The organism is Paenibacillus maysiensis, from assembly GCF_000520815.1.
Classification (GTDB): Bacteria; Bacillota; Bacilli; order Paenibacillales; family Paenibacillaceae; genus Paenibacillus; species Paenibacillus maysiensis.
In genome coordinates, this window is sequence record NZ_ASRY01000072.1 from 1 (window position 1) to 51252 (window position 51252).

Here is a 51252-nt window from a genome sequence, read left to right on the forward strand (position 1 = left end):
TCCGATAGCGCCGGGCGCTTTTTCAGTAGCAATTGTTTTTTTCATATGGGTTGAATGCTCCTTTCTGATACGGGTTCTCCATATTATAGCACGGGAAGTCCAAAGCCACTATTCCGCATTAATGGATTACAGCATAACGGGTCCCCCCAAGATACCCTGTTATGGTTGTGCTTTAATTTTACACATTTTTATAGGCACCCGTTTCTGTGCCGGGTTCATCCTCACCGGGTGTCAGCTCAGCTCCGATGACCCGAATGATATCATTCGGATAAATATGTACGCCGCTCGCATGCGCGAGAGCAATCCGTACCATAGCCCGCGCGATCATCGAAGCCGGGATGGCGCGGTAGGAAGCCAGTTTGCCCGTCATCACGCGATCCAGTGCCTTCATGACGACAGCAGCAGCGGCTTCGCCAAAACGACGTTCCGGCCTCGTGCCCAAAATCAGCGACGGACGAAACAAATGCAACGCAGGCAAGCCAATAGCGGCAAGCGCCTCCTCAGCCTCTCCCTTTGTACGGTTGTAAAACACGCGCGAATCCGGGTCCGCTCCCATCGAGGAGATAGCGAGCATCTGCACCGCACCGGCCTCTTTGCCCAACCGGGCGGTCAGAACCGGATAGTCCAGATCCACCTGACGAAACAGCTCCTTGGAGCCAGCCTTTTTCATCGTCGTTCCAAGGCAGCAAAAAACATCATTAACCCCTTCGAAGGCGGACGCCGCTTCCTGCGGCTGCTCCCAGTCGATGAGTGCCTGCTCCAGCTTGGGATGCTTGATTTCCAGCGGACGTCTGCCCACAACCATAACGCGGCTGTATTCCTTTTGCACCAGCAGCTCCCGTACAACATAACCCCCGACAAGCCCCGTTGCACCCACAACGACCGCTTTACGCTCCACGATAGACCTCCTTATGCCTGTAACCTGTAGCGCACCTGCTCTTGCACTTGTACTAGGCTAATTTAAACGGCTGTTCGCCCGCCTCCCTGCTTTTAGACGGACACATGGGCAGATACAGGGAAAAGGTACTTCCCTTGCCCTCCTCACTCTCCAAACGTATAAAACCGCCCAACAAGCGGGATAAATCACGGCTGATCGACAGTCCCAGCCCGGTTCCTCCATATTTGCGGTTAATGGAACCGTTCGCCTGCTGGAATGCCTCAAAAATAACATGCTGCTGAAGCTTGGAAATACCGATGCCCGTATCTTTTACCGCTATTACAACCCAATCCCCCTCCTGCCCCTTTCGTTCCAGATGCTGACTGCTGATTTCCAGCAATACACGTCCCTCATGAGTGAACTTAAAGGCATTAGATAACAGGTTGCGCAAAATTTGCTGTACACGTTTGGGATCGGATCGAATTTCATCCGGTATATCACCATGCTCGTTCAAGCTGAATTCAAGCTTCTTGTCCTTGGCAGTGACTTCAAAATGCATCATCATCACCTGCGCAATCTCGCGCACGCTGACCGACTCACTGACGATTTCCATCCGCCCCGCCTCGACTTTGGACAAGTCCAGAATGTCATTGATCAACTGGAGTAAATCATGCCCCGAGGCATAGATCAGCTCGCTGTACTGGTAAAGCTCGTCCTCATCCAGCTCTTTTCCCTGCTCGTTGATGATCTGCGCCAGATTAATAATGCTATTAAGTGGTGTGCGCAGCTCATGCGACATCGTTGCCATAAAATCCGATTTATATTGGGAAGCCACCATTAACTGTCTGGCCCGTTCTTCCAAAATGATTTTCGTCTTCTGTAACTCATCGCGTTGTTCCGATAATAGCTGATTCGCCTGCTTAATCTGATAATTACGCATCTGCTCCATCTGAAAATCACGTAAAATTAGTGCAAATAAAAAGCTGAGTACAATCCCAATAGGCAAAGTGAGAGGAACAACCTCCGCCACATAATAGCGCCATGGAATGACGCCTAAAAAGGCAATATTCAACGTATTTACGATATTAACCGCTAAAATAGTCACCGCTGCCTTAATAATCAGACGGCACGTAGAACGGCGCATCCAATAGTTCAATCCGGCGCACAGCACGCCTAGGATGCTCATATTCAGAAAGCCGACCCACGCCGCCATATTCACACCGAAGGTAAATCTCGTAAGCCCGATCGCTACCCCGATAATAATAAGCGTATAGGAGCGGGGATACACCAACGCCGCGATAATCAACGGAACAAAGCGCAGGTCAAAAATAACCGTCTCACTAAAGTTAAAACCAAAGCAAGAGCTAACCCATCCACCAAATACTACCAGCAGTACCGAGCTGATATATTTAAATCGCGAAGAGGTACGACTCAACCCATATTTATAAATCACGTTCGCCACATAGGCAACGGCAATCAGCATCCCCAGATTCATTAGAAACATCATTGAAAATTGCATGGACTCACACTCCCATTGCGCGAAAAATTGGATGCCAGGCCTATGCCGACCGCTTTTGCTTTTCTCGTATATCATAACATGAAGCTTCAGCTTTCGACATGTCAAAAGATGCGTACATCTCTATAAAAAAAGCGAACCGCAACGGCTCGCTCTGGTGGATATACAGTATAAGGTCAACTCATGATGCCTTTGTTCCGGCGCCATTCTTCGACAAATAATTCAGCAAAGTAAGGGTCCCACTGGGTTCCTTTTCCCTCTTCCAATATCATAACCGCTTTTTCTTTCGGCATACCCTTCCGGTATGGGCGGTCAGACGTCATCGCATCATACGCATCCGCTACCGCAATGATCCGGCCAAATAGCGGAATATCTTCCCCACGGAGCTGGTCTGGATATCCTTTGCCATCATAACGTTCATGGTGCGAACGCACGCCGGGCAAATAAGGGGCCATGGCATATGCTGGCTCCACCTGGCGGAGAATACTTTCTCCCATAACCGGGTGCATTTTAATCTGGTCAAATTCCTCATCCGTCAGCTTACCATCCTTGAACAGCACGGCATCGGCTACGCCGATTTTGCCGATATCATGCAGTAATGCCGTTTTGCGCAGCAAATCGAGGTCTGTCTCATTCAAACCGCCCCGCCGTCCAATGATCACCGAGTATTCAGCCACACGCAAAGAATGTCCTGCGGTATAAGCATCCCTCGCATCCAGTGCTGCCGCCAAGGTGGCGAAATAACTTTCCTGTAGCTGACTGTTTTTGTCTTCCCGTTCCTTCAATCCCTCGACCATGATATTAAAGCCTTCAATCAGCTTCGCAAACTCGTCAGAGTACAAATCGCTAGCCTTATCGTTCAGGCAGCCTTCCTTCACTTCGTTCATCTTTTCCAGCAAATGGTGAATCGGCTGCTCAATCTCACGGGTTAACAGCCATCCTCCCAGATAAGCAAAGGCCACACCAAATAGTAAAATCGTGCCCGCCCATACCCAATAGGAGTTGGAAAGCGTCTCATCCAGACGTTCCAGCCGAATCTGCGTAGCCAGGCAAAACAAAAATAGCGGAAAAGCACCAATCAACGTTGCACTCAGCTGAAATTTGTGCCGGAGCGATAGTAATACCCGTCCCCGAAGCGATAGGTTAATTCCATATTTCTGATAAGTTCGGTCTCTAATTTCTACCAGCAACGGACGGATCGCCCTCATTGTCAGGAAAAATTCAATCATCGCGTGCATCGAAGCAACCAGACAAGCCCCTACACAGGCAATTCCCACATAATAGAAGGGCAGGGTGAGCTGTCTGGTATGAATCATCCATATGGCCATACCAGCCGCCGGGATGGAAAAACCGAGCAAATGCGGTCCCATAATACGTAACACAGACAGATTAGGCAGACGGTGAATCCGTATATACATCGCTTCTACATCCTCGAACGTCGTCCGCTTATCCAGAAAAAAGTGACGAACTGGTCCCAGATGCATCCTAAATACCAGCGTTTCGCAAGCAATCATAATAATACTGGAAAAAGCAATGATCTTCATAAGACCTAAAAATTCATAACGGGCTACATTTAACGTGGAAAATACAAAAATCGCACCTACCAACAGAACAGCTATAAACGAACCTATAATATAGTTCAGGATAACATGCTGAATAAAACGCTTATAGATCGGCAAAATGCTACCCCTCTTTTCATCCGTACACTCACAAAACATCTTGTTTATTTCAATATCGGAGTCCGGTCGGCAAAAGTTAACCTTCTTGCTTGAGCAATTTGCATAAATCCTATAGCGAATTTTAATCAACCATATATAGATTGAGAAATTGCATCCTTGCATTTTAGAGTCGTTCTTGCTATACTATTAAAGTATGTATTAAACCCCATAGGATTCCGCGCAACAAGCTATTACTCCTAATCACCGCATGGAGCTTCTCCAAATTTTATGTATAACCCTAATGTAGAATTTTGAGCTTTTGCCGAAGATTTTCACATTCACACTGGCGCGGTCATCGGAGCCGCAAGGACGAAAGAGAGGTAGGGCTTTTGTCGTTTGGAAAATGAGCAGTGGAATCGGACTGCCCCTTATGAACATGCTGACCATATTATGAAAGGCAGCAGGGGTTGAATATATATTATGCCGTCGAACCATGAAGTTCGAGCAGGCCGTGCAGTTCACGCAAGCTGCACCCATCCTCCGGATGATCCCCGGGGGATTTTTAATATACATAGGTATCTGTTAAGCACCATCGAAAGCATCTATAAACAAAAAAAATGACCCCGCCAATACATCGGCAGGGCCTATAGCTTGATCAAAAAGGGGGTAATAGGGTCATTATAGTCCCCCTTTCTTAAAACTAAATGATATGCACCTTAAAAACTCATTAATTTTCCAGCTTGGTGTTCTATCCTAATAATTCGTCCAGTATTCCGTGCCGCCCTGCGGCGTGGTTGGCATAGTTGATCGCCCTGTTTCTGGGCGTGTGCCCCTTTCCGTCGAAGGCCGCTCCCACCCTTCCAGCAAGACCACATGCTGAGTACTGGAGTTATTTTCCCATGTAATATAACGCTCCTGTTCCATATGCCGCAAAGCGGCTGTAATCTCGCTGTCCCTTTTCCCCGTTTTGACGGTCAATTCCGTCATCGTCGGCATATGGCGATGCTGGGCAAAATAGTTATACAAAATCCGTAACAGCTTTCGTTCCAAATCAGGCAACATTGTCTTCCCCCCACTATAAAGAACATATGTTCCCATTATAACACATAAAAATGCACCCTCCTACTGGAAGCTGCATTACTAACCCTGTAAACCTCTTTTTGGAGCTCAGCTTTATTTTTTCCAAATGCTCCACAACAGGTATCTTCTTGAGGTAAATCGGTACATGCTAATCAAATATGGTTAATACCAAATAAGAGACAGACCAAGGAGGGTATCGAATATGAAATTTCTATTGATCGTCATCATCGTCGTACTGGTTGTTGTATTGTTCATGAGAAGACGCAGATAAACGAAGACATCCCGTATTGTTGAAAAAAGGATACAAAAAGGGCTTTCGGCCAAAGACCAAAAGCCCTTTTTCATCTGAGGTTAAGCCTGAATTACGCCTTGTTCTTCTTGCTATATTTAATGAATGCAATCACAATCGTCACAGCATATAGTATTCCGCTGACTACCCAGGTTGTTAAAAAAGCCATGCCCAAACCGACATTAGCCCCCATCGTCGGGTGCTGCATTGCAGTAAATACCGAGCCCTGCATCATAAATATTGTACAAAATAAAACAACAGGCGCCAGAATAATTGTGCTTGCCGTCTTACGAGTGCCTGAGACCGCAATTACGCTCAGCGCAGCAATCACCAAAATCACCCAATATATAATCGCTTCCCACATCAAAGTGCTCACCGTCCGATCTTTTTTCTATCCATTCGTAAATGTCCCTTCTATTGTAACAGACGTCACACAGTGAACCAAGCCATAATTTGAAATAAAAAGGGGTAAACCCTGCCGGACAGGATCGGCGCTGTCCTGCTGTATTCTTTTACCACCACTAACTATTGGCTGTTAGCAGCAGGTGTTTTGCCAGAACCTTTGCGCACTATAGCCTTAACCTTGTCATGGGATACCCCCAAAGATTCCAGCGTATTCCCGGATTTGAGGCACCACGCCTCAATATCTCTCGCAAAACCGAAATCGGTTGCGGTAACCTCCAGCTTTTGTCCTTCTTCCAGTGCCTTAACAGCTTCATATACCTTGAGAATAGGACCCGGACATTGCAATCCACAGGCATCCAGCAGGGTTAGCTCTGTGTCGGGGTTTACGGCTTCTTCCGCAACTCTCGAAGGAACACCAGACCCGTCTTTAGCTTCCTCCTTCAATTCGCCCCCTGTAGGCAGATCATAATCAGAATCCCGTTCAGCCATAACTGAATACGTTTTGTAGCCACCATCAACGTTTCTCACCTGATAACCGTATTGGGTCAGCATTCGGGCCGCAATATAGCCCCGCAGCCCGACCTGGCAGGATACCGCGATCTCCAGATCACGAGGGATTTCTGACATCCGTTCTCTCAGCTCTGGCAAAGGAATATGGATAGAACCCGGAATGACTCCTGCCTGCAGCTCCACCTCATCCCTGACATCAATAATGACACCACCGTTGTGGTAAAAGTCATCGACTTCATGCCATTGCATCGTTTGAACCAGCCCATCCATGATATTCGAAGCCACATAACCAGCCATATTGACAGGATCTTTGGCCGAAGAATAAGGGGGAGCATAGGCAAGTTCGATATCAGCCAGCTCACGCACCTCCAAATGCCCACGCATGGCCGTCGCAATCACATCAATCCTTTTGTCTACTCCGTCGGCTCCAACGGCCTGTGCCCCGTATATCATTCCCGTCTCCGGGTTAAAGAGCAGCTTCATGGAAATTGGCGATGCCCCGGGATAATAACCCGCATGCGAACTGGGATGAATATGAACAGCCTTATAGGGAACGCCCAGCCGTAGCAATGTTTTTTCGTTATTGCCTGTCGATGCTGCGGTCAAGGCAAAGGTCTTAATCACGGACGTGCCGAGCGCGCCATCATAAGAAATGGCCTGACCGTTCATATGATCCGCCACCAAGCGCCCCTGCCGATTGGCTCCCCAGGCCAGCGATACCATGGTCGCAAACCCATGATTGCGGTCTTTGACCTGAATGGCGTCTCCTACCGCATAAATGGCCGGATCACTGGTTTGCAGTTGGGCGTTCACCTGAATAGCCCCGCGAAAACCAAGCTCCAATCCGCTTTGCTTTGCCAGTTCATTTTCGGGAACAACACCAATCGCCATAATAACCAAATCCGTCTGAAGCACACCTCCCGAAGCTAAAAGGAGCCGTGTGCCCTGATCTGCAAAAGCCGCGACCCCTTCCCTTAAGCGCACCTCCACTCCGTTCAGCTTCATATGCTGTTCTACCAGTCTAGCCATTTCAGGATCTAGCGGATTAAGCAATTGTTCTCCCTGGTCGATAATCGTTACCGCAAGTCCACGCTCCCGCAGATTCTCAGCCATTTCCAGCCCAATAAATCCACCGCCGATTACAGTAGCATGTCGCGGGTGCTTTTCATCTACATATGCCTTAATCACGTCCGTATCAGGAATATTTCTTAGCGTAAATAGATTAGTAGCTTCGTTTAATCCGGGAATATCCGGTATCATCGGCTTGGCCCCTGGGGACAAAACCACCAAGTCGTACGGCTGCTCCCCCATTGTTCCTGTCATTACATCACGGAAGCGGATGAGCTTCTGCTCCCGGTCTATTTCTGTTACTTCGGTAAATACCCGTACATCTATATTAAAACGGTCTCGAATCCCTTGAGGTGTCTGGAGGAACAGCTTCTCCCGCGCACGGATCGTCTCGCCAATATAGTAAGGAAGTCCACAGTTTGCAAAAGAAACATGCTCTCCGCGTTCAAACATTATAATCTCGTCTTCCTCATTCCATCTACGCAATCTTGCCGCCGCAGAAGCTCCACCTGCTACCCCGCCAATAATAACTATTTTTCTGCTCATTTCTTCCTCTCCTCATATACCCTATGGGGTATAATATATACCTGTGTGGGTATATTGTCAACGCTATTTCTTCATGACATGGACGCAAAAAAGGCGGAGGTTGCCCCCCACCTGATTAACCACAGACCGTAAACCAATCTGGGTTGGAAAAACCACTTAAATCCTGCACAAATGCTCTGTCATACTCGGCTTAACAAGCCAACGCCGCTTGCTCACTTAACTACTGCTGGCTGGCCGCGATCGCCTGCTCCAAATCGTACAAAATATCGTCTATCGCTTCCGTCCCGACGGACAAACGCAGCAGCTCTGGCTTGACTCCGGCAGCAACCTGTTCCTCCGCATTCAACTGTTGATGGGTTGTGCTCGCCGGATGAATGATCAGAGATTTGGAATCGCCCACATTCGCCAAATGGGAAAATAGCTTCACATTTTCAATCAGCTTGCTTCCCGCCTGACTGCCGCCTTTAATGCCGAAGGTCAGGATCGCCCCTTGCCCTTTCGGCAAGTATTTTTGGGCTAATTCGTAGGATGGATGGCTTGGCAATCCGGTGTAGCTGACCCATTCCACATCCTTGTGGCTTTCGAGATATTGCGCTACCTTCAAAGCATTCTGGCTATGTCTTTCCAGCCGCAGATGGAGTGTCTCCAGGCCCTGAAGCAGCAGCCATGAGTTGAACGGTGAAATAGCTGCTCCCAGGTCACGCAACAGTTGTACCCGCGCCTTGATAATATACGCAATAGGCCCTACCGCCTCGGTGTACACAACCCCGTGATAGCTCGGGTCCAGCTCGGTCAGTCCAGGGAAACGGCCACTTGCTTCCCAGTCAAACTTGCCACTGTCCACGATCACCCCACCGATGGACGTACCGTGTCCGCCAATAAACTTCGTTGCAGAATGCACGACAATATCCGCTCCATATTCGATAGGACGCAATAAGTACGGGCTTGGGAACGTGTTATCCACAATCAACGGAATACCGTATTCATGCGCAATCGCTGCCACAGCTTCCACATCCAGCACATTGCCCTGCGGATTGCCAATCGTCTCGGCAAATAACGCCTTCGTTTTATCCGTAATGGCTTTACGGAAGTTCTCCGGGTCATCCGAATCCACAAAATGCACCTTAATGCCCAGCTTCGGCAGCGTCGTGGAAAACAAATTATATGTACCGCCATACAGACTGGATGCCGACACAATTTCATCCCCTGCTCCCGCAATGTTCAGGATGGAAAAGGAAATGGCTGCTGCTCCCGAAGCCGTTGCCAACGCGCCAGCCCCTCCCTCCAGAGCTGCGATCCGCTGCTCGAACACATCCGTGGTCGGATTCATCATACGCGTATAAATGTTACCGAACTCTTTTAGCGAAAACAAATCAGCCGCATGCTCGGCATCCCGAAATCCAAACGAGGTGGTTTGATATAACGGAACGGCGCGGGCAAAGGTAGTAGGATCAATTTGTTGTCCGGCATGGACAGCGAGAGTTTCGAATGACAGCTTGCGTTCTTCTGACATGGTTTTTTCCTCCCTTGTTATACGTGCTGTAATGCGCAATCATGGATGATTTTTTCAATCATTCTCGCATAAAAAGAACGATTTGGGAAGATAATTCTCATTATTCAGGTAGGAAATTATTAAAATGTTCAATTCGACCCCCAAGGAATAACTCTTAGTCCCGGCCAATTGGCCATCCATCTTTGTACCTTGTTATTGTATATCTCTTGGGTTATCTGGACTTTATTAGCCCTCACGATCAACCCAAACAGATCATTTAATCCGAAAGGGGCGTAAACTTTCCAAGCTCCGCTCTCTGTCCTTCGCACGCCTAAGGCCGTAGCAGTCGTAGGCCACGTATTGATAGCTTCCTCCAGAGAGTTATACGGTTGGATCGTATAGCCAAAATGCTGTTCATACCACAAGTGAACGCGCGCCTGATTTTTAATATCCAGACGGACAGGCATATCCATATCTCCAAACTGTTCCCTGACGTTATGGATCACCTCGCATTCTTTGTCATACGATACGTCGGCATCATAATACACAAAATCAACATCGTTAATCCCATGTTGAAGGGGCAAGCCGAGCAAATGGTTCCAGACACTTTGCGCAATACACCCAGCACCTACGTAGTAATGCTCTATTTCTAGATCAACTGCTTTCTGCAACACTGCATCCAGCATAGGGTTTGACTCTATAATCCGGGTTAGACCATCCATCTGAACAGCAAGATCCTGATTATAAACAGAGAAATTGGTTTTCAACTTGTACCCTCCATTTTCTGAAAATAAATGCCTCATCAGGGTTTACTTACATTTCATTATATCATCAGGTTTCAGACCGGAAGGTTTTGCCCAACTGCTCACCAAGGCCGAAATAATGGCGGAAGTTGTAGATGAGCGGGCTCCACTTTGCCGGATCAATGTGGTTATCACCGAGGATCATATCCTGATGAACATGCACCTGTATGGCTTGGGTTTCGACGATTGCAAAATAAGGAGAATGATCAGGAATCCGTACCTCCTTCACCTTGGCTTCGATTTGAATAGGACATTCCCTAATTCGAGCGGGCTTGACCACATTAGAGTCAATCGAAGTTAGTCCGCTAATCTCATACTTATCTTTATGGTAAGTAAACCCATTTTGTTGCTTATCCTCCGGTACGGGGTTTTTGCCCGTGTAGGGGGCCAACCGCTCCACATGCTCCCATAAGGCAGGTCCAGGAACGTTAATCACACATTCGGGATGCCGCTTCATATTTTCAAATGCTTTTCCGCCTATACCAATGCCTAATACCACACAATCCCCTAATGCCCATGAAGAGGAAATGGGACTAATATTGGTCGTTCCATCCTCATTCAGCGTGTTGAGTAATACCACAGGGGTTCCGTAATATAAAATGCTAGGGTTAATCGTTTTAACGTCTGGGCTGTGATTCATTTGATTCATTTGGTCCATTATCCCTTCTCCTTCTGTTCAGATCTCCCTCCTTATTGTAGAATATAAATATTTCAATCTTCATCGAAGTATGGAATACAAAGGGGGATAACCACACAATGAGTGCCAAATCAAATGTAGCCATGATCGCTTCTCTCGTCAGCGAGCCTTCCCGCGCAGCCATCTTAACCGCCTTATTAGACGGCAGATTTCATACGGCAAGCGAGCTGGCCCATATGGCAGGCATCAAACCGCAAACCGCCAGCTTCCATTTGGCTAAAATGACCGAGGCTCAAGTCGTTACTGTGGAGAAACAAGGGCGGCACCGTTACTACGGCATTCAAAACCCCGAAGTTGCCCGGGTGATGGAGTCATTTTTATCCATAGCCCCGCCTGTTCCAATCAAGTCATTCAAACATGCCTCCGAAGACGAAGCCATACGTCAAGCAAGAACTTGCTACGATCATCTGGCAGGTCATCTAGGCGTACAGCTAACGGCTTCTCTCATTCAAAAAGATTACATTTCGGATGAGCGGGACGGGTTCTCTGTTACCGAAAAAGGGAGGGCGTTCTTTGCAGACTTCCAGATTGACCTTGAAGCAACGAAAAAAAAGCGCCGCTCCTTCTCACATAAATGCATGGATTGGAGTGAACGACGCCACCATCTGGCCGGAGCCTTGGGGAATGCTCTTTTGGACAGATTATTCGAATTAAACTGGATTCAACGTCTGCCCAAAACCCGAGCGATCCACATTACAATAGACGGTGAAAGAGGTTTTAAAGAGGTGTTTTCGATAGAAATCATGAAGGATAACTCTGAATTGTAGTCCTTTACTGAGCGTATATCCGTTTACGTTGCTCTTCCACAAGCTGAGTCAGTTCAGGAGTAGCATATCCGGCAGGGTAGAAGGCTTTATATTTGATATGATAGGCAAGATTTCTCGTTGATCCGTCTTTCATTTCAATCTGGAGATAGTAGCTATTCCCGGCCAAACTGTTGGTCTGCTTGTACATTTGGTCAAATGGAACGTAGTTCAGTTTAGGATAGGCTTCGGCAAATGTGGCAATCGCCTGGGGTGTGAAATCTTTCAACTCGGTCCCGTCATTGCCGCTGACAAAGCGAACGACTGCTATTTTTCCCGAGATATCCAGCAAATCATTAATAGTCTTGGCCGAAGGGTTATGCGTCGCTTCATACAATATATCCCCAGCAAATAATCTGGCAGATTGGGCGTATCCTTTCACTTCATAGAGTTCTGTACCGATCTCCAGCAAAGTAGCATCCCCGTCCTTCATTACATAACCCGGGCAAGCATAATCTGCCATGCGATATAAAATTGCGCCAACTTTCTCCCCTTTGTGCAAGTTACTATTGTCGTTCTCATAGCTCGCCCTATAGGTAACGCCATTCCATTTTGCTAAAGATGCGTAATCAATAGTTACATTTGAACACTCTTTTTCGTGCTTATCCGATGGCCCCACTTGTGTGGATTCTACAGACGATTTTTCATGTTCCTCGTCCTTCGCTGGCGTGCAGCCGGATAATAGTAACACTACGGTACAAGCTACTGCTATAGTTCGTCTAAACAACGTGAAGCTGTTCATTGATCATCCCCCCTGAATACTCAGACGGGTTCACATCCCGAATAGTTACTAACCACTGGACTGAGACAGCCATTGCAGCACACGGGAAGCACAAACAAAAGGTGTTTCTCTTCCCAGTAAATTTGGACAAATGACGTCAACCGATCTCTAAGGCCCTTCTGGACAAAGCTGGGTAAATGTAAAAAAATAATCACAAGGAGACTATAACAATGCCCATTAAATATGGCGTGCTAAAAGCAATTCCTAAAAAATTCAAATTAGGAAAACATAATCAGCATCTAGAAGTGCTCATGGAAGTATCGCATAGCAAAGAAAAGTTTAGATTAGCAATTAATATCCAATCACAAGCTTGGCCGTCAGAAGTTCTTTATTTGATTGGCGAAAATTTTAACTCCTCGCAAATCACTCATCTGCAAGGTATGGAAGAAGGCGTCACTGGAATCAATAAAAACAATCGGGAAATTGCATTGGATTATGTCAGGGGCGGTCTGTTTGATCCTAAACAAATGACACCGCTCCCAAATATTAAACCTGGTCCCGACAACGATTTATACGAAAAGTTAACAGACTATGTTCAAAAAGCCATTGATGAAGAAGCCGTTATATATGCTTATGGAGAACGATTTGGCCTTTTCATTTCCTGAAAACCTATGCATTCAAAAGGCCCCGTTGCTAAATGACGACCTCTCATAACGGTTTAATTATTTATGCTACATAGCAGCAATTGCACATCAGTGCATGATTTCTTCCTTGTTCACCTTAACACCTGATAAAGATTGATCAAACATATCGAGTATAAAAAGGAAGCGCTCAGCTTCACGAAATACATGATCGGCTAATAAAGGATGGATAACGCTCTTTATTCGGCATTCGTCGATTAAATCACGCGCTGTTTTCTTAAAATCACGCAAGGACTTAACAGAGACACGGTTTTCATCCACAAATTGACTTAGGAGTGGAACGGTCTGTGACTGTGGCCGCATATGACTTAAATCAATCGCTTGAAACATCAGCGTATCGAAATCATTACTAAACTCTCTAGCTTGTTCAACCAGTTTACGTTCGGATGGATCAAGCAAATGACCTATAAATTTTGCGTGGTCGGCCATGATTTTCAAGAAAAATACATTTTCATCAATAATTGCATCGGGTAATGGTTCGAGCTTCCCTGAATTGAGTTCCTCTAAACGGTTTCTGAAATAATTCGCTTCCCGGCTCACATGATCTACCAGTAAAGGGAAATTGGTTTGTCCGGGAAGCTTGCATTGCAATATAAGGCCCAATACCATTCTCTTAAACGCCCAAATATTCGTCGCCGCATTCCGGACCTCCGCATTAAACTCTTTGATTGTGTGAGGGTCTGTATTGATATTAAAATCGTGGGATCTTCTCTCAATATCCTCAAAAATAGCGTAAAACTGATTGGCTTCTGTAATGAGTTGAGTATCTTCAGCTCTAAAACCTAACCCCAGAAAAAATGAATGCTCCTTCATGATCCTGGACCAAAATCGTATCTCATCTAATGAGCGTGCAACGAATGCATCCAATCATATCCCTCCTCTATGTGAGCAAAAAGCACTTACTTAGTCATATGGAATATGCCTTGTCATTATGTATATCGAATCCCACGTCTAATACTAATCTAATTCCGAGGTTGCCCTGTTGAGACTCGTATCCCTGTTCCCTTATGTAAGAGAAATATTCAGTAGTTCATCTAAAAGCTTTTCGCATAAAGAAAAACCCTACTGATACAAAATAACCCCATATTGGCTATAAACCGGCGGAGTTATTAGATCATCATCCTGGGTCTTCTCCTGATACAAGGTCTATTCGAAATTCAAGCTGTTCTCGCATAAAAATTTTACCCACTGTCTTAACTGATTCTGGCTTAATCTCCTCTACTACTCCTCCATAATCCTCAAATGCCACACGTAATTCCTCATCAATGGATACAACGTATACATGCGCCTGGACCAAAGCAGTTCCAAACAGCTCCCTGTCTGTCTTCAATACTTTATATGTGTGTTTCACAACGATCACCTCAAATATTCCATTCTGTGAACCATATATGGATTCCTTCTGCCATAAACAATTTCTGTGCATGTTCCCCTGTTCCTTTCGAGATTCAATTAGATCTCTCCTTGGACTACTGTGATCCAATAGAGCATCAAGTGTCGTACCCTCGACCCACAGCATACAGAAAAATACAACCTAGTTTCATCCAATCAAATGACTAATGCCTTATACTTTCGACGACTTATGTTCCCCCGAAACAAATTAAAATTCCATAATAATACTCATATTTGAATATATATCATTTAATGTTTGGACAATTATCCCAATCTAATTCTATAATTCAGTTGTCACTACATATATTAGGAGGAAGTCATGAAAAATATCATATTCAAAAAACTAGGAACTATGATGTTAGCTCTACTCATTGGGGTTTCGGTGTTTTCATTGTTCCCTGCCGTTACAAAAGCTGAGACTACAAATGTAACTTGGAAAAACGGGTCTGTAGTAACTTCTCTCGATGGGATAGGAACAAGCGACAGAGCGACAGTGGGGAAAACAAATGGGAAATGGTATTGGGAAGTAAAGGTAAGCAATATTGCTTCATTCGTAGGAATAACAGGTGAATCAGACCGACAGTATCAAGCGATTTATGGAGCGGGTGGTCAAATTTGGAATAACATCACATCACCAGTAGCGGTAGGTTACAATTCTGGTTTTGGAGTTGGTTACGTTATCGGCATTGCATTGGACTTAGATAACGATAAAATTATTTGGTACAGGAATGGGGTTTCCTCTGGAGCTAATTCCATTAAACCATCTGAACTAGAGGGATCCCAAATTTTCCCTGTAATTTTAAGTGGAACTGCTCAGAAAATAGGTTTTGAAGCTAATTTTGGAGCAAGCGATTTTAAATATCCTATTCCTGAAGGATTTTTACCTTATCAAGCTACGGGCGGATCTACAACACCTGATCCATCTACAACACCTAATCCATCTACAACACCTGATCCGTCTACAACACCTGATCCGTCTACAAAGCCTGATCCGTCTACAAAGCCTGATCCGTCTACAAAGCCTGATCCATCTACAAAGCCTGATCCGTCGGATACAGATGGCACCTCCCAACCAACTGGTGACCGTGCAATTCTGACTGTAACGATGGACAATGGATTGAATAAGGAATTTGATCTGAGTAAAAAAGAACTGAGTGCCTTCATCGCTTGGTATGATGCTAAAGATGCCGGCAGAGGAGTTTCATTCTTTGCCATTGATAAGCACAATAATAACAAAGGTCCATTTAGCAATCGCAAAGACTACGTAATATTCAACAAAATCCTTACTTTCGAAGTAAGCGAATACTCAACTAAATAAACAGCAAGAAGGACTCTATCTGGCTATATGCCTTTGGAGTCCTATTTTACATTCACTAGACTAAAGGGTAGAAGATTGTCCAAAATCACGAATAAGCGCGGCTTCCAAAAAGCTTGGAAGCCGCGCTGTGCTTGAGTTTCATAGAATGCTGGTGAAGGGAATTGAATCCCCGGCCTACGCATTACGAGTGCGTCGAAATAGAGTTTTAATAGGTTTTAAAAGGGGCCTATAGCCTGCACTATCAAGAATAAGGTTCCTACTGGTAGTGTAGATATCCGTATTTCGGTAGAAGATTTGGTAGAAGAAAAGTCGTGATAAAATGTGCGAAGTACCCTGCCGTAACGAATAGGGTACTTCGCTTTATTTAGAGTATTCACTTACTTCAAACGTGAGTATCCGATCATACAGCATGTAGTCCTTTCGGCTGCTGAATGGGCCTTTATTATTGTCATGCTTATTGATGGCATATGAAGCCGATCCAGTTCCAGCCTGTTTGCCTTCATACCAGGCAATAAAGTCATTGACTTCTCTCATACTCATGTCGAATTCTTTTTCTAAGCCGGTTGTCATTACAAAACAAAATAAAAATCACCATATCTATAACAGTAAAGCACCTTACTATGCTCTAAAATTTAAATCCACTATTAAACTTATATTTGAATATATACAAATTATTGTTTGGACCTGTATATCAAAATAATAGTATTCTATCTTATGCAAATAAATAATAAAGGAGAATATATGTGAGAATTTTCAAGAAAATATTTGTTTCCGCGTTACTGAGTCTATTGTTATTCCTAAGTGTAAACCAAAGCATTACTTTTGCTGCGTCAGTTGGTGACCCTCTTAATGAACCAGAAGCAGGGTGGACTCGTTATAATTATAATGATGCGAATATTACGTACCTCGGAGGAAAGTGGTTCAAAGGTACTAGGCCAACAACTTGGAATTCACCATATCAAGCCTCTGGAACTTCCCTCAAAGTTAATTTTACGGGAACTAAATTGAGATTCATATCTACCACATGGGAAACAGGTTCAACTAGTATTGATGTTTTTATAGACGGTGTTAAAGTTGATAATTTTTCACTGAGAGGTGAAAGTACAACAGCGACTAAAATTATGTATGAGAAATTAGGATTAGCTCAAGGAGAACACTCTGTAGAATTTGTGAACAATACAAATTATTATTTATATCTTTATTCAATTGATACGGATGGTCCGCTGAAGCCTTTCAATTTAATCAAAAGCGGATCACAACCCGGAACCGAACAACCCGGAACCGAACAACCTGGAACTCAACAACCAGCACAACCAACTGGTGACCGCGCTATTCTGACTGTAACAATGGACAATGGATTTGATAAGGAATTTGATTTGAGCAAAAAAGAACTGAGTGCCTTTATCGCTTGGTATGACGCTAAAGATGCTGGCAGAGGCGCTTCATTCTTTGCCATTGACAAGCACAATAATAACAAAGGTCCTTTCAGCAATCGTAAGGACTACGTAATCTTCAACAAAATCCTTACATTTGAAGTAAGCGAGTATTCAACTAAATAAACAATAAGAAGGACTCCATACTGGTTACATACCAGCGGAGTCCTTTTTCACATCTACTCTAAATTCAAACTGCTTACGCAAGAAATAAGATCCGTTAATCTTGATGGCTTCCGGTGTAATCTTCTCCACTTCTCCACCGTAGTCCACAATATCTATCAGCTCCTCTCCCAACGGCTGAACAATATATACTCTTACCTGGCTTAATGCAGCTGCAAACAGTTCTATATCCGATTTTAACACTTTATATGTATGGTTGATATTGATCACCTCAGTAACTCATTCGGTGTATGGTGGGAAATCCCTGCTAACGTAAAAACACCCCACTAGCTTAGCCAGTAGGGTGTCACCGATGCTTTCGGAATGCACAACGGAGCTTCCATATGTGTTGTTATTAGTATAATTGAGAATAAGAGTATTTGTAATTAAGTACAAGATCATTATTATAGCCTTTAAATTAAACTCTAATACACATTGTGCAGTCAAATAATCAAATTTCCCATGAATATTATACTCAAGGGATCCCAATATTATTATTGCAATATAAAATTCTGCAAAAGGAGAACATACAGTGGAAATTACAAATTTTATTGCATTTAGGACAGCAGGTACTATTACTGTTTTGGTTACAGCTAATTTGCCAAGATCATGTGACAGCGCAAGAATTGTTGATAAATATCCTGGAGGTAATATCCAATATTTTGTAGATCCAGGGGAAGCACAAGTATTCATTGAATACAACTCTCCTCCTGAAATGTGTCCAACTGTTGTCGTTCCGTGGATAGGCCAGGTACAAATTCATGATGATTATCATGAAGAGGTTAGACTATTCATCAACCATGTTCCAATCACTTTGGCTGAGGTAATTGATGCAACACCTCATCAACAACCATCTTTCCAGACATTTCATCCTCTTGCTACACGGTAGCCATGCTTCGCCACCCCCTTCAACTTTAAAGGGGGTGGCTTTTTACTAAATACTTATTAGCTGTTTCGGCTAATGGAAAAATTGGTAAACTAGGTCTTGTCTACTTCCACATCGTCAATTATTGCCTTAGCATCCACATAAGCCTCGGCCAGAATGTAAGCAATCACTGCACCAAACGCACCGATTACGCCAGTCACTTGAATAACCGTGTCGTTACTGGCTCCAAATGCAGTAAGCAAGCTCGTTATCAGCGCGGCCAACAACGCCCAAAACTTACGCGAAGACAATTTCCGTTTCCAGTCGTTCATTATGCAATGCCCCCCTTCTTGAATAATCCCGACCGGTCAAGTAATGTGATCAGACGATAAAAGTCGTAGCTGCCGTCATTTGCCATGTCAAGCACTCCAGCACCTTTGGCGTTAATGCAGGCTTGTTCTGCCCACGCGGGTACTTTCGACAGCTTCGTTGCAGACTCCAGCACCTTAATACGGTCAGCCTGCTTCTGTACGGTGTTTTGTAACGCCTTAAATGCTGCTTTTTCTTCTGCTGTCATTTCCTCATCCTCCATATTTAATTTGTTCAATCTGGCCAACACAGCATTAAGCTGCGTCTGAGTTGGGCGCTTGCCCGCCCGGAATTGAGCTGTCGTAATTCCGAAGACCATCTGTAGGTGGGGCATATCTTTAAAACTCCCCCAATCACCCCCCCACTCAAGCCCAAGCTTCTTAGCTTCCTCAACGACCTCACTCCAGTCGGGCAATGAATCCTTATCATCATCGCGTAACGTGTCCCAGCTCACTGTTCGGCCATCTCGGAGCAACAGCGCAAAGTCAGCGGCGAACCCAAAATTATGATTGCTATATCCGCCTTGTGCTTTCGTCACGACTTGTCCTGGCTTTGTGCGACCTTGAGCATACAAAGCATCCTGCTCCGCATACGTCCGCAAGCCTTGGGTAATTAGCACCCAGACTCCTCGCGCATAGCAACGTTCAATCAGTTTTTCTAAAACCAGCTCAAAAACTGGATGAAGCCCTATCAAGCGTTTATCAGATTTTTTCTTTAGTTGTTCCAGCGTCAGCATCCTTGCCATCTCCTTTCTCGTTTAACTGCTGTAAAAAACTTTTAAGCTTAAACGGTAACGGAATGCCCATTGTGCCCAAATTCTCTACCACAGACAACCCCTCCCGCCCCACATAAAAGTAAATGGCGGCTGTGCGGAATATCGGTGTGCCTGGCTGTATCCAATCATCGATTTGTGCGGCTAATCCCACCACAAGCAAGACCGTAATTTTGCGAATGCCGCCCCAAAACATCACGTCGCTATTGACGCTTTTCGTTTTTAAGGCTCCCAACACACCAAAAACATAATCAATCGCCATCATTATAAGCAGCACGCGAATGGACTTATCCCACCCACCCAAAAAAGTGACCACCAGTCCAACAAGCGCAGACCATCCCCCTGCCGCTGCTTCCTTTTCTGACGCACCGGCGATAGCGGTCCATACGGTGCTGCCAAACATTTTAATTTGGCTCACTACCTTTTCCCCCTTAAAAAATAAAGCCCCAGACCACTCCGAGGGCAAAAAAATAGCGCATCCGATTGGATACGCCCTTTACGCTTCTAATTCTGTTGATTGTTCTGCCGCCTGTATAGCTGCTGGAGTCACATGCGCAGGCTCAGTAATGCCCAAGTCTGCTTTAACCTGATCCTGCAATCCTACTGGTACATCCTCAATTGTACGACGGCCAGCAAGGATAAGATGTACAAGTGTCGTCGCGAAAGCTTTTTTAATCTGCTCATTCATGCTATCACCTCCCCTCATGAGCTGCGTGAGAATAAAAAATAGAACCCGCTCCCAGATTCTACGTAACATTGCTTTGTTCCATAACGATCTGGATAAGCCCGGCTATGGCTTCTTTGTTGTCCAAATCGGATTGCTGAAGCTCCGCCACCTGATCGGACAAAGGCTTCTGAGGCACAGGGACTGGATCATCGGGTTTATCTGTTGGAAAAGTAAAAAGCATACTCTGTGTGGCTGGATCTACTCGATAAGCAATGGCCAGAGCGAAGTCCTCTGTGTGTTGCCCATATTCCAACTGCAAAACGCCTACTTGCTCCCTGTCCAAGGCTTTTATTTCAGGATAAAAACCGAAATCATCATCGACCGTCGATTCAATTACATCTCCCTGCGCTTCTCCACGAATCAAGAGGACTTCCCCTGTAGTTTTCCGATAAAAAATACGTCTTCCAAATTTAGTCATCCTTTTCTCCTCCTTATTCGATTGCCCACCATAAAGATATTCCCGCTTCATATCTGCGAGGTGCTCCGCTATAGATTCCAGACTTGACAAATACAGTTACAGTGGTACCCGACAAACTGACCGTTATACTCCCGTTTGTATTGCTGATGTCTCCTTGTGCATCCGACGCTACCGTTATAAGACCTGACGGCAACGAAAACTGATTCCATCCACTGCTCATCGAAATTATAGCGTAGACGGATGCTGATACCCGAATGAACAACCTACCTATATTAAATCCTGTGGGTAGCTGGAATGTCCTTGTCATGACGGCTGGTAGAGCTGCAGTTTGTCCCCCATCAGGCTCACCGTTAATCGACAGATTTAAATTGCCGTTAGCATACTTTTTAACTGGCATATTGTTTAATGAGGCGACTATTTGATCGGCAGTCATATCAGTATTGGCGCTTCCTCCCTTGCCGTTGATCGCGCCTACAATTTTATTTTTAAGATCAACGGCTTGCGTAAAAGCCTGGTCTGCCCGACTGTAAGCTTCATTCGCTCGATCATTCGCAGCTTTTACCGCACTAGGCGTAGCTGCCTGATCTGTAGCTGTGCTGCCGGTAGAGGTATTAAGCTGCACAATCCCTCTCGTCTGTGTTGACGCTGAAGGCAAATCCGATGCAGGATGTGTATGTGCCTTGGGAGCTGCATACTGCTCCGTATACTTCTTGGCGTTGCCCTCTGCTGCATTCCATGTTGCTTGTTTGGCGGCTGTGACGTGAAGGTCAGTATCAGCAGCATGATTGTCCAGAGCTTTCTTGGATGCAATGTCATTCCCAGCCGGATCAGTTTTGATGCTTTCCAATTGGGCGGCCAACGCTTGGTCATTTTCATAAAGCGTATCAATCGGTACATTCAGAACATCTGCATGCCCTTGGTCTGTGGTAACAAAACGCCTCGGTTGCTTTATTGTCATAACCCCTCTCCCTCCCTATCAGTAAATGTCATCAATTTCAAAGATAAATTCCATATCGCTGTCCTTGATCTTATTCGTCATGGTTCGTACGGCCGTCAGCTTCCCGGCTGAATCTACCAATGCCAGCTCATTAATTGTTTTCCCGGCTAGTTCAGTTTCAGCCAGTGAGCAGACGTACCGGATAGTGGCCGGGGCAATGAATTCATAACTGGTAATATCCTTTTGCAGCAACTCCGCTTTTAAAGCCTGCTCAGTACCATCCAACGGCAGCGGCTTGCCTTCTGTGTCCACTCCACCGCTACCGAATGCCATTTTGACCACCTTCGTTAGTGCGCCACCCTCTGCCCGCGCTCGGGCCATCTGCTCCCTGGCGTATGCTGTTGTGATGGTTAAAATCTGATCTGCCATAATGCCCTCCTATATAGTAGAGATTTTTTCTGTGGAGCTGAGCAACCTGCTGCCATCTAGCGGAACACTTCCGTTCAACAGCCAATAGTTCTGCCGAACCTTTACAATGCCTTCCTGTCGGTTCTGGATCGGATGGTTCACCTTCAGCTCCAATCGGTTCCGATATCGTTGGCGTTCATCGGTCCATCCCGACAAGGATGCAGCACCGTTCAATAACTCAATACCATCCAAATACCAAGGGCGTCCCCCGAAAAAACGAACACGGAAGCGAAAATGAATATGAGAATGGATCTGGAATGCATGATGAAAGTCAATATGAATCGAGGGCAGAGCCTTGTTTATGTGAACAGGCCGAATGTACTCAAAATCCTCCATTAAGCTTTTAATATCTAAAGCCGAATCGACTGAGTAAACAAAACGAATTTGCTTGGTGAGAAAATCCTCTTGGACGTCTAACAGATTTCCGTACTTCCTGCCGATCAATCGTAGCGTGGGCAGCGTAAATGGCCGCTTGGCCCAACGTTTACGACGTATAGCTTCACGGCGCTGCTCCAGTGTCCCAATCTGCTCCTGTCGGAAGTATATCCACTCCCATATCGGTAGCGACCAAGTAGCCCGTTGTAAGATAAACTGGTTGCCTAGATCGTCAATCGACTTTTCTCGGTCATCTACGACCAGCTCCATAACGCCAAAATGCCGCTCGGCCATGTCGATTTCGTACATGTGCGGCGGCAGCATTTCGCGATATCGCAGAGGTATCATGTCAGGATCACCTCAATATTCAAAACAGATGTGGCCGGAACCTCAATGTCTTCGGTGGCTCCATTAAGCGTAAGGCTTTCGTAATCCTCCACGCCCTTAACAAGTAGGGCTGCACCGACGTAATTATAAACAAGCTTTGTACGGCCAAGGGCATACTCAGCAATTCGCTGCCTGATCGGTTCCACCAGTTCGGCAAGCGGGAGGACCGTGTTTAGCTTCGCCTCCACACGAAGCGTAAACACTGGAGCAGGATGCACTTCAAGATCGTGGCCACCAATCCGCTTGGTTTCCCACATATCTGCTTTAACCTTAGCAGCAAATTCTTCTGTTACAGGTTTACCCTGCAGGTCAGTCAAATACAAGTCTATGGACACGTCACTGCGAGCCTTCTCCACGGCCACAGCACCACCGACGCCCTCCAGTTCCTTCGCCCAGGTCTCATAATCCTTACGCCGCCCACTGCCTTCCTCCGTGAAGGCACGCTCCAGCATCCGCATACGGTACGTATCATCGTCCTCACCCACTTTACGGGGCATTCCGTCCGACCAGCCATGACCATCCAGAAACTCGCCATCTGCCCAAATGGGAAAAGCCTGAAGGAAAGCGTACGTTAACAGCTCCATTTGCTCTGAAACTTCCATAGCGATGGGATACCATAAATCATAAAAATACTCTCCCGGATCCGTCGGGGGTGGAGGTAGACCGCGTTCTTGTGCCAATGTAATCGCCCGGTTGACCCATCGGCGGTAAACTTCCTCTGGGGTTTCCTCCAAAATTGCCATCGGTGGCAGTGCCGGCAAATCCGTTAATTTAACATTCACAGTTCAATCGCCTCCTCCAGCTCCGTTTCTCCTGCAAGACCAGTTAATTTAATCCGTAAATGCATGTTCTGGCCGTCTCGCTCCATAGACAGCACCTCGGATTGAGAGATTTCAGCATGTGCAGTCAGCGCTTCCTCAATATCCCGTTTGATCTCGACATCCTCCCAGTTGGCCCACTCAGACCGTTCCACACCTATTTCCTCATCGTATACAACATACTGGAAACGCTCTGTATTGAGGATTTTGAGCGCTGTCTGCACCAAGTATTCACCATACGTAGCTGTCTTTTTGGGACGGCCATCGTCGGTGGTTGCCATCTGCCGCGTGCGATAGTCGATCACGTACGTCCATTTGGTTTCAGATGCTACGGTTTCGGTCAGCTCCACCTCGTCCAATGCGGAAAAGTCTATATCCGGAAATAACGTTTCATCGTCAGCCACCAGCGCCCACATCCTTCCCGTGGACGTAGTACCGCTGTCCGCTCAGCCTGGAGACAATCAGCCGATCACCGACCTGCAAAGGGCTGGGAATAACCAACTTGCCACGTAATGAGCTGCGTGGGGCCTGCTTGTAAGGCTCCCCTGTCTCGTATACCACCCCGTTAGCCAATACGCCTGTAACGCTGCCTTTGGCTTCATCGCCCTCCAGATATTCAGCAGCTATGAAATCGGCTTTGACTTCCCGGTCTAACAGATAGTCAGCGAAGACTAGCTTGTCCGCCGGATAAGGGGCCAGGTCACCATCCACCTCTATTGACGGGCTACCGGGCCAGCTCAGCAGTGTGGCCCTCTCTGTGTCTCGCGCATCGATGTCGTCTTTGGTCTTTTCACGCAGCTTCCTGAGTGCATCTTGAAGCATGCTATTCCCTCCTCTCCAGTTCCAACGTGACTGTGTACATTCCGTTTTTATAACTACTATCCGCCGTCACTACAATCCATTTAGAGGTATGGTCCGTCTTGGTGAGAACGAGCCAGCCAGAGCGCAAGCCAGACAGCGTATGGTCTTCATGTCGAACGGTAATCTTCTTGATCTGCTTGGCGGTAGAAAGAACTTTCAGCCGCTGTGTTGCGATGATCTCCGGCTTTTCATCCTCACCAACCTCGATGATCTCTTCCATTCGACCCATCGCCTTCACCGCACCCGCTGCCGTTTTGGTAACAGCAGAAGCGATCTTGTCGTCTTTCCATTTCTGCGCGGTCACGACTGTGTAGGTGTCTTCGATGCTGTATCCAGCAGTGCTGGAGGTCATTTGTTCAGGTACAAAAATAGGGACCTTGTTATTGGTCCCCTCTCGCATCACTTGCAGATAAAAGCTCTTTTCCGTCCGAATAACATCCACATAATATCGGTAGCCGCTACGCTCATATGCCTTTTGCAGCACATCAAGAACGATCTCTGAATGTGCCATCGTCCCATATCGTTCGTCCAAGCTGAATCCCAAAGAAGGACAGCGGAAGTCAATGCCGGTCGTCTTAATGTAACGTTGCAGCTCCGCTCCAGCTTCGCCTTTAAGATAAGGCCGCGTCCCCTTGTTCTTGCTCAAATACCAGCCAATCTCCCGCGCTTCTAAATCCCAAGCGTTTGTAAATTCATCCTGCTCATATTTGATGATCGGGCCGTGGAAAAACTGGTTCTTGTGATGAAACAGAGACTTGCCGACCTTGAACGAAAAGCACATCAGCATACCGGCTACCTTGATGGAGGTTGCATTGCGAAGCCGCACCGTGGCACTACGGGCGATCTCATCACGGACGGAAGACCAGGAGACTTCCTCAATTGCATCCGTCAACATCTGCCGGGCATTCTCCTTCCCGTATACAACCGCGAAACCGTCCATCATACATCACTTCCCTTTCGCTTTGGAAACCTTGTCCGAAATTCGCTTTTTAGAGCCAGTATAATCAAACGATCCTTTGGCGTTGGGGTTCTCCTTGGCCTTTTTGCTCTTGTCTCCGGCCTTCTTTTTTTTCTTATCCTTTTTTTTATCATTCTTTTTGTCCTTCTTGCCCGTAGTATTAGGGCGACTTTTGGACGATTTGGTAATAACCGTACCTGGCTTGAGAACCTGCTTAGAGTTGGAGTAAGAAACGATTTTAACAGGCTTATACTCTACAAAAGAGTACGTCACATGTAGATTGGCCTGACCGTCCTTATAAGTCTGGTCCATGCCTTCAAATAGCATCGTTTGGCTAAACAGGTTCTCAAAATTCAAAACCACCGGTTTTCCCTTCCATTGCTCCAGCAGCTTCCACGTCACTTCCGGCGTCTTATAAGTCACTGTTTGCTTGCTATCCGTCTCCCAAATTTCTTCCCAATAGCGAGGAAGAATGGCAGAAAAAGAAACCCGTTTCACTTTGGAAATGGGTTTCCCTGTGCGCTCCTGACCAGTTATGACGGTAAATGTTTCTACCTCATTTCCGCTGGTAATCTGAATCTCTGCCGGGGTGATCGGAAAGGTAAGACGGATCTTGCCTTGCGATAGTGCCAGCATCGCTTATCCTCCATTCTCCAATACTTTAATCAATTCCTCACCAACCACCTTGCGAATCAGCGCTCGACCTTGTGGACTACTAAACATTTTTGCAAATTCTACAAAGTCGGTTATTCCCTTCGCGAGTTCACCGAAATCAATATTGATATTCTCAATGCTTATTGACTTCGGGGCGGCCGAAACGGATGGATTAAGCATCTGTGCCATCGGCATCATACTGGCCGTACCGATCTGGCTCGGTCTGCCGACTTGTCCGCCATTTGCGTATGGACGAACGCCCATGATTATTCCAGCACGTTCCCAAAGCTCGCGGCCCCGACTGCGGCGACTAGCTGACAGCGGAATGATCATTTCCGGACCAGCTTCGCCGACCAGGCCGACGTGTGGACGGTTGATATAACCACCGTGGGCATAAGGACGTGGCTTAGGTGTCGGTGTAGTACCACCGCCTCCACCGCCTCCAGAATTGGCATCTTTCGCATCCTTCATTTTCTGTAAGACTACGGCAACGCTACTGACTACAGAAGAAAGTGTCGGAAACTGGCTTCGCATCCCAGCAACGAAACGGGAAATAAGATCGCTCCCCCACCCGTTGCCTTGGCCCGACACGCTTTTAAGAGAGAGCAAATACTGCTTCGTCTTATCCACGGCCGTTTTAGCAGCAGAACTGACGCTATCAAAGCTCTGTTTGTTCTTGGCTGCACCTTTGGCCACCTCATCAGCGGAACCCTTTGTCGCAGTTCCTACAGCCTTAACGTTCTTCTGAGCCGTGGTGCTGTCGCTACTTTTCCAGACAATTCCCCACACGTTTTTAAGCGCGTCAAGCCGTTGCTTTACCTCTGGCTGGTCAGCGACAGTTTGCAAACCTGCCTTGAATCCCTTTTCAACGATGCTCTTGCGCACCTCATCACCGATCTGCTGCAGCCGTTCTTTCTTATGCTCTGTCAAGTTGTTAATCGTAATCTTGGCTTCCGGCGGCGGTCCAGGCTTCTCTTCCTTCTTGCCTGTGAACCAACTCTTCATACCATTCCACGCACCGATAGCGGTATCTACCACCTTACGAGTAGCTCCGCTCTCATCCGCGAATTTGCCAATTTTCTCCCCAACAACATTACCAATCCACGCGCCAGCCATTGTACCAAGAGGACCTGCGAACGAACCTAATGCACCACCAACAGCAGTACCGACAGCTTTACCCGCGATGGCGCCGCCCTGCGATGACACGGCCTCGCGCAAGCCTTTTTCTTTCGATGCTTCGTACAAGTCATAGCCTGCTGTTGCTATCCCTATAACTGAGCCAACAGCACCGCCAACCTTAGCGACTTTCCCAGCTCCTTTCAGGAATCCTTTCAGGCGGCCTCCACCCGATGGTGGACTTGGCGGCGGCGGTGGATTAGGAGGAACAGGACGACGGACGCGATATGGATTATCACGCGATCCCCGGGGGCTTGGGTTCGGGTTAGGTGGATTCGGCGGATTGGGACGAGGGCCATTAATGCGTATGCGACGTCTACCGCCTCCTGCCCCCCTACGCCCTCCACGACGGTTTCGCCTACGGTTGCGATCTCTGTCGCGGTCGCCGCCATCACCTGCCCCACCGTCGCCTCCATCCCCAGAGATAGAGCCGTTAATATAAACTTTGGTGGCATTAACGGTCATGGAAGCGACTGACCGTAGACCTCCCGAATGTTCGTCCAGTGGGTTACGGTTGCCAGCCAATTGCCGTCTTATACCACGTCCACCCATTCGCTCCCGTATTCGGGCAGCGCGTTGGGCTGGTGTTTCCTCGGGCGGTGGAGCTGGAGGTTCAGGAGGTTTCCGTCGAATCCAATTCCAACCGGCTTTGACTCCCCTGCCTGTCGCACTTGCTCCAGCCTTCCCTTTATCAACAGCCCATTTTTGTGCCGTAGACAAATCGTCGTTTAAAGCCTTCATACTCTTAGCGAAGGATGTAATGCCTTTAACCACCATCACCGCAGCCAGCCCGATTAGAGCCGTATTTATAGCCCTGAAATTATCTTTGTATACACCGATAGCTCCCGTAATTGCAGTGGAGACACCCACACCAAGCGCCTGTATGTTGTCCTTGTTTTCGACCAGCAAAGCATTAAACTCTTTCAAGGCAGGCAATGCAGCCGTTGTTATGTTCGCGCCTATCTCCTGCATTTGCAGACTCATTTCAGCGCGGGTCTGGATCAGTTCCGTCATCGGATTGGCGGCTTGTTGCTGATTGACTAAATTATCGGTTGTACCTTTCATCTCCGGTGCTTTTTGAAACGCAGTCCCAAACGTCTTCAGGATAGAATCAGCGTTGTCCTCACCTGCGCCAGAACCCAGAGTGACAAGAGACTCTTTTAACTGACTCCTCGTTTGACTGGACAAATCAGCTACTAAAGCCATGATAGCTCCCTGAGCTCGTTGCTTATCTCCTGAATTTATATCACCAGTAAATGCTGTTGCCTGACGTTGCGCTTCGTCTTTACCAGATCCTCGGTACTCAAAATACTTTGCCATGTCACCAGTGTTCAAAGCTTTGACTCCAAATGTTTCCTTGAAAAAATCCGCAGGCTTGTCGAAATTAAAGGCCCCACCCTTCACCGTCTGCGTTAGAAAATTACTCATTTGTTCTGAGTCAGTGCCGCTGCTGGAGAAGTAAGGACTGTATTCCCAAAACGTATCGAACAGATCCTGTTGTTTGTCGCCCACTTCTTTATAGGCATACATCATGCTATCAGCGACTTGGCTGTAGGATTCTTTAAAGCTATTCGACGCTTGGGATAGCGCCCTTTGAATTTCCTCTGGACCCGCATCAGGACGGATGAATTGAATTTTATTAGAAGCACTGGTGAAATCCATCATTTGGGACTTGTCCTGAACTAAAGGAGCCGCATCTGCCAGTTGGCGGGTGCCTTCCACACGGTCTGGAATAATGCCTTGTTTATATAGTTGGTCTACCATACTAAGACTTTCCTGACGGACGTTTTCTGGCATATATGCTGCACTACGCGCCGCCTCACGGCTATAATCCTGCACACCGCCAAACATGGAGTCAGTCAATCCGCCACCAAGCACAATCCCTCCAGCCAGTGCCGCAAGTGCAGAAACCTTGCTGGAGATATTGTCTACAACGGGACTGATTGCATCGTCAGCACGCAATTTAACATGTGCGTCACGAATGCTGCGGATATCTGCATCTGCTCTATCAGCAGAGCGCCGAAGATCATCCGCTCCTGCACGCGCACGACGAAAGATATCGTCGAGCTGGATCTGATTCATACGCCGCACTTCGTCGGACGCGCCATTAATCCGTCTGCCTAGATCGTCCGCAGACTCCCTCGCCCGGCGGCTACCGGATACAAAATCATCGAACATGCTGCCCGATGCCCGGCGAAAATTCATCAGATCGTCATGTGCGCCCTGAAGCATACGCCGCATATTTCGGACAGCTCCGGTAATCATATCCCTTGCCTCAAACGGTACCGTAACTGATGTAGTTGCTATAGTTTCCACCCCCTTCCTGTTTCGACATGACTATTTCCGGTTCATTCGCGCCATTTCTTCCTCGGCAATCATTGACGCAGCCAAACAAAAATAATACTGGCGTTGTTCATCTACTTCATAAGGCAAGACTTCGGCGGGCAGCTTCTTCTGGTTAACCCAAAAATGGGCTATCCAGCTCGCTTCGCCGTCTCGCCGGATAAGTTTTTTGCGTCAGCCAAAAGCGAGTCCTGAGTTTCTTTGAAATTACGTACAGCCTTGCTGAGTACAGCATAATCGTCCGTGTTGTCTAAAATACGTGGCGGTAATTCAAATTTACTCGTCGCACCGTACGCTTTCAGCAAGTCCTTGTTATTCCAGTCAAATTCGTGCTCTGTGGCCTTGACGATCATCACGTCGATTTCGTTAAAATAAGGCGACTTTGAATTACCATCCTCATCAAAAGAAAGATCATACGACCGACGTACGTCTAATGTTTTCAGGCGTTTTACAGACCAGTCCTCGCCATCGGCTTGCACCGTAATGATGTCGTCTTTTTGTCCTTCCTTGGCTTTGGCCAAATACTTCTGCAATTTGTCTTGATTACTCATGTTTAATTCCTCCAATTGGTTATGTTTTTTAGAAATAAAAAAGAGAGCGAATGAACCGCCCTCTTACTCCCACATATAATCCGGGAACTTTTCGACAAAATCGAAGTCCGTCGCTGTACCCTCTAAAGTAATATCGATGCCGTTGTTATCATCAATTTTAGCAATCAGGATGTCCATTTCTCCGTGGATGTGGACACCAGTAATTAATACTTTCTCCGTATTGCCTGTAATGCGATCTTCCAAACCTCCTGTAATACGTGCCAGGAACATTGTCTTACCCGCCTTAAAATCCTCCAGCAGTCGGTAGCGCAGCCGGGATTCCAGTTTGGACATGACGATTTTGACTGGGATTTCGTAACCCGTCAATTGCTTTGTTTTCGTCATACGGCGTGCTCTGACAATATCCAATGTTTCCGTAGTCAGCTTAACCTCAACTTCCTTAACAGTATGAATGTCCTCGCCGTTATCATCTTGGAGCGAGAGGTTTCGTCCAATAAGTTCGCGTTCCATCTATTATTCCACCTCCCAGTCAGTATAGAAAATTTCGATAGCATCCAGTGGTTTGGCGCCAAGTTTGAAGTATGCATAATCGTTCTCGCTTGTCTTATCGGGATTTTCCGAAAAACTGAATTTGTCTGCAATGGCCTTCTGCTGAGCACGGATTTTGAGATATTCCAACACCGCAGCAATAAACATGCCGCGTCCTTCTTTATCGTTATCCAGCTTGGCCTTCCAACGCTTGCCCGCTTCGTAAATATCGTTCATGACCTGGTCAATTGTGGCCGAAACGCGAATCTTCCCGAAGTCCTCACGTTCGTTCGGTCCGAGCGTGGTCAGGGTGTTAATAGCAGATTCGATAATGTATTTGTAACCATCTCGCGTAGCCATCAGCGTTCCCTCTGCCAGTCCCTTTAGCGCCTCAGTATGGCTCCAGTCCACTTTTGCCAATGTCATAGGCACTTCAACACCCGTAAATGACTTATTGGCAGGTGTACCCGCAACCAGCCCAGCCACCCATGCAGCCCATTCCACAGAACTGTACGTCTTGCCGTTGGTATGTTCACCAGCAAGAGAACAGTTAATGACATAACGGGCATTCATCGCACGGCTACGCGCGTTATGTGCCTCAATATCGCCGTCCGTAGAAGCAGGTCCAGCGATAACCAACGTCGCCAACTTATGGCCCTTATCGCGTCGATCCAGCAGCCATTGTTTAGCAGCCGCTTGGACAGCCGGGTCAGTAGCAGATAAGTACAAGACATCAAACGTCAGGCCATACACCCGATTAAAGATACGGTTCCAGTCTGCAGCCGCAAGCGTAGCTGTTCCAGTAGTACCGCCAGCCAGCTTGGTATAGTCCGTATCGGCCAGCGCAGTCGCGCCAGTGTCTTTAAAACGAACCATGACAGACTTTTTAAGAGCTTCCACCGCAGCAGCCTTGTCAGCAACTAAGTATGTTTCCGTGTCATATACACCCTTGGTATCGCGTATAACAATTTCCTTCTTGGTTTCATCGATCAGTGCCGGACGCACCATATATTCAAAGTCGTTGCCTCGTGTGCCTGGATAACGCGCTTCTACGGTGTAACTGTCAGCAACAGCTACCGATGCAGCCTTTTCTTCGCCGTTTGTAACCCGGTAGCCGATAACAGTCGCCCCGCTTTCGGCAGCAAGCTCCAGTACATCCACAAGCTTGCCGGACTCCTTCAGGCGCTCAGAATCATCGGCCATATCAACAGCCTGATTCGGTGCGCCCCATTCTGCTTGATACGGTATCAGTACACGGCCAGTTGTGGGAACAACACGGGACCGCGCCTTTACCAGCAGCGCAATATAAGCGCTGGGTCTAGCCCGCTGAATTGTCATTTACCGTTTCCTCCTTTGCTTTTTTTACTTGTGGTACTTGTGGTTTAACAGGCACAGAAGCAGAGGCTTCCTTGACCGGATGCAAATACGCATCCAGTCTTTGCTCCACTTCTGCCCGCGAAAGCAAGGCGTCAGCAGCGTAATCAAAAAGAGCGCCGGCAATCTCGTAAGGCTCTGCCTTCAAGACCGCTGCGCTCTCAATCCATTCCTGCTTATTCCGTTTGTTTAAATCCTCAGTCATGCGTCAAATTCCTCCCCGTTGTGACTGATATAAAAATTGTTAATCTTCTGAGTTGGGCTGCCATCGTCATTGACCAGTGACTTCGGTACACTGAGCAAATATGAGTACCTAAAGGTGACCTCTACTTGATCGGCCTTTTTCCTGGTTCGTGGCGGCTCAATGACCAGCACAACCCCAAAACGCTTGGATGCCACGTTAAACCGTTGCTGCCGCAAGTAGAGGAACAACGGGTCAAGATCAAGCGGTATAGGCTCGCCTTCGTCTTCTTCAGCAACACGCTCCTTGTCATAATGGAATACCAGCCCCACATCTTCGATGATCCGGTCAGCTCGCGGCGTATGCACCTTGTCTGAAACAATATCTGTCTCGATGAACACGGCGGGTAATTTAAAGTCACCAGCCAGCCATTTAGAACGATCTCGCAGAATAGACAGATCAGGATACACCCGCCGCACGATCTCAGCCCAGGCTTTTACTCCCACATCCATCATCAGCGCAACATCCTTTCCAGTTCAATTTCCAGGCGGCGCATGATGAGTTGGTTCATCCCGCCTTCCAAATGCTCGACAGCAATATCAAAGTAGTGGCGACCTATGAAGCTGCGCGGCTTGGCCATGAACCCAGTTTTGGCAGACGGATCATACACGAATGAGCCTCCGCCGTTCCAATAGCCCGGAACAAAGTGAGTCTTTTCAATCGTGTAACCATCATTCACAAGTTGGGCATAGGGAAGATTGGAGCCAAGCTCCAACGTGATCGCGTTGCGATCTACGTCCCACTCCCACACGTTGTTATCGTCGCCACGGGAAAAGGACTGCCACATGGCCCCGGTATCGATCAGGTCCTGACGGTCGATTTCATCAATAATCAGGTTGAGCAGCGTTTCCCCTGCCGCTTCAGCAATGTTTCGTAAGATGCGCTCCATCCCTTCATCGGCTATACGCCGAAAATGTCGGGCCAGTCCATCAAAATCATGCACGGTCATTTCCCTTCACCTCACATGTTACAAGCAGTTCACGCCAATAACGGCGCGGAATGGAGTCAATGACCAGGTATCGGCGGCCCAACAGCACCACTTCGTCGCTTAACCGGATGTCGGCTCCCAGCGGTACTCCTACCGTCTTTTTGACGATGTACATAACCGGCTTAGAATCTGCTTTCGCTTCCGTCTGTGTTTTCACGACAAAGCATTTTACGTCAGTCACCTTACCGGATTTCCGATCGTCGAACAGGTCGTCATCATCCCGTTTTTGCCCAACACGATACACGGCCAGTGGCGTTTTAAAACGGTGGTTCATAATACATACGCGGTGATGTTACCATCATCCGGTCCAGTCTGCTTTTTCACCCACAAAAACAAGATAGCGTCCACATCGGGATTACCCGTTGTCTTGCCCTCTACAGCCTGCCGGGTGTACGTCCAAGCTCCATCACTCTCGGACGCGTAATTACGCGCCACAGATGCAAGATATTCCTCACTGTCTTGTAGGGCTAGTCCCTCAGCCAACTTGACCCAGGCAAGCATAATCTGCTTGTCTACCGGATCGGGGAAGGGAATGGGCAGATAAAGTTCAATACGCACTTGCGCGTCGTCAATGTATTGTTGTAGTAGCTCTGCCGGTGCCTCTTGGATAGGGGTTACTCGACTACGCTGTTGGAGTATTGTTGGCGTCAGCATTTTTACCGTCAGCCCCTTCAGGTTTCGCCGGATCACCTGCAGGTGGCGTATTGTCGGTAGGTTTACCTCCACCGCGTAGCGCAGTGATCAGATCCTGTGTATTCATGTTGCTAAATCCCTTAATCCCAGCAGCCTTAGCTTTATCTTTAAGCTGGATCAACGTAAGGTCTTCCAGCGGAATAACCTTTTCTTCCTTGATATCAAAATCCGAGCGTTCACGAAAATTTTTAACAACAGATTCACTATCAACCAGCACCGGAACTTTGGCCGGGAAGCGGATACCGTAAAGCATCAAAGAGGTGTTTTCCCCTCGATATGTGATATAGGCCATTAAAATTCCACCCCTTCGACGTATGCCACCGCTCCTGGCTCTTCGAAGATAGAGTCGTAATCGGAATGGATAGCGTAGAAACGCTTGTCCGCGAGAATGGCTTCTCTGCCCTCGGTCGTCTTACGAATCTGCATATCGTACGTATTGACCAAGACAAAGTTCTGTTGGTACGTAAAGATGATAGCTCCCTCTGGCATATGAGCTACTTCCTCAACCTCATAGCTGTTCACCTTCTTCACGCCGCCCGTAATCTGCAATTGGATGGATGCACTGGTGTCCTTCTCAGCCAAAGCCTGAAGCCGCTTAGAAAAGGTATTCGGATGCATGAAATACTTAAATACACCACCAGTACGCAGACGAGTTGGAATCGCACGTTCCAATTCAAACAGTACACCCTTTTTCTGAGGGTCCTTCAACGTGGTCCAATCAATGTAATTGCCTTTGGTCTTCGCATGTTTCAACCAACCGTTATTCATACTTAGGAAAGCATAATCCGGGTCTGTATTCGGCGTAGCAGTATCCCCGTTAAACCCAATATCCTGCATATTTTCACCATAGTTTTTGGTCATGGCTGCCATAATAATATCCTCACCGTTCTGACCACGTACACGAGCGGTTTGACGGATAAATTCCTCGGTGATTTCGAATGGCAAAACAACTGGCTCTACGGCATACGGAACTTGCGGTAATGTTGGGGTAGGCGTATTGTCAGCCATAATATTTTCCTTTTTGCTGCGCAAGTTACGGCCAGTAACACCGATTTTGTCAAGTGTACCTTTAGAGCTGATCTTGTTAACCGTTCGAATCCCCTTTAGAAACTCCGTAGATTCATAAGCCATTTCGGTAAACTTGTCCACCTGCTCATAGTTCAGGGCTGTTTGGTCCGACGTAGTCGTGATGGTAGACTTAATAATTTGTCCGTTTGTTCTCATATATTTTCTCGTCTCCCTTCGATTACAGCAAGCCTGCGAAGCTTACGCCCGCCGACTTCTGAATGTCATCTTCTCCGCCGCCACCTTGAACGGAACCGCCACGGCTGTTCTTCACAACCTGTACGTCAGTAGCCAGTGTCTGGATTTGCTCCGTCAACGGTGCCAATGCCTTAGCAATAGCGTCGGTCAAGGCATCAGGTTTCGCATCATTAGGTGTTTCAATACCAGCAGGCGGATCACCAGCATCCCCTTCTTGTTTCTTCAATTCACTAACCTGCGTCGACAGAGTTTCTACCTGCTTGGCGATTGGAGCCACGGCAGCCTGTACAGCCTTTGCAATATCTTCAGCTTTCAAATCGTCTTCCTCCTCGTTCCCCTCATCTTCTTCAGGGGCGGTTTTTGTTTTTAATTCGGTTAATGCAGCAATGGCATCATCAATGTGCTTCAGGTTGCCGGCAGAAATCTTCTTCCCTGCTTTAGCAATCTGTTCAGGTGGGCTACCGATTGCCTTCACAATATCCTCTTGAACGAGCACTTCCTGAGCGATATCCACAAAGTCCTGAAGGGCTTCGCGGATTAATTCAGGATCGCTCTCCATGCCGCTCTCCCAACTATCCCAACGAAAAAGAACCGCGTTTAAGGCATCCTGTGCAGCCCAAAATTCGCGGTTCTTACGGTTCTTATTGTATTTGTCAGCGACTGCGCCTTTCTCAATCAATCCCATTGCACCGAGCGCTTTAACGATTTTACCCAAGAGTCCTTTGGATACCTCCCCGTCTTCCTCGATCTCTTCCCGCTTACCGACACCCCACATCGAGAAGCCAGTAATCTCGCCTTTCTGAATATCATCCCAAGTGTCGTCATCCGTTACCTTTACCCCGGCCACCCAGGAGCCTTTAATAATAGTTTGTTCACCGATCTCCATGTCACAAGGAGCGATATAGGATTCGACTACATAGCCTTTGTCCGTATCCAGATCATGCTGCTTGTCGATGTTATAGGTATGCTGTTTCTCCATGAAGAGATGGGCGGCCTTCTCAATTTCTTCCGCATCCATCTGATCCCCATGAGCGTCAGCCACGTCCGGCTGATATACTACACCGATTACAACCTTCTTGGCATCGTCAACCTTCGCAATCTGTACTTGCTTCTGGATGGCATTTTTCCCGGCAGCTTTGATGATTGCAAATGGAACACCGTTGGCTCCTTTATCAACCAGCGAAATATGTGTAATCTTTGCATCTTTCAATTTAAAGGTCATATTCTCTTTCACCTCCCCTCACAATTAATTCAGTACCAACTGCATAGTACAGCGGCAATTTACAATTTCCTTTGCCTCCCCGGACGGATCCCCGGGATACATCAGTTTGCTATCACCGACTTTAAAAGGCTCATCGAGCGAGACCACCTGACCATTGGCCTTGCGATGGCTCTTACGGGTACGTGTACCGCCAGCAGCGCGCCATTTCTTCCCCTTAGCAATTTCGGATTTCTTCCAGCCCTCCAGCTTGCCGCCATTGGCCGCTGCGGTGCTCATGGTACGTGATACCCGCTGCGCACGCTGCATACTAAATGGGCCATCTTCCCCGCTGGCAGCCTGCGCGCTGACTTCCTGTACAAGCAAAGCCCGCTCTGAAGGTGTAGCTCCCTCCTCAATGGCTTTGCCGAAGCTACGCAGCAACACATCCGTAGAAGCTTTGTTCATGTCCGGTACCAGCTTCTTGAGCTTTTTGGAAAAACGGCCAGCAGCCTTGTTCCCTGTACTCCATACCTTTTCCTTGTCCAGTGCCATCAGTTCCGTTTCACCGGCCAAGTGAAACAGCGGTTCAAAAGCCTCCTGTATGGCTTGCTCGAACAGCTCCGCAAACACATCTGTAGTGTGCAAAGCAATAAGCACCTTACCCAGTTCCCCGATATCGCCCAGGGCATCCTCGCTTAGTTCTGAAATGGCATCATGAAGGGCTTGCCCCTGTAGCTCCAAAATCTCGGTTATGCGATCCTCGCCCTGCTTGTACAGTTCTTCCAGCACCTTACGCTCAACATAGCTCAGCTCAAGGCTATCCAGAAATTCATCGTCGTCAGCTTTGGCGATCAGCGCCCAACAGGACTCACACATGCAAAGCGGCCTCCTTGTCAGCCTGTTTTAACAAGCGTTTGGCAATTGTAGCGATACGATTTTGCATGTCGTCTGTGTCCGTGTCAGGCTCTGGCTCAAGCAATGCGGGCTGACTAGCTGCAAGCTGCGCAATCGGCGTATCCAGATATTCCTCGCTGAACTTGGTCTCATCAATCGTTGTGCCGAGTACATCCTCAGCAATCGGAATCAGATCCCGCACCAGCATAATGCCCCGGTCAGCGATAAAGTCCAACATAGCCTTGCGATCCGCAGGGTCTATGATCTTCGGTCCCCGCAAAACAGCCCGTACTCGGAATATATCCATAGCCGGGAACAGGCGTTTATTAAATATCTCTGCCATAATCCATTTGCGGTATGGCTCAAAAACCTGTTCTTCTGCAAAGCGTAGAGCTGCATCGGCGGTCGCTCTGTTGTAATCTGAGCTTTGACCGACCAAGATTGGAGGCAGCCGGAAGGCAGACAGAATATCGGATTTCTTTTCCTTTCCATACTCCAGAAAGAGCGCGTCTTGTTGTAACAGGTCATTGAGCTTGTCCAACTTGATTTGCACTTTTTCAACCTTTTCGTCCATCGGGCCGCCTGTCTCTTCCCCTTTGGCTTCAAGATACAAAATCCCGCCTTGAGAATCAGAACCCTTCACCTTTTTAAGTAGCTCCATTGACTGCTTTGTCAGCTTACCGTTGGTAACGGTTAGGAGCATGGACAGCATCCGTCCGTTGCTAAAGTAATTCACATTCAATTCCTCAGCTTCGCGGCTGCCGACCACGCCAGGCGCATTGCCGAACCAACGTGGCTCCCCATAGGGGCCGTCATGACCGATACGAAGCGGGATAATCTGATTTCCTTCCCTACCTTCCTCTGCCTCCGTACCAAATAGGCGAAACCATACGACGGAAGTATTACGTTTCATCGCATATCGCCGGGTGTAAAGCTCCTGTGAAAATTCTTCCACTTGTTTCGTAGAGCTGATTCGACGTTTGCGCTTGATAGTCGCCTTCGTACTTTCCTTGGTACAACGTACGTACTTGGGATTCATGCGAAAGATAGTCGGGAACTCCGACCCTACAGGCCAAGCTACCTCTACATGAGCCATTCCCGTACTTTCCAAGTCTTCGATCAACTGACTTATAATCTCGTCCGGTGTGTCTTCCAGATTGCAAGTTTCGAGAAACTTCTCCGCCTTGTTCCAATCATCCAGAGCGGTTTTGTCATTTTCACCCGGCAAATACTCCAGGGCAATACCATAACCAGCGATATTGCGTTTGTATGCCTCTATGCATTGCGGTATGATATTTGAGTTTTTGACCAGCAGCTTGCAGGAAGCAGGGTCATTGCCGAGTGCGAAGGGTAACAGACCGTGAAGATCGTACAGATCGTCAAATAAATCCGGCAATTGAGCACTGGACGGTATATGCCGTTCGTCGTCTGCTTTGCTGATCTGAAACCATTGTGCATTTCCTTCACTCATTGTTTAAATCCACCCCACTTCCTCGTTGTAATCATCACGGGACTCTGCCCGCTGCTGCTGTTTCTTCGCGTACCAGTCAAACCATCTACCAGCTACCTGCCGCAGTTGCAAAGCAATGGCATAGGCCATTATGCAGTCATCGTTACAACCCGAATCTGCCTCGGCCTTGCCGTTGTTGTCGATGAAAGTAAGACACTCCTTGTACAACTCCCGACAGTAGATCGGGTAAAGTTGATCCCGTATAGCTTCCTTGAAGTCGCTGACCATCACAGGCCGGGTTACCTTGTTCGTGTTCCACCCCATATCGCCCTTTTTGGCAAAGTAAAGAAGCGGATAATGACACGTATTAAACAACGTATTTAACACTGATTCACCTGTGTTATTGTTCTCCACGCCGAGCAAGGCCATGTTGTAATAACGCCCCAACGTGTCCAGCTTCTTACCGTAAAGGTCGGTATCCCACTTGCCGCGTAGCATGGCGCACATTTCCCCTGTACGTTCTTCCAAAACATATGCAGCGTCATAGTCACCGCCCGTCTTGCCCTTAGCTGTATCAGCACCAATGATGTACCGCTTGCCTTCTTCGGGCGCGACAAAAACGCGCAGCTCGCCTGAGTCTGCACGGATCACTTTCCCTTTTACTTGGTCAACCTCGTATCGCGCTCCCGGTTTGCCCAAAACTTCAAGCAAACTCTGAATGTACTCATTGTCGAATATGCCTTCGCCAGACAAAAGGAAAGCTTCTAACGGCTCGCCTGGGTATTCCTGCCGGAACACGCGCGGATCTCCGTTACAATCGTTTCGGATCGTAAACCGCCGCCATTGGAGCTGTTCGTCGTCCAAATTGTACTTAGCTTTTAGCTCCAATTCTTCGGGAGTAGGCTCAAAGTCCGGCGGTACCGGCTTACGATAGTCTGGCATTTGGAACCAAGCGAAGAACATGGGCGTAAAGTCGTTCTCACCCTCACATGCTGCATCCCACATCTGCTTAAAATCGTCCATGCCGTTGGCGGTAGATTCCACAACGCCCAATGTCCCCGGCTCTTTGGATAAAGCCGCAAAGACGGATAACATATGCTTCTTCTTTTTACTCGCTGGCCAGAAAGCCAACTCCGAAGCATGCAGATAATGAATCGTCTCCGAACGAGCAAGAACCCGGCTCTCCGCCGACTGAACAGTAATCTTGCTTTTAAGCCCCGGATTCAGGCGGTGCTCATAGGGTTTCACCGATGGATTTTCAAATGTGAACCGCTTCGTGTTGTTTCTCTTACTCATCGGCTTGATGATCTCTGGCACTTTCTCATAGTACAACCGGAACATATCGTACAAGTTACCGGATGCGTGTGAGTCCTGGGCTACGATGAAAGCATTTTTGGCTTCTTGGAGTGAAGTCAGATAGTAAATAACGGCTTCGGTGACAGTTGAAAATCCCATCTGCCGCGCCTTGAGAATAATGATTCGCACAGGCTTGCCTGCTCTGATCTGAACGAATACCTCATGCACGAATGTACGTTGGGCATCATTGAGCGTTAACGGCATTATGCGTCCGTCCTTGGTCTTGATCTTGAGCATTCGCCAGCAGAACTGTTCAAAGTCGGCCAGAACCTCTTTAAGCTCGGCCAGCTTTTCAGGGCGCTGCTTTAGCCGCCGTTTGGCTCGTTTTCGATGCTCCTTAGCAAGAGTAATTACCATTCGTCGTCATCCCCATCGTCATCATCATCGTTTTTGCCGCCTTCATCGCCTCCTGAACCCCCATATCCATGCGTCTTGAATTTCTCCAGCTCCAGCCGTTCACGGGCAATCTCCAGCTTTTCTTCCTCCTGCTGCAAGTTGGCAATAAGGTTAATAACCCGAAGCTTTTTATCACGGGTTTTGACCAATGCCTCTTCCTGTTTCAAAATCTTATCCAGCTTGGAAGTAGTGACGGTCGTAATTTCCGTGACCTTCATTCCTTCGGTTTCAACAGACAGATTGATTTGCTTACCTGTCTTCGGGCTAGTATAAGGAACCTTGTCCTTACGCTGGTGCAGCTCCTGCTTGATCTTCTTCTCCTCGTCGGTCAGGCCAGCTTCAAGCTGTTTGATCCGGCGCATGTGTCTCCGTTCTTGGATGGATAGCATAATAAGCTGCTCATTAAGCTGGGCCAAAGGGGAAGTATCAATCTGATCAAACAGCTCCTGCTCGTCTTCCTCCAAGGCATCCAGAAATATGGTTTCATACATGCCAGTCTTGAGCGCCTTCTTGTTTCGATAAGGCCCCCCGGGACCGCCGCGATTCCCTTTGGCGTTTTGGTTATCTGGGGGAGCACCGCCACGATTGCCGACAGCATTCTTGTTCCCCTTTGGCGCTCCCCTTGGATTAGGAGCGTTCCCTTTCGTTCCATTTGGAACGTTCCCATTGGACGAATCAAAAACGTTCCCTTTCAATTGGTCTTGCCAACGGTCCATAGACTTCCATTTGCGGACCCTGCTCTCAGGAATAGAAAGAGCGGCGGCGATGTCTTTTAGCTTCATCGTTCCGCCGCTCTCCAGCCACATCCGTTTTGCCTTGTCCCGCTCAGGACTTCGCTCTCTGGCCATGCTACACAACACCACCCCCAAGAAAAAAGGATGCCACATTAAGCAATTTTTTGCTTTCAGGGACATCCTCTTTATTTAATTCTTATAGCAACTAATTTCCAAGAGCCAAGGCATTAAAGCTCTCCGGGCCAATACGAACTACATCTGTTGGATCGCCTCCTGGAGTAATGTTTCTTACAAAGACTGTATACACTACAAAGCCTGTACCTATTGGTACGTTATAATCCGAAGCAGCAAATGAATATTCTTGAGGGGTATTCTCAGTTCCATTAAGTACAAGAGTTTTAATACCATCAAAAACCACTGGATCTGTAGAGTTGGTTCCCCTAACAATACGAATCTCTATAGTATTTATAACAACATCAGGCGCGAGACTTAGTCTGAATGTAATCATCCCATCAAATTGGACACGTATTGGGAAGCTTGCGTTCGCTTGGCTAATATCTAAGCCCACCTGTCCGAATAATTGAAAACTGGATGATGTAGGAACATTTATGCTGTTAGTAGTACTTGCATTTTGAGATGTCCTTCCATCTAATGTTCGACTGTATAGAGCCATTTAGCTGCCCTCTCCCTTCTAATAAACTAGCAGTAGCTAATTCATTTTATGAGAGGCTTCGCTTAAAAGAAGCGGCTAAAAGCAGAAAGATGCTAGAGCTCGTCCTTCTGAAGCTTAATATCCAATTCAATGAGACGGTCCAAGTCCTGCACCGTCTGCATTTTTATATTTCCAGCCTGTAGGTCTTTGACCCACTGGGCTATGCCAGCCTTAACAATCTTCCGGTATTGCGCCTTGGATTCGAGGATTCCCTCGATGATCTCTATTTCTCGCTGTAGTAATGCATCTTGTTGTTCGTTGTCTGTTCCCATTGTCGTATCCCTCGGCTTCCGTTATTATGGAATGCGAGATAGCGGATGTCTGCAAAATGCCACGCGTGGCGGGCCGCTATCTCAGCCGGGGGATACCCTGGTCAGGATAGGGGGACGTTAGCGCGTCCTCCTTTTTCCTATGCTTCGGGCTCCAATCGATGCAACAGGACTGGCTCAATACCGGTGCTCTCAAGGAAACGTTTCTTAATAACATCGCAGAAGATCGGGTCCAGTTCCAACGTCCGGCATGTCCGGTCCATCTGCTCACATGTCATAAGCGTGGAGCCGCTGCCGCCAAAGAAATCGACAACCACGTCACCACGCTGGCTGCTATTCTTAATTGGAATAGCCAGCAGGTCAAGGGGCTTCTGAGTAGGATGAACGTACTTATTCACATCACCCCGTGAAACTTCCCATACTGTCTCAGGCAGTGGTTCCTCAACAGGAAGACCAGCCTTCCATACCGTTGTCTGTGTCCGATCACCGTACCAGGCTGGGGCCTTCCCCTTCAGGTGAGCATAAAAGACAGGCTCATGCTTGAAGCGATATTGCGCCCACCCAAAGGAAGCGGCATTCTTTACCCAAATACATTGAGTACGGCTCACAATACCGGCGGCATTCATAGCATCCTCAAAATCGCGCTGGTAGGAAGATGGATGAAATACATAGATTGCTGCTGTAGGGTGCATGATTAAAGCGTAATTGGCAAAAACGGCATACAAAAAGCCCGCGAAATCCTCGGCGGGCATATTGTCATTCATGATGGAACTGCGGCCATCTGCGGCCAGGCGCACTGAATCACTCTCAACAGCCACATTATAAGGTGGGTCCGTCACCACCAGCGCTGCCTTGGCTCCGTCTATTAGAAGTGCTACATCATCAGGATTGGTCGCATCTCCACACACTAATCGATGCCGACCAAGCTGCCATACATCACCGCGCCTGGTCTCCGGCTCCTTGATTTCGTCCAAGGCACGCTGAACGTCGAAATCGTCGTCGGTAACAGGAAGGTCCACAGCTTCATCGGTCGGCACAGCAAACTCTGCCGCCAGGTCCTCGAACTCTTCCAAATCGAAGCCAGACAGAGATATATCTGCTCCGTTCACCTGCAGATCATCAAGCAATCGATAAAGGGCTTCATCATCCCACTGGCCGGACACCTTGTTAAGCGCCAGATTCAAAAGTCGCTCCTGCTGATCGTCCAGGTCGACGACCGACACGGCCAACTCCTTATGCTCCAGCTCGTTGGTCATTATTTTATAACGTTGATGACCGCCCACCATGTTCCCAGTACGTTCGTTCCAGATGATCGGATCGATGTAACCGAATGTTTCAATGGACTGCTTTAGCTTTTCGTATTCAGCGTCGCCAGGTTTCAGATCGATGCGAGGGTTGTATACTGCTGCGTTGATTTGTTCGATTGGTAGGACTCTGATTTCCACTTGTGAATGCTCCTCTCTTAATATTTTTAATTGCTCCGCAACCAGATGCCCCGACGCACCGATTCTTAGTGTGTAACCATAAAGGAGGGAAACACATGCTAACGATACTGCTGAGCGTAACAATACCTGCTATCTGCAAAACGCTATTTGCTTACTACATCTATAAAGCTGCTGCTGTAGTACAAGCCAACAACTTGAGATAAAACTAAAGGGCAGACCATGATGGTTTGCCCTGTATTTGTGTTGAGTTGGTTTCCGCTATTCGAGTGGGTGGCTGATAGGCTGTCAGGATGCATGTATGCCCTCTCTCTGCTCTCTGCTGCACTCCTTCCGGCATTCGTCTGAGTAAAAGGAAGCAGGCTCAGAATAGCTCACCTTCTGTCGTATGGGGGCAAAAGAAAAAGCACCACAATGGGTGCCTTATTGATACCTTTTTAGTAACTCATCAACCGAATGGCGCAACATCGTTAACTCCTGATGCTCTGAATCTGACTCTTGTTGGAACTTGACTTTTTTTCTCTGTAAATGGATCAATTCTTCTTCTGCTTTTTTAAAATTTTCCTCCATTTTATTTTGAAGATTCGTTCCTCCTGCAGACTGAGCAAGCATTTTAGAATGAGATACGACATCCCTGTACACTTGTAATCTAACTTCTTCTTTAGACATGTCATCCAACTGACTTTGACGCTGACTTGCCTTCTCGTCCAACTCTTTTTTCAGCTCCAACAGATGAGTTTCATACGGGTGTTTTTCTTCATTCATTTAATCCTCTCCCTTCAACATTACAATTCAACATTCAGGAAGGTTTATCCTTTTTCACACATACTGTACGGGAACAAAACTGTTTAACTCCATCCCACCTACCCCAAACGCAACCTTTGCACTTCTTCGGCTGTTTTGGTGGGCCTTTCAACGGGAGCAAAATTCCTTTCTTCTGCTTCTTCTTCAAGACTAAAATCCTTTCAAAAGGCAATAAAAAAAGCCACCCAAATGAGTGACTTGTATCTGCCTATGTATTTACAGCACCAAAGCAACACAGGCGCTTATTTAAAACCCGAAAAAAGAAACAGCGATAACACCTATTCCCGCAAGCGGGATGCAAAACGCTACGCTGTTGCATAAAAGCATTTGTACTTAGTAACTAGAGAGGAAGAACAAGACCATTTTACTGATTGCCAGAAATAGACGTCAAATGAGTCAAACAGAGAATACACTCAGAAATTGATCTCAGTTTACTCATTCTTTGTATTCCTCGCTTTCTCGCTTCTACCCTGCTTTCTTAGTTGCAGAATTCCTTTGTTTGACCTGCAGAATCATTTCAATAAGCTGTTCCCTGTTAATCAAGCGAACGTTATTGGACCTTGCCAGTCTATAGGCTTGCACTGTGTAATCGCTATTTGTCACGACCCATGCCGAAGATGCGCGGTAATGAGCTACCGCACCGTAAACCTCCTGAACCGCTTTAAGTCCAACATTTTTACTGTACCGTTTCGCCTGAACCACGATTCGCTGACCGTTTTTTGTAAGAACCAGATCGGCACCATAATCTCCAGAAGCTTGTGTAACCTCAGCTTTGTATCCTTGAGCTCTGAACAAATGTCCTAAATACTTCTCGAATTGATGGCCATCCATTTTATCAATTTCAGCAATTCCAGAGTTACGCAGTCTTGTTGCAGCAGCCATTTGACGATAGATAATAAATGCTATAACTATTCCTACTGCCAAAAAAGATACAAAAACAGAGGCACCGATTGAACCCGTAACTGAATAGATAAAGAAGAACGGTGCTATTAGCGCAATCCCTGCAATAGCCTCCTCAATAGAACTTTTCTGCTTTCTTTTCTGTCTTCTAGCCATTAATAATTCCCCCTTATTCTGTATATATCGACAATAAAGAGATTGGAATTAATAGGTTAGAGGAAAGCACGCTGCGGAATTGAACCGCGCAAGGGTTCTGACCAGGCTGTTCATGTTTCCGCTGGTTAACTGGTACCTTGCCGCCTGCGCGTGCCGTAAAGCCCCGGAATTATCCGGGGAACAATGTTGGGTCATGCTTAATTATTTGAGGGCCAGAGCTGCTGCCTTTACGTGAGCTGGGATGGCAAATCCGTCCTTTTCCGTCAGGCTGCCATCAGCATGCACGGTTACTGCGAGTTGCTCGTACTCGTCGCCACTTGCTGGGATAACCGGATGACCGTATGCATGTTGGCCTTCAAATTTAATGGCGGTACCGTACTCGCTCTTGGTCTCTGCTGCTTCCTGCGTGCTTTCGATGTGCAAGATTCTAAACCGATCCAAATATGCGTACCCACCGTTTCTTACTGCGCTTGCTTCTGTAGACATGATTAATTCCTCCGAATATGGTTATTAGGAAAATGGGCAACAAAAAAGGACCGGCGCATTCGCCAGCCCTTTGTCTGTTCCCTTCATTTCCACGCTCTCATAGTAACATGGAAAAATGGTCATGTGGGGTTCAACATGGTCTCAAGATTAGGTCATCTTAGGTTCACGTTCGGGTCAAAAAAACTTTCCTCTCTCTGCCGCATAAGATGAGATCAGATAATATTCCCAGAATTTCATTCGCTCATTTGTACATAATAATTGAGCAAAAAAAAAGGAGGATGATGGCTAATGGGTAATGGATTGGATCATGGATATGGGGTATTAAAATGTAAACTGTCTAAAGAAAAAAATATGTATCAACCAGGATCGCAAAATAATCACGTCGAGGTATTGGTAGAAGATGGTTCGAATAACAAGTATAGATTGGCTATCAACATTCAATCGAGTGTTAGACCAAGACATTTACCAGCGAACACGGCAAATCAAGTGCTCTATTATGTCGGGGAAGACTTCAAGTCGGAGGAGATCACACATCTGCCTAACCTTGAGCTTGGTTTCACAGAGATAACTAACGATAATCGACATATCGCACTTGATTATATTCGAGGGAATTTGGTAATCCCTAATAGGATGGTTTTTTTACCCAAAACAGACCCCGCGAATAAACCAGACAACAATCCAGACAACGATCTTTATGACAAAGTAACTTCTTACATTGAAGAAGCGATGCAGAAAAACGCTACTCTTTATGCATTCGGGGAACCGTGGGGACCGGAAAGAAACAAACCAGATAAATATTTTCATTTTGAACCTGGACGTGGAGTTCATAATATTCATATGAATCAAGGTAATGCAGGTGGGCATGCTAGAGAGAACAGTCCTTGGCAAGACGGTGGGGTATTAATTCATTTCGAGAATGAAAACAGATGGGTGGCTATTTTCTTGGCATTTCAATCCCAATCTTGGTGTACTGACGACAATGATGGAGATGCAACAAAGCCAGTAAGAGAATGTGATCATATTAGTTGTGAAGCGAATGAAGGAAAAACAGAAGTGCCGTGCTAAAATTTCATTGGATTAGTTAATACAAAGCGGCAACCTAGAGAACAATACTCTTAGGTTGCCGCTTTGTTTTATCTCAGAATTCTGCATCATCTTGCTCGAAAAATCCGATAAGCTTCAATGTATTGGCGACACTTTCAATACCCTCATCGATCTTGCGTTTGATGGTGCTGTCGCTGAGGGATCGCCGGAAGAATAAGATCGTTTCTTTACGTGAATACCCTTGAATGTATCTGTACTCAACCGCTTTACGGGCGTCATCATCCTTAATCAAACTGTGCGCCCGGCGAAGCTGCCTCGTATAAAAGTTATACCTGCTGTAGACCCAACGCTGCTTTTCGATCAGAATCGTGGCATTTACTGTCTTGTCTGCATGCAAATCAGTCTGATCGATGCGGCGAGCTGCTTCGCCATCAATACCTACTTGCTGAAGGTCCTGCTCAAACTGCTCAAAGTCTTGCATAAGTGCAACCATATCTGTATATTTTTCGAGCAGGAACTTTGTCCGCTGGATCTCCTGTTTAGTTGCTTTTGCGAAGAGCTCCCCTTGCTCCCATACCATTGCCATTCCCCTCATTCCCCTTTGTCATATGATATAATGCCAAGAGGAATGATTTGTTGTTATCGACCCCCGCGAGCCCGGCCAAGGAATGCGGGGGCTTTAATATGTTTATGACTGCTCCGATAATGTAATAAAGGAGCTGATTTAGGTGTATAAACATTCCGTACAGAACATTCTTATGAGAAGCAAAATATATGATTATTGTTTCAAAACGCTTTCCCTTAGAAATACAATTTTCAGTACTTCAGCAAGGTATTTCGAGATTATATCTTTAGTGTCTATTACTACTTCTTTAATAATGTATATATACGGAGCTACGAAAAGCTTTATTTCCGATGAAGAAATACCATCGTACATTCCAATAATTTTAATTTCTTCTTTCTTTTTAGGTCTAGGCAGTCATCAAATTTCTGTTCTTCTGTCACGAAGGTTTTTAAAGAAAAACTATCCAGAATATAAACCATTGATGAATAATAAACTTTTCAGATACAACGGAGAAGTATTATTCGCTATTAGATGTGACAAACTCTACTTATTTCTAAAAAACAATAAGTTCCATAGTAAAGACTTAGATTCTTTAATTCATTATTATACTGATTATGGTGATTCAATTAAAAAAAGACGGTGGACGCCTATAGCCATCTTCACCACTTTAGCATTCCCTATCTGGAATGCGACAGTGAGTAAGTTTTTTTATAGCGACGAAATAATTTTCATATTTATAATTCCATTATCAATTCTCTTATTAGTACTGTTAATATGGAACACACGTAACATGATTGAGCAATTATTTTTCACTAAAGAGACCAACAACTTGGAAATAGCCAAAATTCTTAAGACAATTAAAAGTTTCCCCGAATTCTAATATTAGAAAATGCACATTAAGGCATTCGTCTTGGTGTGCTTTTTTCAGATTTCCTTACAGAATGTCATTGCCTCCTGAACTAGCGCCTTTGCATAATCGACGTTGGGCGTTTCCCGGCAGAGTGCCGAATAAATATCCTGTAAATGAAGCAGTACACGCTCCACCGTCCCGGCCTGCTGACGATCCGCTGCTTCTAGATCAGCACCGAGCAACCGAAGGGATTCGTCCAGCTCCACACGTATATCCTTCAACCGTTCTATCGCCGCGTTAACATTTGCCAAGGTTCACACCTCCAGAGGGGCCAAAGCCCCTAAAATAATGAAAGTTGTCCAATTTGTCCGGCAGCAACTGGGTTGATCCAAAGAACTTCTGTCCGGATCCGCCCAGCCTCTGCTTTTACCGTTTTTGTTTCTCGTTTCCAACCGCTTAAAGCTTCCTTATACATAGGATGATCGTATCCACTAAGCAAGACCGGTCCCGGATGCTCCAGCAATGTTTTTAGAAGCACCACATGATCCGCATCATTCATCTCGCATTTATACATCCGCTTGCTTCGGGTTGAAAGTAGATAAGGCGGATCAGCATAAACAAGGACTTCGGGACGTTTGTAACGCTCCAGCAGCTTAACGGCAGGCTGACACTCGATTTGAACATTCCTCAGCCTGTCAGTAACCTGCATGATCTTGTCCGGTAACAGTTGCCAATCCCGAGCAGGATGTGGCGCGTTCAAATCTATGATGTGGCGCCATCCGGTCCGGTCACTGGTCTTTCCTCCTCGTGCCATCCAACAGCGAACTAAAAAGCGTCTTGCACGTTCAACGTTACTACCTTCGTTTTCATAACCTTTGTAATACTCAGCTCTAGCGTATGGAGTCCAATGAATAAGTCTGGCCAGTTCTTCCGGCTGGTCCCGAATAATCTGAAAAAGATTGGACACTTCCCCATCCAGGTCATTCACCGTTTCAAGTGAAGACCTTCCTTTATTAAAAAGCACAGCTCCGCTTCCGAAAAACGGCTCCAGGTACGTTGTGTGCGGTGGCATATTACTGATAATCCAATCAGCCATGCTCCATTTGCTGCCGGGATAGTGCAATATGCGTGGTGCTTTCAAAATGTCTCTCCTCCTTCCTCCGTGATATGTGGTTCATTCGACCTTATCAAACATGGTTCGACTCCATGATTCTTATAATATGAATCTATCTATCTACCATATAGGGATCTCAAATTGAAAGGAGAGAACCCTATATGGTTAATGAAGTGTTAAAGTGTCAAATTGCTGTGTATTCATTCCTCAATCGACACCGTTTTTTTAAGATGATTTGGGACAACCAAGTCGCAATCGTATCCGTACTCCCTGCAATCATTTCAAAATTCACGATGTAAGCCCGTTTGGGCTTATTACATAAATCAGAGCTTGTGATCCGTAGTACTACATTGAGAAAGCAAGTTGTCCTTGCTCCTGCTCTGCATACCGCTCTAATGTCAAGCTGTTACCCGATCCTGTGCAAAGCTCCGGCAGATTCGCCCGGACAAGTGCCTCTGCAAATGGAGGCGGTACGGCATTGCCGCAGCGTGCTACCTGGGCAGACTTGGAATACTTCTTTCCGTCCGCGTCCACGTCGATCACGTAGTTGCTCGGGAATCCCTGAGCTGCAAACAGTTCATGCGGCTCCAGCATACGCATGCCAATGTCCACTATTTGATAATCAACCCCGTGGATCGTAACCAGTCCGAACCTGTCTTTAGTAGTTATGGTGTGCAGTGGTCCGTCCATTGTCTGACCGTTATCGGCGGAACCATAATACTTGAGAAGGAAGGCCCTTACCTCACCGAAGTGATTCCCGCCTGCTGTTATGGTTTGAATCGGTTCCTCTACCGGCTACCCGATGTTCGTTCCTTTCATCTTCACTAAATGGCTGGTGACAAGTGCATTGTGGTCCACCGTCGTCACTGTAGAAAGTGGATCATCCAAGTCATTGCCGGGGCCAGTGTATCCCCCGCCGTAGTGCTTGGCGAGAAAAGCAGCAACCAGCGCATGTTTACGTCCGCCGGCTACGACAGTCCCTAACGGTTTTTGCAAACCAGGTACGCGGGGCGCTTGCCCCGGCCCTTCGCCGTATCCAATCTCAATCAACGTTGGGCTTACCACCATATGGTGACCACCTGTTGTGACAGTCCGTAGGGGTTCCGTAGGCGGACTACCTGGGTGACCTGTAGTATTTACGCCAAGTACAGGCGTAACAAGTAAGTGCTCAGCCTTTGTCGTGACCGTTGTAAGCGGGTCTGTCACCTGATATTGCAGCCGATCCCTGCCGAAGCCCGTCTGACCAATGCGGGCGATGTATGGTGTGACTAGCCCCCAGCCGTTTTTAGCTGTGATGGTCTTTAGCGGCTCATGAACGGAATCGCAATAATGATGATTGCTACCTGCGAAATTGACGCGCATGACAAACGGCTGCGGGTTGTCGATCACAAATTTCTGTATTCCTCGGGCTATCCGGCGCTGAGTATTTTCAGCCAGCGGCTTTTTGCGCTCAAAGATGCTCGGACAAGGCCGGAACCAGTCTATAATTTCCGCCGCCGTCCGCCATGGCTTACGCTTACCAGCCTTGACCTCCGGGCTCTCCGGTGCTCCGTGGGTTGGGTCGGGCCAGACGATAGGACGACCATCGCGGCGAGCTATAAGAAACAGACGCTTGCGGATGGTAGGCGCCCCGTAATCGCAGGCC

The 51252-nt window shown here is 47.0% G+C and carries 58 protein-coding genes and 2 pseudogenes; 6 read left to right on the forward strand and 54 right to left on the reverse strand.

Annotation, left to right across the window (positions count from 1 at the left end; translation table 11 throughout):
* Positions 1 to 178: 178 nt before the first annotated feature.
* The 9 genes from L696_RS0104465 to L696_RS0104505 all read right to left on the reverse strand — a co-directional run bounded on the left by L696_RS0104465 (position 179) and on the right by L696_RS0104505 (position 10902).
* Positions 179 to 898 carry an NAD(P)H-binding protein gene (locus L696_RS0104465; protein WP_025682567.1) on the reverse strand — a complete coding sequence of 240 codons (720 nt, stop codon included), beginning with the start codon at positions 896 to 898 and terminating at the stop codon, positions 179 to 181.
* A 52-nt stretch (positions 899 to 950) separates the two neighbouring features.
* On the reverse strand, positions 951 to 2396 hold the full coding sequence (locus L696_RS0104470; RefSeq protein ID WP_025682568.1) for an ATP-binding protein: 1446 nt from the start codon (positions 2394 to 2396) through the stop codon (positions 951 to 953).
* Between the two features lie 173 nt (positions 2397 to 2569).
* Positions 2570 to 4072 carry an HD-GYP domain-containing protein gene (locus L696_RS0104475; protein ID WP_025682569.1) on the reverse strand — a complete coding sequence of 501 codons (1503 nt, stop codon included), beginning with the start codon at positions 4070 to 4072 and terminating at the stop codon, positions 2570 to 2572.
* A 732-nt stretch (positions 4073 to 4804) separates the two neighbouring features.
* A complete protein-coding gene (locus L696_RS0104480) occupies positions 4805 to 5113 on the reverse strand; it encodes a LexA family transcriptional regulator (protein WP_025682570.1) in 309 nt (102 codons plus the stop codon).
* Between the two features lie 380 nt (positions 5114 to 5493).
* The gene (locus tag L696_RS0104485) at positions 5494 to 5796 is read right to left on the reverse strand and encodes a hypothetical protein (RefSeq protein WP_245233290.1); all 303 of its coding nucleotides are present in this window, start codon (positions 5794 to 5796) and stop codon (positions 5494 to 5496) included.
* Between the two features lie 149 nt (positions 5797 to 5945).
* Positions 5946 to 7949, reverse strand: a complete 2004-nt coding sequence (locus L696_RS0104490) for a CoA-disulfide reductase (RefSeq protein ID WP_025682572.1) — start codon at positions 7947 to 7949, stop codon at positions 5946 to 5948.
* 220 nt (positions 7950 to 8169) lie between these two features.
* A complete protein-coding gene (locus L696_RS0104495; protein ID WP_025682573.1) occupies positions 8170 to 9462 on the reverse strand; it encodes a homocysteine synthase in 1293 nt (430 codons plus the stop codon).
* 128 nt (positions 9463 to 9590) lie between these two features.
* The gene (locus L696_RS0104500; RefSeq protein ID WP_025682574.1) at positions 9591 to 10208 is read right to left on the reverse strand and encodes a nucleotidyltransferase family protein; all 618 of its coding nucleotides are present in this window, start codon (positions 10206 to 10208) and stop codon (positions 9591 to 9593) included.
* A gap of 64 nt (positions 10209 to 10272) precedes the next feature.
* Entirely contained in the window at positions 10273 to 10902 is a 630-nt protein-coding gene (locus tag L696_RS0104505) for a flavin reductase family protein (RefSeq protein ID WP_049827272.1), read from the reverse strand.
* A 98-nt stretch (positions 10903 to 11000) separates the two neighbouring features.
* Here L696_RS0104505 and L696_RS0104510 point away from each other — a divergent pair, with 98 nt between their 5' ends.
* Entirely contained in the window at positions 11001 to 11708 is a 708-nt protein-coding gene (locus L696_RS0104510; RefSeq protein WP_025682576.1) for an ArsR/SmtB family transcription factor, read from the forward strand.
* Positions 11709 to 11712: 4 nt separating this feature from the next.
* On the opposite strand, the gene L696_RS0104515 is transcribed toward L696_RS0104510, so the two are convergent.
* Positions 11713 to 12486 (reverse strand): hypothetical protein, encoded by a 774-nt coding sequence (locus tag L696_RS0104515; RefSeq protein ID WP_025682577.1) that lies wholly within the window; start codon positions 12484 to 12486, stop codon positions 11713 to 11715.
* A 209-nt stretch (positions 12487 to 12695) separates the two neighbouring features.
* Here L696_RS0104515 and L696_RS0104520 point away from each other — a divergent pair, with 209 nt between their 5' ends.
* Positions 12696 to 13130, forward strand: a complete 435-nt coding sequence (locus L696_RS0104520) for a DUF2278 family protein (RefSeq protein WP_025682578.1) — start codon at positions 12696 to 12698, stop codon at positions 13128 to 13130.
* Between the two features lie 87 nt (positions 13131 to 13217).
* Here the strand turns inward: L696_RS0104520 and L696_RS0104525 are convergent, their stop codons facing one another.
* Positions 13218 to 14033, reverse strand: a complete 816-nt coding sequence (locus L696_RS0104525; RefSeq protein ID WP_025682579.1) for a DUF2935 domain-containing protein — start codon at positions 14031 to 14033, stop codon at positions 13218 to 13220.
* A gap of 250 nt (positions 14034 to 14283) precedes the next feature.
* On the reverse strand, positions 14284 to 14682 hold the full coding sequence (locus tag L696_RS32620; RefSeq protein WP_425339299.1) for a hypothetical protein: 399 nt from the start codon (positions 14680 to 14682) through the stop codon (positions 14284 to 14286).
* A 192-nt stretch (positions 14683 to 14874) separates the two neighbouring features.
* Here L696_RS32620 and L696_RS0104535 point away from each other — a divergent pair, with 192 nt between their 5' ends.
* A complete protein-coding gene (locus L696_RS0104535; protein WP_025682581.1) occupies positions 14875 to 15873 on the forward strand; it encodes an SPRY domain-containing protein in 999 nt (332 codons plus the stop codon).
* A gap of 360 nt (positions 15874 to 16233) precedes the next feature.
* Here L696_RS0104535 and L696_RS0104540 read toward each other — a convergent pair.
* Positions 16234 to 16443 (reverse strand): annotated as a pseudogene (locus tag L696_RS0104540) (Ig-like domain-containing protein); the annotation flags it as partial.
* Between the two features lie 173 nt (positions 16444 to 16616).
* Between L696_RS0104540 and L696_RS30220 the strand changes: the two are divergent.
* Positions 16617 to 17432, forward strand: coding sequence for a hypothetical protein (locus tag L696_RS30220; RefSeq protein ID WP_245233291.1), 816 nt, complete (start codon positions 16617 to 16619; stop codon positions 17430 to 17432).
* A 24-nt stretch (positions 17433 to 17456) separates the two neighbouring features.
* On the opposite strand, the gene L696_RS0104550 is transcribed toward L696_RS30220, so the two are convergent.
* Positions 17457 to 17690, reverse strand: coding sequence for a hypothetical protein (locus L696_RS0104550; RefSeq protein WP_025682584.1), 234 nt, complete (start codon positions 17688 to 17690; stop codon positions 17457 to 17459).
* Positions 17691 to 18000: 310 nt separating this feature from the next.
* Here L696_RS0104550 and L696_RS0104555 point away from each other — a divergent pair, with 310 nt between their 5' ends.
* Positions 18001 to 18357: a hypothetical protein gene (locus L696_RS0104555; protein WP_025682585.1), complete on the forward strand. Its 357-nt coding sequence runs from the start codon at positions 18001 to 18003 to the stop codon at positions 18355 to 18357.
* 89 nt (positions 18358 to 18446) lie between these two features.
* On the opposite strand, the gene L696_RS0104560 is transcribed toward L696_RS0104555, so the two are convergent.
* From L696_RS0104560 to L696_RS0104735, 35 genes are all read right to left on the reverse strand, one after another.
* A complete protein-coding gene (locus L696_RS0104560; protein WP_025682586.1) occupies positions 18447 to 18665 on the reverse strand; it encodes a hypothetical protein in 219 nt (72 codons plus the stop codon).
* On the reverse strand, positions 18665 to 19447 hold the full coding sequence (locus L696_RS0104565; RefSeq protein ID WP_049827273.1) for a M15 family metallopeptidase: 783 nt from the start codon (positions 19445 to 19447) through the stop codon (positions 18665 to 18667). The genes L696_RS0104560 and L696_RS0104565 overlap by 1 nt, the downstream gene beginning before the upstream one ends.
* Positions 19404 to 19892: a phage holin family protein gene (locus L696_RS0104570; RefSeq protein WP_025682588.1), complete on the reverse strand. Its 489-nt coding sequence runs from the start codon at positions 19890 to 19892 to the stop codon at positions 19404 to 19406. Before L696_RS0104570 ends, L696_RS0104565 begins: the two co-directional genes overlap by 44 nt.
* Before the next feature lie 78 nt (positions 19893 to 19970).
* Positions 19971 to 20162 carry a CD1375 family protein gene (locus L696_RS0104575; protein ID WP_025682589.1) on the reverse strand — a complete coding sequence of 64 codons (192 nt, stop codon included), beginning with the start codon at positions 20160 to 20162 and terminating at the stop codon, positions 19971 to 19973.
* 58 nt (positions 20163 to 20220) lie between these two features.
* Positions 20221 to 20619, reverse strand: coding sequence for a hypothetical protein (locus tag L696_RS0104580; RefSeq protein WP_025682590.1), 399 nt, complete (start codon positions 20617 to 20619; stop codon positions 20221 to 20223).
* A gap of 13 nt (positions 20620 to 20632) precedes the next feature.
* Complete coding sequence (locus tag L696_RS31765; protein WP_025682591.1) at positions 20633 to 21577, reverse strand: tail fiber protein; 945 nt, start codon at positions 21575 to 21577, stop codon at positions 20633 to 20635.
* A gap of 18 nt (positions 21578 to 21595) precedes the next feature.
* Positions 21596 to 21985 carry a phage tail-collar fiber domain-containing protein gene (locus L696_RS0104590; RefSeq protein ID WP_025682592.1) on the reverse strand — a complete coding sequence of 130 codons (390 nt, stop codon included), beginning with the start codon at positions 21983 to 21985 and terminating at the stop codon, positions 21596 to 21598.
* 9 nt (positions 21986 to 21994) lie between these two features.
* Positions 21995 to 22747, reverse strand: coding sequence for a putative phage tail protein (locus L696_RS0104595; protein ID WP_025682593.1), 753 nt, complete (start codon positions 22745 to 22747; stop codon positions 21995 to 21997).
* The gene (locus tag L696_RS0104600) at positions 22744 to 23568 is read right to left on the reverse strand and encodes a baseplate J/gp47 family protein (protein ID WP_025682594.1); all 825 of its coding nucleotides are present in this window, start codon (positions 23566 to 23568) and stop codon (positions 22744 to 22746) included. The genes L696_RS0104595 and L696_RS0104600 overlap by 4 nt, the downstream gene beginning before the upstream one ends.
* The gene (locus tag L696_RS0104605) at positions 23565 to 24008 is read right to left on the reverse strand and encodes a DUF2634 domain-containing protein (protein WP_081750681.1); all 444 of its coding nucleotides are present in this window, start codon (positions 24006 to 24008) and stop codon (positions 23565 to 23567) included. The genes L696_RS0104600 and L696_RS0104605 overlap by 4 nt, the downstream gene beginning before the upstream one ends.
* The gene (locus tag L696_RS0104610; RefSeq protein ID WP_025682596.1) at positions 24001 to 24426 is read right to left on the reverse strand and encodes a hypothetical protein; all 426 of its coding nucleotides are present in this window, start codon (positions 24424 to 24426) and stop codon (positions 24001 to 24003) included. Before L696_RS0104610 ends, L696_RS0104605 begins: the two co-directional genes overlap by 8 nt.
* 1 nt (position 24427) lies before the next feature.
* Positions 24428 to 25408, reverse strand: coding sequence for a hypothetical protein (locus L696_RS0104615; protein WP_025682597.1), 981 nt, complete (start codon positions 25406 to 25408; stop codon positions 24428 to 24430).
* A 3-nt stretch (positions 25409 to 25411) separates the two neighbouring features.
* Positions 25412 to 26059 carry a hypothetical protein gene (locus tag L696_RS0104620; RefSeq protein ID WP_025682598.1) on the reverse strand — a complete coding sequence of 216 codons (648 nt, stop codon included), beginning with the start codon at positions 26057 to 26059 and terminating at the stop codon, positions 25412 to 25414.
* A gap of 3 nt (positions 26060 to 26062) precedes the next feature.
* Positions 26063 to 29569 carry a tail tape measure protein gene (locus tag L696_RS0104625; RefSeq protein WP_245233292.1) on the reverse strand — a complete coding sequence of 1169 codons (3507 nt, stop codon included), beginning with the start codon at positions 29567 to 29569 and terminating at the stop codon, positions 26063 to 26065.
* 158 nt (positions 29570 to 29727) lie between these two features.
* Entirely contained in the window at positions 29728 to 30147 is a 420-nt protein-coding gene (locus L696_RS0104630; protein ID WP_025682600.1) for a hypothetical protein, read from the reverse strand.
* A 63-nt stretch (positions 30148 to 30210) separates the two neighbouring features.
* Positions 30211 to 30657, reverse strand: coding sequence for a phage tail tube protein (locus L696_RS0104635; protein WP_013372007.1), 447 nt, complete (start codon positions 30655 to 30657; stop codon positions 30211 to 30213).
* A 3-nt stretch (positions 30658 to 30660) separates the two neighbouring features.
* Positions 30661 to 32013 (reverse strand): phage tail sheath subtilisin-like domain-containing protein, encoded by a 1353-nt coding sequence (locus tag L696_RS0104640; protein WP_025682601.1) that lies wholly within the window; start codon positions 32011 to 32013, stop codon positions 30661 to 30663.
* Positions 31994 to 32254, reverse strand: a complete 261-nt coding sequence (locus tag L696_RS0104645; protein ID WP_025682602.1) for a hypothetical protein — start codon at positions 32252 to 32254, stop codon at positions 31994 to 31996. Before L696_RS0104645 ends, L696_RS0104640 begins: the two co-directional genes overlap by 20 nt.
* A complete protein-coding gene (locus tag L696_RS0104650; protein ID WP_025682603.1) occupies positions 32251 to 32745 on the reverse strand; it encodes a hypothetical protein in 495 nt (164 codons plus the stop codon). Before L696_RS0104650 ends, L696_RS0104645 begins: the two co-directional genes overlap by 4 nt.
* Positions 32745 to 33239, reverse strand: coding sequence for an HK97 gp10 family phage protein (locus tag L696_RS0104655; protein WP_025682604.1), 495 nt, complete (start codon positions 33237 to 33239; stop codon positions 32745 to 32747). Before L696_RS0104655 ends, L696_RS0104650 begins: the two co-directional genes overlap by 1 nt.
* Positions 33226 to 33552, reverse strand: a complete 327-nt coding sequence (locus tag L696_RS0104660; RefSeq protein WP_025682605.1) for a hypothetical protein — start codon at positions 33550 to 33552, stop codon at positions 33226 to 33228. Before L696_RS0104660 ends, L696_RS0104655 begins: the two co-directional genes overlap by 14 nt.
* Positions 33549 to 33932 (reverse strand): DUF3199 family protein, encoded by a 384-nt coding sequence (locus tag L696_RS0104665; protein WP_025682606.1) that lies wholly within the window; start codon positions 33930 to 33932, stop codon positions 33549 to 33551. Before L696_RS0104665 ends, L696_RS0104660 begins: the two co-directional genes overlap by 4 nt.
* Complete coding sequence (locus tag L696_RS0104670; protein ID WP_025682607.1) at positions 33901 to 34263, reverse strand: Rho termination factor N-terminal domain-containing protein; 363 nt, start codon at positions 34261 to 34263, stop codon at positions 33901 to 33903. Before L696_RS0104670 ends, L696_RS0104665 begins: the two co-directional genes overlap by 32 nt.
* Entirely contained in the window at positions 34263 to 35195 is a 933-nt protein-coding gene (locus tag L696_RS0104675; RefSeq protein WP_025682608.1) for a phage major capsid protein, P2 family, read from the reverse strand. The genes L696_RS0104670 and L696_RS0104675 overlap by 1 nt, the downstream gene beginning before the upstream one ends.
* A gap of 22 nt (positions 35196 to 35217) precedes the next feature.
* Entirely contained in the window at positions 35218 to 36456 is a 1239-nt protein-coding gene (locus L696_RS0104680) for an XkdF-like putative serine protease domain-containing protein (RefSeq protein ID WP_025682609.1), read from the reverse strand.
* 24 nt (positions 36457 to 36480) lie between these two features.
* The gene (locus tag L696_RS0104685; RefSeq protein WP_025682610.1) at positions 36481 to 37311 is read right to left on the reverse strand and encodes a phage minor head protein; all 831 of its coding nucleotides are present in this window, start codon (positions 37309 to 37311) and stop codon (positions 36481 to 36483) included.
* A complete protein-coding gene (locus tag L696_RS0104690) occupies positions 37304 to 38800 on the reverse strand; it encodes a phage portal protein (protein WP_025682611.1) in 1497 nt (498 codons plus the stop codon). Before L696_RS0104690 ends, L696_RS0104685 begins: the two co-directional genes overlap by 8 nt.
* A 3-nt stretch (positions 38801 to 38803) precedes the next feature.
* Positions 38804 to 40492, reverse strand: a complete 1689-nt coding sequence (locus tag L696_RS0104695) for a terminase large subunit (protein WP_025682612.1) — start codon at positions 40490 to 40492, stop codon at positions 38804 to 38806.
* Positions 40486 to 41379 carry a phage terminase small subunit-related protein gene (locus tag L696_RS0104700; RefSeq protein ID WP_025682613.1) on the reverse strand — a complete coding sequence of 298 codons (894 nt, stop codon included), beginning with the start codon at positions 41377 to 41379 and terminating at the stop codon, positions 40486 to 40488. The genes L696_RS0104695 and L696_RS0104700 overlap by 7 nt, the downstream gene beginning before the upstream one ends.
* 91 nt (positions 41380 to 41470) lie before the next feature.
* The gene (locus L696_RS0104705; protein ID WP_025682614.1) at positions 41471 to 41938 is read right to left on the reverse strand and encodes a hypothetical protein; all 468 of its coding nucleotides are present in this window, start codon (positions 41936 to 41938) and stop codon (positions 41471 to 41473) included.
* A gap of 92 nt (positions 41939 to 42030) precedes the next feature.
* Positions 42031 to 42249 carry a hypothetical protein gene (locus tag L696_RS0104710; RefSeq protein ID WP_025682615.1) on the reverse strand — a complete coding sequence of 73 codons (219 nt, stop codon included), beginning with the start codon at positions 42247 to 42249 and terminating at the stop codon, positions 42031 to 42033.
* Between the two features lie 137 nt (positions 42250 to 42386).
* Positions 42387 to 43691, reverse strand: a complete 1305-nt coding sequence (locus L696_RS0104715; protein ID WP_025682616.1) for a site-specific DNA-methyltransferase — start codon at positions 43689 to 43691, stop codon at positions 42387 to 42389.
* Between the two features lie 420 nt (positions 43692 to 44111).
* Positions 44112 to 44453: a hypothetical protein gene (locus L696_RS0104725; protein WP_025682617.1), complete on the reverse strand. Its 342-nt coding sequence runs from the start codon at positions 44451 to 44453 to the stop codon at positions 44112 to 44114.
* 504 nt (positions 44454 to 44957) lie between these two features.
* Complete coding sequence (locus L696_RS0104730) at positions 44958 to 45548, reverse strand: restriction endonuclease (protein ID WP_025682618.1); 591 nt, start codon at positions 45546 to 45548, stop codon at positions 44958 to 44960.
* A gap of 201 nt (positions 45549 to 45749) precedes the next feature.
* Positions 45750 to 46034 (reverse strand): hypothetical protein, encoded by a 285-nt coding sequence (locus L696_RS0104735; RefSeq protein WP_025682619.1) that lies wholly within the window; start codon positions 46032 to 46034, stop codon positions 45750 to 45752.
* A gap of 288 nt (positions 46035 to 46322) precedes the next feature.
* Between L696_RS0104735 and L696_RS0104740 the strand changes: the two genes are divergently transcribed.
* The gene (locus L696_RS0104740) at positions 46323 to 47099 is read left to right on the forward strand and encodes a YukJ family protein (protein WP_049827274.1); all 777 of its coding nucleotides are present in this window, start codon (positions 46323 to 46325) and stop codon (positions 47097 to 47099) included.
* Positions 47100 to 47172: 73 nt separating this feature from the next.
* Here L696_RS0104740 and L696_RS0104745 read toward each other — a convergent pair whose 3' ends face one another.
* The 5 genes and pseudogenes from L696_RS0104745 to L696_RS31770 all read right to left on the reverse strand — a co-directional run.
* Positions 47173 to 47664, reverse strand: coding sequence for a hypothetical protein (locus L696_RS0104745; RefSeq protein ID WP_025682621.1), 492 nt, complete (start codon positions 47662 to 47664; stop codon positions 47173 to 47175).
* Positions 47665 to 48567: 903 nt separating this feature from the next.
* Positions 48568 to 48804, reverse strand: coding sequence for a hypothetical protein (locus L696_RS0104755; RefSeq protein WP_025682623.1), 237 nt, complete (start codon positions 48802 to 48804; stop codon positions 48568 to 48570).
* Positions 48805 to 48833: 29 nt separating this feature from the next.
* Positions 48834 to 49634: a DNA adenine methylase gene (locus L696_RS0104760; protein ID WP_025682624.1), complete on the reverse strand. Its 801-nt coding sequence runs from the start codon at positions 49632 to 49634 to the stop codon at positions 48834 to 48836.
* Positions 49635 to 49952: 318 nt separating this feature from the next.
* The gene (locus L696_RS32625; RefSeq protein ID WP_425339300.1) at positions 49953 to 50297 is read right to left on the reverse strand and encodes a DNA cytosine methyltransferase; all 345 of its coding nucleotides are present in this window, start codon (positions 50295 to 50297) and stop codon (positions 49953 to 49955) included.
* A gap of 105 nt (positions 50298 to 50402) precedes the next feature.
* Positions 50403 to 51252: pseudogene (locus L696_RS31770) on the reverse strand (DNA cytosine methyltransferase); the annotation flags it as partial.

Excerpts from the sequence above, each read along its gene's own strand:
- L696_RS0104470 (WP_025682568.1), bottom strand. The coding sequence starts at position 2,396 with ATGCAATTTTCAATGATGTTTCTAATGAATCTGGGGATGCTGATTGCC.
- L696_RS0104480 (WP_025682570.1), bottom strand. The coding sequence starts at position 5,113 with ATGTTGCCTGATTTGGAACGAAAGCTGTTACGGATTTTGTATAACTAT.
- L696_RS0104490 (WP_025682572.1), bottom strand. The coding sequence starts at position 7,949 with ATGAGCAGAAAAATAGTTATTATTGGCGGGGTAGCAGGTGGAGCTTCT.
- L696_RS0104495 (WP_025682573.1), bottom strand. The coding sequence starts at position 9,462 with ATGTCAGAAGAACGCAAGCTGTCATTCGAAACTCTCGCTGTCCATGCC.
- L696_RS0104505 (WP_049827272.1), bottom strand. The coding sequence starts at position 10,902 with ATGGACCAAATGAATCAAATGAATCACAGCCCAGACGTTAAAACGATT.
- L696_RS0104510 (WP_025682576.1), top strand. The coding sequence starts at position 11,001 with ATGAGTGCCAAATCAAATGTAGCCATGATCGCTTCTCTCGTCAGCGAG.
- L696_RS0104515 (WP_025682577.1), bottom strand. The coding sequence starts at position 12,486 with ATGAACAGCTTCACGTTGTTTAGACGAACTATAGCAGTAGCTTGTACC.
- L696_RS0104520 (WP_025682578.1), top strand. The coding sequence starts at position 12,696 with ATGCCCATTAAATATGGCGTGCTAAAAGCAATTCCTAAAAAATTCAAA.
- L696_RS32620 (WP_425339299.1), bottom strand. The coding sequence starts at position 14,682 with ATGCTGTGGGTCGAGGGTACGACACTTGATGCTCTATTGGATCACAGT.
- L696_RS0104535 (WP_025682581.1), top strand. The coding sequence starts at position 14,875 with ATGAAAAATATCATATTCAAAAAACTAGGAACTATGATGTTAGCTCTA.
- L696_RS0104560 (WP_025682586.1), bottom strand. The coding sequence starts at position 18,665 with ATGAACGACTGGAAACGGAAATTGTCTTCGCGTAAGTTTTGGGCGTTG.
- L696_RS0104565 (WP_049827273.1), bottom strand. The coding sequence starts at position 19,447 with ATGGCAAGGATGCTGACGCTGGAACAACTAAAGAAAAAATCTGATAAA.
- L696_RS0104575 (WP_025682589.1), bottom strand. The coding sequence starts at position 20,162 with ATGAATGAGCAGATTAAAAAAGCTTTCGCGACGACACTTGTACATCTT.
- L696_RS0104580 (WP_025682590.1), bottom strand. The coding sequence starts at position 20,619 with ATGACTAAATTTGGAAGACGTATTTTTTATCGGAAAACTACAGGGGAA.
- L696_RS31765 (WP_025682591.1), bottom strand. The coding sequence starts at position 21,577 with ATGACAATAAAGCAACCGAGGCGTTTTGTTACCACAGACCAAGGGCAT.
- L696_RS0104590 (WP_025682592.1), bottom strand. The coding sequence starts at position 21,985 with ATGGCAGATCAGATTTTAACCATCACAACAGCATACGCCAGGGAGCAG.
- L696_RS0104595 (WP_025682593.1), bottom strand. The coding sequence starts at position 22,747 with ATGATACCTCTGCGATATCGCGAAATGCTGCCGCCGCACATGTACGAA.
- L696_RS0104610 (WP_025682596.1), bottom strand. The coding sequence starts at position 24,426 with ATGCTTCAAGATGCACTCAGGAAGCTGCGTGAAAAGACCAAAGACGAC.
- L696_RS0104615 (WP_025682597.1), bottom strand. The coding sequence starts at position 25,408 with ATGATGGACGGTTTCGCGGTTGTATACGGGAAGGAGAATGCCCGGCAG.
- L696_RS0104620 (WP_025682598.1), bottom strand. The coding sequence starts at position 26,059 with ATGCTGGCACTATCGCAAGGCAAGATCCGTCTTACCTTTCCGATCACC.
- L696_RS0104630 (WP_025682600.1), bottom strand. The coding sequence starts at position 30,147 with ATGAGTAATCAAGACAAATTGCAGAAGTATTTGGCCAAAGCCAAGGAA.
- L696_RS0104635 (WP_013372007.1), bottom strand. The coding sequence starts at position 30,657 with ATGGAACGCGAACTTATTGGACGAAACCTCTCGCTCCAAGATGATAAC.
- L696_RS0104640 (WP_025682601.1), bottom strand. The coding sequence starts at position 32,013 with ATGACAATTCAGCGGGCTAGACCCAGCGCTTATATTGCGCTGCTGGTA.
- L696_RS0104645 (WP_025682602.1), bottom strand. The coding sequence starts at position 32,254 with ATGACTGAGGATTTAAACAAACGGAATAAGCAGGAATGGATTGAGAGC.
- L696_RS0104650 (WP_025682603.1), bottom strand. The coding sequence starts at position 32,745 with ATGATGGATGTGGGAGTAAAAGCCTGGGCTGAGATCGTGCGGCGGGTG.
- L696_RS0104655 (WP_025682604.1), bottom strand. The coding sequence starts at position 33,239 with ATGACCGTGCATGATTTTGATGGACTGGCCCGACATTTTCGGCGTATA.
- L696_RS0104660 (WP_025682605.1), bottom strand. The coding sequence starts at position 33,552 with ATGAACCACCGTTTTAAAACGCCACTGGCCGTGTATCGTGTTGGGCAA.
- L696_RS0104665 (WP_025682606.1), bottom strand. The coding sequence starts at position 33,932 with ATGCTGACGCCAACAATACTCCAACAGCGTAGTCGAGTAACCCCTATC.
- L696_RS0104670 (WP_025682607.1), bottom strand. The coding sequence starts at position 34,263 with ATGGCCTATATCACATATCGAGGGGAAAACACCTCTTTGATGCTTTAC.
- L696_RS0104675 (WP_025682608.1), bottom strand. The coding sequence starts at position 35,195 with ATGAGAACAAACGGACAAATTATTAAGTCTACCATCACGACTACGTCG.
- L696_RS0104680 (WP_025682609.1), bottom strand. The coding sequence starts at position 36,456 with ATGACCTTTAAATTGAAAGATGCAAAGATTACACATATTTCGCTGGTT.
- L696_RS0104685 (WP_025682610.1), bottom strand. The coding sequence starts at position 37,311 with ATGTGTGAGTCCTGTTGGGCGCTGATCGCCAAAGCTGACGACGATGAA.
- L696_RS0104690 (WP_025682611.1), bottom strand. The coding sequence starts at position 38,800 with ATGAGTGAAGGAAATGCACAATGGTTTCAGATCAGCAAAGCAGACGAC.
- L696_RS0104695 (WP_025682612.1), bottom strand. The coding sequence starts at position 40,492 with ATGGTAATTACTCTTGCTAAGGAGCATCGAAAACGAGCCAAACGGCGG.
- L696_RS0104700 (WP_025682613.1), bottom strand. The coding sequence starts at position 41,379 with ATGGCCAGAGAGCGAAGTCCTGAGCGGGACAAGGCAAAACGGATGTGG.
- L696_RS0104705 (WP_025682614.1), bottom strand. The coding sequence starts at position 41,938 with ATGGCTCTATACAGTCGAACATTAGATGGAAGGACATCTCAAAATGCA.
- L696_RS0104710 (WP_025682615.1), bottom strand. The coding sequence starts at position 42,249 with ATGGGAACAGACAACGAACAACAAGATGCATTACTACAGCGAGAAATA.
- L696_RS0104725 (WP_025682617.1), bottom strand. The coding sequence starts at position 44,453 with ATGAATGAAGAAAAACACCCGTATGAAACTCATCTGTTGGAGCTGAAA.
- L696_RS0104730 (WP_025682618.1), bottom strand. The coding sequence starts at position 45,548 with ATGGCTAGAAGACAGAAAAGAAAGCAGAAAAGTTCTATTGAGGAGGCT.
- L696_RS0104735 (WP_025682619.1), bottom strand. The coding sequence starts at position 46,034 with ATGTCTACAGAAGCAAGCGCAGTAAGAAACGGTGGGTACGCATATTTG.
- L696_RS0104740 (WP_049827274.1), top strand. The coding sequence starts at position 46,323 with ATGGGTAATGGATTGGATCATGGATATGGGGTATTAAAATGTAAACTG.
- L696_RS0104745 (WP_025682621.1), bottom strand. The coding sequence starts at position 47,664 with ATGGCAATGGTATGGGAGCAAGGGGAGCTCTTCGCAAAAGCAACTAAA.
- L696_RS32625 (WP_425339300.1), bottom strand. The coding sequence starts at position 50,297 with ATGGACGGACCACTGCACACCATAACTACTAAAGACAGGTTCGGACTG.